This window comes from Pseudomonas sp. NPDC087697 (assembly GCF_044743155.1).
Classification (GTDB): Bacteria; Pseudomonadota; Gammaproteobacteria; order Pseudomonadales; family Pseudomonadaceae; genus Aquipseudomonas.
The window spans coordinates 1-56,327 of sequence record NZ_JBIUVW010000010.1 but is presented as its reverse complement, the minus strand read 5'-3'; the positions used below and the strand labels follow the sequence as shown (position 1 = coordinate 56,327).

Below are 56,327 nucleotides of genomic sequence, written 5' to 3'. Positions count from 1 at the left end.
GGACAGAATCTGCATGTAGCGGGCGAGCACCACCAGATCGGTCTGAGTGTCCTCGACGATGCGCATCAGTTCGGCTTCCTGGCTGGCCTTGCTGTCCTTGGTGATCGGCAGGTAGATGAAGCGGATGCCCTCACGCTCGGCCATGGCCCGCAGGTCCAGGTGGTTGGAGACCACCGCTGTGATGTGCATGTCCATCTCGCCCTTGCGATGGCGGTACAGCAGGTCGGTCAGGCAGTGGTCGAACTTGCTGACCATCAGCAATACCCGGGTCGGCTGGCTTGAGCTGAACAGTTGCCACTGCATGTCGAAGCCGCCGGCCAGATCGCCCAGGTCTTCACGCAGGGCGCCGATATCACCGGTTACGCCGGTGTTGAAACGGAAGACTGCGCGCATGAAAAACTGCCCGGTGAACTCGTCGTCGAATTGCGCCAGCTCGCTGATATAGCACTGCTGCCCGGCCAGGCAGGTAGTGATCGCGGCGACGATGCCGGACGCCGCCGGGCAGTTGATCTTGAGAATGTAATGTTCGTTGGAGGTGTCCATCGAAGGTCCCCTTGATGAAGTGGCTGGGTCAAATGGATGAGGGCTCAGCCCTTGGCCGTGCGCTTGGTTTTTTCCGGGTCGTCGAAGGGTAGGGCGTGGATCACGGCGGCACTTTCCTGGCTGCCGCGCACCTGCAGGGCAATGCCGGGAATGGAGCAGGCGACGCTCATACGGGCGATCGCCATGGAGCGTTTGCTCAGGCGCGAATACATGCCGCAGGTGATCACCCCGACCTGCGTGTTGCCCTGCCACAAGGTGTCGCCGGCCTCGGCGGCGCGGACCCCTTCAAGCAGCACCCCGGCGATCTTGAAGCGCTCCTGGCCGCGCAGCCGGAAGTGCTCTTCGGCGCCACGGAACTCGTGTTTATCCGGGGATACGGTGAAGTCCAGGCCCATTTCCCAGAGGGTGTCGCCGGCCTTCTGGTCGGCGAAGGGGTACATCTGCGAGTTGTCGTAGGGGAAGAACATCAGCGAGCTTTCCACCCGCAACCAGTCCAGAGCGGTGAAGGCGCAAGGGATGATGCCCAGGCCCGCACCCTGTTCGAGGATGGCGTCCCACAGCGCCGGCGCATCGGCGGCCTTGCAGAAAATCTCGTAGCCGCGTTCGCCGGTGTAGCCGGTGCGCGAGATCATCACCGGGCGGTCGAACAGGCGGGTTTGCAGGTGATGAAAGTACGGCAGCTGACGAATTCCGGGCACGTGCTCGGCGAGAAAGTCCACGGCCAGCGGCCCTTGCAACGACAAGTCGTGCAGGTCGTCGTCGAACAGCACCGCCACCTGCCGGCCCTGGGACGAACGCACCAGCATTTCATGGCCACTGCCCGCGCCATGGACCACCATGAAGGCGTTGGGGCCGGTGCGGTAGACGATGCAGTCATCGACGAACTTGCCGTCCTCGTCGAGCATCGAGGCGTACACCGATTTGCCGGGATAGAGCTTGGCGATGTCGCGAGTGGTGGCCCATTGCAGCAGGCTCTCGGCGTGCGGGCCGACGTAGTGGACTTTCTTCAGGCCGGAGACGTCCATCAGCCCGGCACGGGTGCGGATTGCCTGATGGTGATCGGCCAGGTCGCTGGTGTAGGTCCAGGCAGTGCCCATGCCGTTCCAGTCTTCCAGGTTTGAGCCGAGCGCGCGGTGCCGCTCGGCGAGTGCAGAAATACGCCATGAATGAGCCATGTGAAGGTCCTTGTCGGGAGATAAACGGGAAAAGAGATCAGGCCTCGGGGTCGAAGCGGCTCAGCCACTCGACCAGGGTCTGTCGGTAACGGCTCATGCCCTTGTAGTCGGCGATCGGCTCGGGCAGGTCGCGCAGCACGCGGTGCAGGCGGCAGCCCCAACCGGGCTGGCTGACCAGCTCGTCCATGCTGATCAGGTAGGTGCGGATGCTGAACATCACCGCGTTGCTGCGCGGCAGGCGGGCCATTACTTGCAGCTCGACCCGCAAATGAACCTGTTGCCCGACGTTCTCGGCCGTGACGCGGCCGCGGTCGGCGCCCCATTCATGGAAGGTCTCAGGGGAGGAGTCCAGGCGCGGGTTGATGGTCAGGGTCCAGTTCAGGCGCCTCACCGGCTGCCCCACTTGCAGGTTGAGCAGGTACTTCAGCGCGCGATCGAACACGCCCATCTGGTGGGCCATGGGCACTGGCGAATGCCACTGTTTGAAACTCATGCCGGCGTCGAAGGCCAGGGACCAGTCGGCCGGGCTGGTGACCATGCCGGCGTCCATGAACAGGTCGCCATCGCGCTGATCGAGCAGGGCAAAATCGCCCTGGACCTGACGGGTGATGAACTCCAGTGGCTCGCAGGGCAGGGTCGTGGCATCGCCGAAGACAAAGCGCTGATCGATCTCCAGCACCTGGTTGCGCCAGTGCCAATGGTCACCGTCACGCACAAGCGTGAAGCACTGCGGATAATCGGCGGCGAGGTTCTCCATGAGCAGTTGCAGCGCATCCCAGGCCGCCACTTGCATGTGCGGCATCACCAGGTAGCGGCGTGGGTCCTGATCCAGCACCAGCGCCCGTTCGGCCATTTCCGAGCGGTAGTGTTCGTCGATGTCGAAGCCATGCTGGTAAATCGAACCTGGATCACGGGACGTCGCCGGTTCGATGTTCACCGAATACAGGTAGCTGTCCTCGGTGAAGGGGAAGGGGAAACGGCGGATGGCTGTGGGGCTATTGCGAAAGCTGAAGGTGTCTCGGTAGGTCTGCACGGGGCTCGATTGAATGGTCATGGTCGACTCCTAAAGGTCCAGCGAAACGCAAGGGCCGCAGCCGCGAGAGACACAAGGCATGAGAAACTCGGCCTGCTCGGCGGGGCTCAGGAAATGGTCGCGGTGTTCGATTTCGCCGTGCACATGGCGGGTCATGCACTGGCCGCAGACCCCGCCACGGCACAGGTTGGGCACTTGTAGCCCGGCGGATTCCAAAGCTTCCAGCAGGCTTTGTTCGGCGCCGACCCTGAGGTGCCGGCCGCTGCGCACCAGTTCCAGATCGAAGGGCTGTCCCGGTTGCGCGGCGCTGAAGGCTTCCCAGTGCACACGGCTCTGCGGCCAGCCAAGTGCCTTGGCCTGTTGCCGGACCGCGTCGAGCAACGGTTGTGGACCACAGGTGTAGAGGTGGCTGCCCAGGGGCCGGCTGCGCAGGATACGGCCCAGGTCCGGGCGGGCGCTGTAGGTGTGCAGTCGCGAGCCCAGGCGCTGTTGCAGCTCTTCGATGTAGGCATCGCTCAGACCCGGGCGATGCAGGTAGTGCAGTTCGACATTTGCCTGGCGCTGTTCCAGGGCGGCGATGTAGGCCATGAACGGCGTGATGCCGATGCCGCCGGCAATCAGGATGTGCAGGCTGGCGGTGGCGTGCAGGGCGAACAGATTGGCCGGTGGCGAGATCTCCAGACTGTCGCCGATCCGGACGTGGCGGTGCAGATAGTGTGAGCCGCCGCGTGAGGTTTCTTGCAGACGCACGGCGATGCGGTAATGGCGGTTGTCCGCGGGGTCGCTGGTGAGTGAATAGGCGTTGCGCACTTTGCCCTCGGCCAGCGGCAGGTGCACCTGCACATGGCTGCCGGGAGAGAATCCCGGCAGAGTGCCAGCGCAGGGTTTCAGGGTGATTTCGCGGACCACCGGGGTGAGCATTCTGGCTGCACTGACTCGAACCTTGAGGGCGGCGCTCATGACCCGGCTCCGGCATGGGGCCGGTCGGGGTTGGCGCAGACACCGAGATAGGCCCCGAGGCGTTGGGAAAAGTGTGCGCGAACCTCCAGACCGACCTCACAGTCGACGCAGGTCAGAACCGACTCCGGCCCCGCCGTCTGGGTCAGCCCGCAGTGCACGCAATAGACCCGGCGCGCGCCGCAGATCGAGCGGGTGATGTCGATCTCGTCGTCCTCCAGACCGGCACTGCGCGCCTGACCGTGGATGCGCCAGATAAAGGCCTCATCGCCCATGATGTAGAGGTGGCTGCCGACGGTCGCGTTGACCAGTACACGGTGCAGACGTTGGGCGAAGTCGGTGTTCTCGCCGTTCAGCACCAGGGGCTGTTCAAGTTCGCCGACAAAGGACGCGCATGCGGCCGCCGATTGCATCACCACGATGTGCCGGGTGGCGGCTTCACGAGGCAGCGGCTGGCGATAGCGCGGGAGGCTGTGAAGTCGGCCGGGAGCGGTGTTGTGTCTATCCGTCATGCTGGCTTTCCTGGCTGTTTCGCACCTGTTTTCAGGGCGAGAGAGGTGGCGTTGGCAGGGGGACGTTGTTTCCTGTTGAGGAAGATAATTTCCTATGGGGAAAATCATATCAATCCGGAAAAAGGGCTATCTCTTTGGAGATAGCCCTTGCTCGCAGGGCTTTCGGGGCATGGAAGTTGCTCGCCTTTACTGAGGGGTCAAGCAACGGAACGGGGAGTCATCGACAGTGGGAACGCGACCGCAGTGGTGGGCACGCTGGTTTGGACGTATCCGACCCGAACAGGTGCGTAGCGTGCGCAGGCTGCTGGTCGGGTTACCGTTGTGCCAGGTGCACGCTGACGGTGCCTTGCCGGGTTTTCTTGACCGTTTCGAGGCACTGCTGCCGACCTGCAAGTTGAACCTGATCCTTGGCGGCGAGGACCTCGGGCCGGCACGTCGGGGGCTGGTCAGTGTTTGTCAGGACGAGCCGCGTTGCCCTTGGCGCAGTGCTGCAGTGGTTGACTCGGCCCAGGTCTGCGGGCCTTGTCGACAGCGCGGCGTGCACCGCCTGTTGTGTGCCTTGCCGGAGGATGATGGGCCGAACAAAGGCCTGCTGTTGCTCGATACCCCGCAACCGGTCGGCGGAACCTGGCGACAGTTGCTGGAGGAGGCGGCGCAGGCGGTGGGGGGCACTGTGCGTTTGCTGCGGCACAAGCGTGAGCAACAGCGTAAACAGGCCACCTCGCAGCACGGCGCCCTGGCCCGTGAGCTGCACGATTCAGTCGCTCAGCAGTTGGGCTATTTGTCATTCCAGGCGCGCCTGCTGCAGTCGCGGCTCGGTGAGCCGGAGTCGGCAGCGGCGGCATTACAGGAGCTGCGCGGTGGCTTGAGCCAATTACAGCGCCAGGTGCGTGAGCTGATCACCAGCGCCCGTCTGACCATGGACGGGCGCTCGCTGCGCCAAGCCCTGGCCGACTCCGTGGCGGAGTTTTCGCGGCGCTGCATCATCGTCTTCGAACTGGACAATCGCCTGGCTGACGATGCCCTGAGCCCGGAAACCGAATTGCAGATTCTGCAGATCATTCGCGAGGCCCTGGCCAACGCGGTGCGCCATTCCCACGCGCGGCATGTGCGCATCGAGTTGCGGCAAAACCAGGAAGGCGAAGTCTCGGTCTCGGTGGAGGATGACGGCATCGGCCTGAGCCCCGCGTCAGGCGAAGAAAACCATTTTGGCCTGGCGATTATCCGTGAGCGCGCCGCGAGCATTGGCGCCCAGCTATCCATTGAAACCATTCGCCCCCACGGGGTGCGCGTACACCTTGGCCTTTCCCGCAACCCAGACCTGCCAGAGGGGAGTCTTGATGGACTGCACGACCTTATTGCTGATCGATGACCACCCGTTGTTTCGCAAGGGTCTGGCGCAGCTGTTCGGCGCCAGCGATGACTTCAAAGTGGTGGGGCAGGCCGCCAGTGGCCGGGAAGGCATCAACCTGGCCGTCAGCCTGGCGCCGCAGCAGGTCTTGCTGGACCTGCACATGCCGGGCTTGAGCGGTTTGCAGGTGCTCGATGAACTGCGTCAGTTGCGCCTCGACTGCCAGGTGGTGGTGCTCACCGCGTCGATGGATCGCGCTGAACTGTTGACGGCCCTGCGCCTGGGGGCCAGCGGTTATGTGCTTAAAGAGACCGAACCCGATGCGTTGCTGGCGTATATGCGTAATTGCAACAAAGGCGCGATCGTTCTGGATTCGACGCTGGTGTCTCTGCTCGCCGATCAAAGCGGGCCGGTGCGCGGAGCGGATCAGACCGACACCGGCAACCTGACCGAGCGCGAGGGACAGACCCTGGCCTTGATCGCTGCCGGTATGAGCAACAAACAGATTGGCCGGGAACTGGGGATCAGCGATGGCACGGTCAAAATCTATGTGAAGAATCTCTTGCAGAAGCTCAGCCTGCACTCGCGCCTCGAGCTGGCGGCGTGGGTGCACAACGGCGCATCGGTGAGACACGAGGAGCGCCATTAGATGATGGAACGACCAGAGGCGTTTGTGCAGACACCACCATTGCACCTGATGGACCGCTTTCCCGCGGCGTTGCTCGAACTCAGGGATAACGGTCAGATCGCCCACTTCAACCTGGCCTGGGTCGAGCTGATGGACCTGCCGGACCCAGAGCGCAACCTCATCGACTATGTGCACCACGAGGACCGCTCGTTATGGCGTCAGGCCTTGCATGAACTGCGACGGCGTCCCGAGACGTCCTTCAACCAGCGGCTGCGTTTTGTCCACCCTTCGGGTGAATTACGCTGGTTTGAGGTCGGCCTGAAGCGCGGGAATAGCGGCTTCTATCTGGTGGCCGGGGATATCACCGTGCACAAACGGCGGGAGATTGCCTTGCAGGCCAGCCAGCGCAGCAGCATGAGCTTGCTGGACAGCATGCCGGGGCTGATCTACCGCGGCCGCAACAACCGCGACTGGACCATGGAGTTCGTCAGTGCCGGTTGCCTGCAACTGACCGGCTACCCGCCGGAACGGCTGGTGGACAACCATGACTTCACCTACAACAGCCTGATCCTGGCGCAGGATGCCGATTACGTCTGGCGCGAGGTGCAATATGCCTTGTCGCGGCAAGAGCCATTCGAACTCAACTACCGGATTCGTTGCGCGGACCATTCGATCAAGCAGGTCTGGGAAAAGGGTGTCGGGATCTATGCCGACAATCGTGAAGTGCTGGGTATTGAGGGGGCGATTTTCGAGCGCAGTGCTGCTCAGGACCTGGGGTGTTAAACGAAGTTTTGGACGGAAGGCACAACACCGGGCATTGCGCCCGGCGTTGTGGTTTTTAGCCGTTGATCAAGACAGTTCGCCGATTCCTTGCGTGCGCTTGCCCAGTTTCATCAGCCAGTAATAGCTAAGCGCAGGGACTAGCAACCCGACGATCCAGGCCAGATCCACGCCATCCAGTGCCGTGGCCACCGGGCCGACGTACAACGTGGTGTTCATGAACGGAATTTCCAGGGCAATCGCCAGCAGGAAACTGCCGCAGGCGATCCCGTTGATGCGCCCGTAGATTCCGTTCAGGTCGAAGATGTCGTCGATCTGGTACCGGCCTTTGCGCAGGCAGTAGTAGTCCACCAGATTGATCGCCGTCCAGGGGATCAGGAAGTAGCTCATGAAGAAGATGAAGTTGAGGAAGAAGTTGATGAAGTCGCCCTGACTGATGGTGCACAACGCCGTGGCCACCAGGCTGATCACCAACATGAACAGGCCACGTACCCGAGGCGTTACCTTGAGCTGGGCAAAAGGCTCGATCACGGTGATGGTCGACATGAACGCCCCGTACAGATTGAAGACGTTGATCGACACCTGACCATAGAGAATGAAGGCGAACAACAGCACCGCGCCGCCGCCGAATAACCCGACGACATGGCCGCCGACGTTGCCGGAAAAATCGCTGATACCGACGCTGAGGATTGCGCCGAGAATCATCATCCAGGCACCGCCGCTGACCGTGCCGGCGTAGCTGTACCAGAACACTTTGGCGGTCGGCGTGCTGCTCGGCAGGTAGCGAGAATAGTCCGCGACATACGGCGCGTACGACAGCTGCCAGGTGACCGCAATGCTCACCGCCGCCAGAAACTTCGACAGCGAGAAACCCGTCGGCAACCATTGTTCAGCAGGTATCGGCAACTGCAACGCAAGCAGCGTGGCGGCAAAAAACACCACCAGCGAGAGCAGTGACAGCCACTTCTGCAGGCGATGGATCAGGCGATAGCCATACAGCGCGACGACGAAGCACAACGCCCCGATCAGGTAGATGTTTCCCGTCGCCGGCAATGGGCTGACAGACTCCAGCGCCTGGGCGGCGAGCAAGGTGTTGCTGACGAAGAACCCCAGGTAAATCAGCATCACGAACAGCAACGGCAACACGGCGCCCAACACGCCGAATTGCGCTCGACTCTGGATCATTTGCGGGATGCCCAGTTTTGGTCCTTGGGCGGAGTGGGAGGCCATGAAAATCGCCCCCAACAGCGAGCCGATAATGATCGCCAACGCGCTCCAGAACAGGTTGAGCCCCATCACCACCGGCAACACGCCGGACGCGATGGTGGTGATGTTCATGTTGGCGCCGAACCAGATGAAGAACAGCGAGCCGGGTTGGCCATGGCGTTCGCCCTCGGGGATGAAATCTATGCTTCTCTTTTCGACTTGCATGGTGATCACTCCTGAGTCCGGACGAGGTGGGCTTGTAAACGGGCGATGGTGCTTTCGAACTCATGAGGCTGGTGGGCGAAAACGTCCGGGTGCTCGGGAGTCATGCTCAGATAGTCACGGTCTTCCAGGGCCCGAAGGCATTGGACGCAGTTCAGGATTTCCAGTGAGTAGACCCAGTTGGCCAGTATCAACAGCGCTGAGTAGTGTCCCGCCAGAGTCGTCGTGGCACAGGCGTCGCTGACCAGGCGAATGTGATAGCCCAGAGCGAAGGCGTCGAACACGCTGCTGAGCACGCAGACATCGGTCAATACACCGCTGACGATCAGAGTATCGACCCCCAGGGCCTTGAGTCGGGCATCCAGGTCGGTGCGGTGGAAGGCGCTGTAACGGCCTTTGTCCAGCACCCATTCATCTGGTCGCGGTGCCAGACGCTCGATGATCTCCACTTGCCGGGTACCGGCGCGGTAACTGCTCGGGCCACCGTCGGCCGCACGCGGTTCGCCGCGCGGCAGGTCACTGCCGTCGGCCTGATTGATATGGCGGGTATAGATGACAGGGACCCGCTGACGGCGGGCGGTCTCGAGCAGGGCGGCAGTGTGGGCGACCGTCGTGTCGAAGTTTTCCAGGACAAAACTGTCCTCCTGTTGCATGTCGATGATCAACAGCGCGTTTTTATTGTTCATTGAGCAAACCTGATCATGGGCCGGATGCTTTTGCGTCCCGCCAGCCCGGTCAAACCCGGGCCGAAGCACAATGCACCGAACACGTTTCGCGATCGCGAGACGTCGGGTGCGTGGATTCCTGTTCAGCTGTACTCAGTGAACTAGTTGCCAGAAGCCGTTCTGCTTGGCGGCAACGCTGGCGCGCAGGCGTTTGAAATGGATATGCGAAGCGGTCCATTCGCCGCGCAGATACGCCTGCGCGGCACCGGAGGGAAGGGCGAGTGATTGGAGGCGACCATTGAACATGGGAATCGACCCTACACGTCAGTCAGGCCCCCGGCTTCGCGTCCGAGGGGCAGGGCAGGCGGACTCAGCGAAACGCCGGAACGACCTGCTTGATGAACAGCTCCAGGGATTTTTTCTTTTCCGCGTGGGGCAGGCTGTTATCGCACCAGAAGCTGAACTCGTCGACACCCAGTTCCTGGTAGTACTTGATGCGCGGGATGATTTCTTCCGCGGTGCCAATCATGGCGCTCTTGTGGATGCTCTCCAGTTCGAACTCCGGCCGGCCGGCGAATTTTTCTTCCGGGCTCGGCGCCAGGAAGCCGTTGACCGGCACTTCCTTGTTGCCGAACCAGGCATCGAATGTGCGGTAGAAACGCGAGATCGCCTTGGCCCCGACTTTCCATCCCTCGGGGTCGTCGACCGCGTGGACGTGGGTATGACGCAGCACCATCAATTGAGGACGCGGCACTTCGGGGTTGTTGTCCAGGGCGGCCTGAAACTTGTTCTTCAGGTCGAGGACTTCTTCGTCACCCTTCATCAGCGGCGTGACCATCACGTTGCAGCCGTTGGCCACCGCGAAGTTGTGCGAGTCCGGGTCGCGGGCGGCGATCCACATCGGCGGGTTTGGCTTCTGGATCGGCTTGGGTACGCTGGTGGAGGTAGGGAACTTCCAGATCTCGCCGTCGTGGGCGTAATCGCCCTGCCATAGGGCACGCACCACCGGGACCATCTCCCGCAGAGCTTGACCGCCCGAGGAGGCGGGCATGCCGCCAGCCATGCGGTCAAACTCCACCTGATAGGCGCCACGGGCCAGGCCGACTTCCATGCGACCGTTACTGATCACGTCCAGCAACGCGCATTCGCCGGCCACCCGAAGTGGGTGCCAGAACGGCGCGATGATGGTACCGGCGCCCAGATGGATGGTGGTGGTCTTGGCGGCCAGGTAGGCCAGCAGCGGCATCGGGCTTGGCGAGATGGTGTATTCCATGGCGTGGTGTTCGCCGATCCAGACCGTGCTGAAGCCACCGGCCTCGGCCATCAGGGTCAGTTCGCTCAGGTCTTCGAACAGCTGGCGGTGGCTGACGCTTTCGTCCCAGCGCTCCATATGCACGAACAGGGAAAATTTCATGACGCTTACCTCGAATCTTTATTATTGGCTGTCGGTTCAGGCAAGCACGGGCAGGGCGCCCATCTTGCCGTGGCAGTACACCAGCGGGCCAGCCGTGTGATGCGGCACTATCAGGTTTTTCACCGCGCCGACCATGATCGCGTGGTCGCCGCCTTCATATTCGCGCCACAGCTCGCATTCGATGATCGCCGTGGCGTTGCTCAGTAGCGGGTTGCCCAGTTCGCTCAACGTCCACTCGATTCCTTGCGCCTTCTCCTTGCCTTTGCGGGCGAAGGCATAGGCTTCGGTTTGCTGGCCGCCGGAAAGCACATGGATGGCGAAGCGTTTGTTCTTTATCAGTACGGGGTAGGAATCTGAACTGTAGTTGGGGCAGAACAGCACCAGGGCCGGGTCCATCGACAGCGAGCTGAAAGCGCTGGCAGTCAGACCGACGATCTGTCCATCGTCATCCAGAGTGGTGATTACAGTCACCCCGGACGGGAACGAACCCATGACTTGTTTGTAGATGGTGGCGTCGATCATTGGACGGTCCTCTGGCGATGTATTACGGCTTTTATAGTTTTGTTGGTCTGATGGTATACCGTAATACATAGTTTGCAAACGCTTTTTGTGAGGTCGGATCAGTGGGCGCCAGCGGCCTTGTTCAGGTCGCTTTCTGCCCATTCGGTGTACACGCAAGCATCCGCAGTGGCCCAGCGTACGCGCACCGGGTCGCCGGTCTTGAGCGGCATGCCAGCGGCGGAGAGCGCCTTGACGGTCATCGAAGTGCCTCCCGAGGTCATCACGGTGCAGGTCTGGCTTTCACCGAGGAACAGCACTTCGCCTACCGTGGCCGAGACTTCGTTCCAGCCTGCTGCCAGGGGTTCTTGACTGGCTTGCTGGACGCTCAATGCCTGGGCCTTTTCCGGACGCACCATCAGCAGTACATCCTGATCGGTTTTCAGCCCGGCGGTTAGGCGGATCGACAGTGACTGGCCTTCGAAACGCGCGGCTGCGTTGCCCTGAGCCTTGAGCTTGAGGAAGTTGGAGTTGCCGAGGAACGAAGCGACAAAAGCATTCGGTGGATTCTGGTAGAGGTCGTAGCCGCTGCCCAGGCCGACGATCTTGCCGTGGCTGAAGATCGCAATGCGCTGGGACAAACGCATGGCTTCTTCCTGGTCGTGGGTCACGTAGATGATGGTGATACCAAGGCGCCGATGCAGTTGACGTAGTTCGTCCTGCAGGTCTTCACGCAGTTTTTTATCCAGGGCGCCGAGGGGTTCGTCCATCAGCAGGATGCGCGGCTCATAGACCAGCGCTCGGGCGATCGCTACCCGCTGTTGCTGGCCACCGGAAAGTTGTGAAGGGCGGCGATGAGCAAAGCTCTCAAGCTGCACCAGCTTGAGCATGGCGTCGACCCGGCGCTCGCGCTCGCTGGCGGCCAGCTTGCGGATGGCCAGGGGGAAGGCGATGTTGTCGCGCACCGACAGGTGCGGGAACAGCGAGTAGCGCTGGAACACCATGCCGATATCACGCTTGTGCGGCGGTACGTTGACCAGCGACTGGGCATTGACCAGGATCTCGCCGCTGCTCGGGGTTTCGAAGCCGGCGAGCATCGACAGGGTGGTGCTTTTGCCGGAGCCGCTGGAGCCGAGGAAGGTGAGGAATTCGCCGTCCTTGATGTCCAGCGAGATGTTGTCCACGGCGGCGAAATCGCCGTAGTGCTTGTTCAGGTTGCGCAGGCTGACCAGGGGTTTGTCGTTCTGCTGCGCGGGGTCTTTGATCACGGCACTCATGTCGTACTCCTAGGCGCTCAGGCGCTGATTTCATTGCGCCGGCGCAGGGCGGCGGCGATCACCATGACCAGTACCGAGAGGCCGATCAGCAGCGTCGAGGCGACGGCGATCACGGGCGTCAGGTCCTGGCGCAGGGTGGTCCACATTTTTACCGGAAGGGTTTGCAGGGTCGGGCTGGCCATCATCACGCTCAGCACCACTTCATCCCAGGACACCAGGAAGGCGAATAGCGCACCGGCTACCATGCCCGGACGAATCGCCGGAAAGGTCACCTTGAACACCGCTTGCAGACGTGAAGCGCCACAGATCACCGCGGCATCTTCAATCGACTGATCGAACAGCTTCAGCGAGTTGATGATCGAGATGATGGTGAACGGCAATGCAACGATGACGTGACTGACGACGAAGGCGAACATCGTCCCGGTGTAGCCCAGTTTGAGAAACAGCGCGTACACCGCCACCGCAATGATCACCAGCGGCACGATCATCGGCAGGGTAAACAGGCCGTAGAGCATTTCCCGGCCCGGGAAACGCCCACGCACCAGGGCAAAAGCAGTCGGCAGGCCGAGCGCCACGGCGCAGATCGTGGTCAGCACCGCGACCTTGAGACTGGCCATGGCCGCGTTCATCCAGTCGGCGTTAGAAAAGAATTGGCTGTACCACTTCAGCGTCCAGCCCGGCGGCGGGAAGACCAGCCACTGAGAGGAGCCGAAGGACAGCAGCACGATGAACACGATCGGCAACAGCAGGAACAGCGCGATCAGCCCGGTGGTGAAGTACAGGCCGAAGCGCATGCGCCGGCTCATGGCATTGGGGGTCAGGAGCATGACGGCTTACCTCGCATTACTGGCGCCAACCGGGGATTCCGGCTGAAGCTTCAGGTAGAAGTAGAACAACACCAGCGTAATCACGATCAGCAACGCGGCGCCGGCACTCGCCAGGCCCCAGTTGAGGAACGACTGCACCTGCTGAATGATGAATTCCGGCAGCATCATGTTCTGCGCGCCGCCCAGCAATGCCGGAGTGACGTAGTACCCAAGGGACATCACGAACACCATCAGACCACCAGAGAACAGCCCCGGCCGACACAGCGGCAGGAACACCCGGAAGAAGTTGGTCCAGGGACTGGCACCGCAGATCGAGCCGGCCTGCAGGATCATCGGGTCGATGGCCTGCATGGTGGCCTGCAGCGGCAGGACGATGAACGGGATCATGATGTAGCTCATGCCGATCACCACGCCGGTCAGGTTATGCACCATCTCCAGCGGCTGATCGATGATGCCCATCGCCATCAGCGCCTTGTTGATCACGCCAGAGGCTTGCAGCAGCACCAGCCAGGAATAAGTCCGGGCCAAGAGGCTGGTCCACATCGACAGCAGCACGATGTTGAGGATCCAGCGGCCCCAGCCACGGGGGATCAACGTGATCGCCCAGGCGAGGGGGAAGCCCAGCAGAAGGCTGAACAGGGTCACCAGTCCGGCCACCGAGAAGGTGTTGAGCAAGACCCTGGTATAGGCCGAGTTGGCGAACAGCTGCTGGTAGTTACCCAGACCCGGCTCTGGCTCAAGCACGCCACGCAGTAGCAGGCCGATCAGCGGCGCAAGGAAAAACAGGCCGAGGAACAGCAGGGCGGGCACCAGATTGCCGGCGCCACGCCAGCGCTGCGCCAGAGAAGGGGGTTGCTTCATCACAGCCGCCTTGCCAGGAGCCGAGCCGGCAGCGCCATGGGCGCTCCCGGCTTGCGTGGAGTGACGGGACGCAGTGGCCGTCATTTTCATTTGACCAGCCATTCGTTCCACCGTGTCGCGATGGCCGGACCGTTTTTGGCCCAGTACGCGAAGTCTAGAGTGATCTGATCCTTAGCGTAGGCAGTCGGCAGGTTCGGGGCCAGCACCGAGTCCAGGCGCGCCACGCTGTCGACGTTGACCGGCGCATAGGCGGTCAGGTTGGAAAAGTCAGCCTGACCTTTGGCGCTGCTGGCGTTGGCCAGGAACTTCATGGCTGCGGCCTTGTTTTTCGAACCTTTCGGGATCACCAGAATGTCGGCCATGACCAGGTTCTGTTTCCAGCTCACGCCAACCGGTGCGCCATCCTCTTGCAGGGCATGGATCCGACCGTTCCAGAATTGCCCCATGCTGGCTTCGCCGGAGGCCAGCAACTGTTGCGACTGGGCACCGCCGCCCCACCAGACGATGTCTTTCTTGATCGTGTCGAGTTTCTTGAAGGCGCGGTCCAGGTCCAGCGGGTAGAGCTTGTCAGCCGCTACGCCATCGGCGAGCAGGGCCAGTTCAAGCACGCCGGGGCTCGGCCATTTGTACAGGGCGCGTTTGCCGGGATAGGTTTTGGTGTCGAACAGCGCGGACCAGTCCTGGGGTTTGCCGGAGCCGAGCTTGCCCTGGTTGTAGCCGAGGACGAAGGAGAAGAAGAACGAACCTACGCCGTGATCGGAGACAAATCGCGGGTCGATCTTGTCGCGCTGGATGATGGAGAAATCGAGGGGCTCGAGCAAGCCTTCGGTCGCTGCGCGCAAAGCGAAGTCCGCCTCGACGTCGACCACGTCCCACTGCACGTTGCCGCTTTCGACCATGGCTTTGAGTTTGCCGTAGTCGGTGGGGCCGTCCTGGACCACGGTAATACCGCTGGCCTTGCTGAACGGATCGGCCCAGGCCTGCTTCTGCGCATCCTGAGTGCTACCACCCCAGCTGACGAAGTTGACGCTTTCAGCCGCCATTGCCACGTGACTGGCCGTGGCCAGTAAACCCGCGAACAGTACTGCGGTTACACGTTTGTTCAACACCATTTTCACGCCCTCATTTGTTGTGTTTTTGAGCGGGCTTTTTAGTGCCCGCCTATCGGGAGCAGTAGGTCCATCTGGCCTCTAAAGGCGACCGTGCCAAGGGCTGTTATTGGTGCTTTCCCTGGCGGGGGCACTTGGCTAACGCGTCCGGTCTATGGAATATCATATTATGGTATTCCAAACTTTGTGCAAGCATTTTGCCGTACCGGCTATCAGCCAAAAGCGGGTTTTTGTACCGTCATACCGACGGGCAGCGGCCTGCGTGGGTTACAGGGATAAGCCCCGGGATCATTCGGTGAAGGGGATGCTCTCCACCACTTCCAGGTCGTAACCGGTCAAGCCAGCGTATTTCAACGGTGGACCCAGATGACGCAGCTTGCCTATGCCGAGATCTTGCAGAATCTGTGCCCCGGTACCCACTTCAGAATAGATCCGCGATTGCGAGCGACTGAACTGCCGTGGCGGCTGGGTCAGTTGGGGCACGCGCTCGAGCAGAGCCTGGGACGATTCATGATTGGCCAGAACGACCACCACGCCGCGACCTTCTTCGGCCACCCGCTGCAGCGCGGCCCACAATGTCCAGTTGGAGGGGCCGTTGTATTCGGCACCCACCAGGTCGCGCAGCGGGTCGATCACATGCACACGCACCAGCGTTGGTTCGTCATGGCGCAACTCACCCATGACCATCGCCATGTGCACGCCGCCTTCGATGCGATCTTCAAAGGTGATCAGGCGGAAGGTGCCATGTACTGTCGGCAGCTCGCGTTCGCCGATGCGCACCACGGTGTGTTCGGTGCTGAGGCGATAGTGAATCAGGTCGGCGATGGTACCGATCTTGATCCCGTGCTGGCGCGCGAACACTTCCAGATCCGGACGGCGCGCCATGGTGCCGTCATCATTCATCACTTCGACAATCACCGAGGCCGGTGTGAAACCGGCCAGTCGTGCCAGGTCGCAACCGGCCTCGGTATGGCCGGCGCGAGTCAGCACGCCGCCTTCCTTGGCGCGCAAGGGAAAGATGTGGCCGGGTTGCACAAGGTCGGTGGGCCCCGCGTCGGCGGCGACAGCGGCCGCGACGGTACGCGCCCGGTCGGCGGCAGAGATGCCGGTGGTCACGCCGACGGCGGCTTCGATAGACACGGTGAACGCGGTGCTGAATACGCTGCCGTTGCTCGGCACCATCTGTTCCAGCCCGAGGCGTTTGCAGTGCTCGTCGGTCAAGGTCAGGCAGATCAGGCCGCGGGCTTCACGGGCCATGAAGCTGATGGCCTCGGGTGTGCAACAGTCGGCGGCCAGCAACAGGTCACCTTCGTTTTCCCGGTCCTCATCGTCGACCAGCAGCACCATCTTGCCTTGCCGATAGTCTTCGATTATTTCTTCGATGCTGTTGAAGGCCATGCTGAGACTCTCAGTGTTTGATGGAAATATTTTGTGGTATACCATAATACAAAATAAACCAAGAGGTCACTATGAAGGCGTACTGGATTGCTCATGTGGATGTCACCGACCCTGATCAATACCTCCATTACACTCAGCGAGCGCCGGCGGCCTTCGCACTCTACGGCGGGCGGATGCTGGCTCGCGGCGGGCGCAGCGAGGCAATGGAAGGGCGGTCGACGCCGCAACGTAGCGTGGTGATTGAGTTCGACTCCTACGAACAAGCGCTGGCTTGCTACCAGTCCGAGCAATACCAGGAGGCGAAACGGCACCGCGAGGGCGTGGCTCGGGCCGAGGTGATCATTGTCGAGGGCATAGCACCCTGAGCCTGCGCGTTAACCGCTGTAGGAGCAAAGCTTGCTCGCGATGGCGTCCTTGAGATCGCTATCGCGAGCAAGCTTTGCTCCCACGGATCAGCGGCTCAGCGGATGAAGTGAATTTTGCCGCTGTCGTCGTTGCCGATGTAGATGCCGTAAACGCCGGCCTGGCGCTCCTCGATATAGCGTTCGAGGATCTGCCGGATAGCCGGGTAGTAGATGCTGTCCCAGGGAATGTCCTCAGGCGCGAAGAATTTGTAGTCGAGGGTTTCCGGGCCGTATTGGCCGGTGATCTCCAATGCGGTGGCGCGAAAGATGATGTACACCTCGCTGATCTTCGGCACGCTGAAGATTGAGTACGGCGAGAGTATTTCCGCGCGCACGCCGCTCTCTTCCCAGACCTCGCGCAGCGCCGCCTGCTCGGTGGTCTCGCCACCTTCCATAAACCCCGCCGGCAGCGTCCAGGTGCCAGGGCGCGGCGGGATGGCGCGCTGACACAGCAAATACTTGCCATCCTGCTCGATGATGCAGCCGGCAATGATTTTCGGATTGACGTAATGGATGTAGCCGCAGCCGCGGCACATCAGGCGCTCGTGCGTATCGCCCGGCGGCAGCTGGTGACCGAGGTCACTGCTGCCGCATTTTGGGCAAAAGCTCGGGCTGAACATCTTCAGCGACCTATGCGCGGTTCTTTGAGCGCGATGGGTGCAGTGATCTCGGGGATTTCACCGGTCTCTTCCTGCTTGCGCTTGAGGTAGTCCAGGGCAACCTTGGCGGCAGAGCGCACGTGGTCGACGCACGCCTGGTGGGCGGCCAACGGATCGCCGCTCTTGATCGCCTCGACCATGCGTTCCATTTCCTGGTTGCTGACACCTCGACGGTTTTCCTGGGACACCGAGGTCGCCCGCAGGTAGCTGATGCGGGCCTGCAACTGGCGCAGTTGGGTCGCCGCGACATGGTTGCCGGAGCCTTCGAGGAGTACGTCGTAGAAACCCTGGACCGAATCGATGACCTGTTGCAGTTCGCCGTCCTTGAGGGCCTTGCGGTTTTCCTCAAGTGCTTTTTCCAGGGCCTTGATGTCCTTGGCCTTGGCGCGCAGGGTGAACAGCTGGACGATCAGGCCTTCAAGCACGCAACGCAGCTCATAGATGTCGCCGGCATCGGAGAGGGTAATGATCGCGACCCGAGGCCCCTTGGCGTCGGCGAACTCCACCAGACCTTCGGACTCCAGGTGGCGCAAGGCTTCGCGTACGGAAGTACGGCTGACGCCCAGGCGATCGCACAGATCGCGCTCGACCAGACGGTCTCCCGGCAGGAGCTGGAAGTTCATGATGGCGCTTCGCAGTTTATCCAGCACGATTTCGCGCAGGGTAATGGGGTTGCGATTGACCTTGAAGCTGTCGTCGAGTGGCAGGCGTTTCATGGGGTCCGCTCTGAGTGTGGCTGTCCATGCAAAAAGAGCACTTTGATCCAGGATCATTGTGCTCAGGTCATCAAAACAGCCAAGGGTTAACTGGAGGCCTCGGCATCGGTTTCGGCGAAGGCTTCACGGGCAAGCCGGAAACTGTCTACGGCAGCGGGAACACCGCAATAAATACCGACCTGAAGCAGAATTTCACGTATTTGTTCACGACTCAGCCCGTTACGCAAGGCGCCGCGAATATGCAGCTTGAGTTCGTGAGGCCGATTGAGCGCCGAAATCATCGCCAAGTTTATCATGCTGCGTTCTTTAAGCGACAAACCCTCACGGCCCCAGACGTGGCCCCAACAGTACTCGGTGACCATCTCCTGAAGAGGCCGGGTGAAGTCGTCGGCGTTTTCTATGGCGCGGTTCACATAGGCTTCGCCCAATACCTGGGTGCGGATTTTCAGCCCTTGTTCATATTTCTCGTTGCTCATCGCCGTGTGCTCCCGAGATCTTCAAGTCCGCCCATCAGGGTGTATTTGAGTTCCAGATAATCCTCGATGCCGTACTTGGAACCTTCGCGGCCCAGGCCCGAGGACTTGATGCCGCCAAACGGCGCGACTTCGGTAGAAATCAGCCCTTCGTTGATCCCGACCATGCCGTACTCCAAGGCTTCGCTCATGCGCCAGGCACGGCCCAGATCGCGGGTGTAGCAATAGGCGGCAAGACCGAATTCGGTGTCGTTGGCCATGTGAATCACCTCGGCCTCAGTGTCGAAGCGGAACACGGCGGCCAGCGGGCCAAAGGTTTCTTCCTGGGCGACTTTCATCGAAGACGTCACGCCGGCCAGCACCGTTGGTTGGAAAAAGCCGTGGCCGAGGGCATGGCGTTCACCGCCGCAGAGCAATTGCGCACCGTGGGCGAGGGCGTCTTGTACATGGTCTTCGACCTTGGCCACGGCGCGCTCGTTGATCAGCGGGCCCTGAGTGATGCCGCTGTCGAAACCACTGCCCACTTTCAGTTGCGCTACACGCTCGGCCAGCCGGGCAACGAACGCATCGTGAATGCCACCCTGCACCAGGAAGCGATTGACGCAGACGCAGGTTTGTCCGGCGTTGCGGAATTTGGCAATCAGCGCACCTTCTACTGCTCGCTCAAGATCGGCGTCGTCGAAGACAATGAAAGGCGCGTTGCCACCCAATTCCAGCGAGACCTTTTTCAGGGTTGGCGCGCATTGAGCCATCAGCAGTTTGCCGATGGCGGTGGAACCGGTGAACGACAGTTTGCGCACCAGCGGACTGGCGGTGAGCTCAGCACCGATGGCCACGGCGTCGCCAGTGATCACATTGAAAATGCCCGGTGGAATCCCCGCCTGTTCCGCCAGCACCGCCATGGCCAGGGCCGAGAACGGGGTTTCCGGTGCCGGTTTGACGATGCACGGGCACCCGGCAGCCAAGGCCGGGCCGGCCTTGCGGGTGATCATCGCCGCCGGGAAATTCCACGGGGTGATGGCCGCGACGACGCCGATCGGTTCTTTGCTGACAACGATGCGCGCATCGCTTTTATGGCTCGCAATGGTATCGCCGTAGATGCGTTTGGCTTCTTCGGCAAACCACTCGATGAAGCTCGCGGCATAGAGGATTTCACCCTTGGCTTCTGCCAGTGGCTTGCCTTGTTCGAGGGTCAGGATTTCTGCCAACGCATCGACATTCTCCAGCATCAGCGCGTGCCAGCGCTTGAGCAGGGTGCTGCGTTCCTTGGCGATCAGCGCGCGCCAGGCTGGCCAGGCCTTGTTGGCGGCGGCAATGGCTTGGCGAGCTTCGGTGGCGCCAAGGTTTGGCACCCGACCGATCAGTTCACCGGTGGCCGGGTTGAAGATGTCCTGACTGGCGCCATTCGGTGCCTCCAGCCATTGGCCATCGATAAAGGCCTGCTGGCGGAACAGTTGCGAGGCTGCTGGGCTCATGCCGGCTCCTGACAAAATGAAAAATTCTGCGTGATTAAATGCAGTCAGTACCTGTGGGAGCGGGCTTGCTCGCGAAGGCGGTGCATCAGGCGTCATCGATGTTGGATGTGCCGGACTCTTCGCGAGCAAGCCCGCTCCCACATAGACTGCGTCAGGCCAGGGCGGGCAGGGGGCCGAGCTTGCCTTTGTGGTAGATCATCGGTGTCACCGGTTGCTCGGGCAGAATCAGGTTCTTCACCGCGCCGACGATGATGGCGTGGTCACCGCCGTCGTATTCACGCCACAGTTCGCACTCGATGATCGCCGTGGCATTACCCAGCAGCGGGTTGCCCAGAGCGCTCAGGTGCCAGTCGATGCCCTTGGTCTTGTCCTTGCCTTTACCGGCAAACGCGTAGGCCTCGGCGGTCTGGTCGGCAGACAGCAGATGAATCGCGAACTGCTTGCTGTCGCGCAGGATCGGGTAAGTGTCGGAGGCATAGTTGGGGCAGAACAGCACCAGTGCCGGATCGATCGACAGTGCACTGAAAGCACTCGCGGTAATGCCGACGATGCCGCCATCCAGGTCCAGGGTGGTGACCACCGTGACCCCGGAAGGGAACGAGCTCATGACGTCTTTATAAATGCCGGGTTCGATCATGTCGGTGGCCTCTTAGCGCATCACGAAGGGGTCAGGCATCGGTGCCTGGGAGAGGTTGATCCACACCGTTTTCAGCTCGGTGTAGGCCAGCACCGAATCGATGCCGCTCTCGCGTCCATAGCCGCTGTTCTTGAAGCCGCCGATCGGTGCCATGGCCGATACGGCACGGTAGGTGTTGACCCAGATGATCCCGGAGCGTACGTCTCGGGCCAGGCGGTGGGCGCGACCCAGGTCACGGGTCCAGATACCGGCGGCGAGGCCGAACTGCGAGTCGTTGGCAATCGCCAGGGCTTCGGCTTCATCCTTGAAACGAATGACCGAGGCCACCGGACCGAAGACTTCTTCCTGCATGATCTTCATCGTGTTGCTGTCGCATTCGAACAGCGTCGGCTCGTAGAACCAGCCGTCGCCCAGGTTCTGCGGACGTTTGCCGCCCAGCCTCAGATGCGCGCCTTCGGCAATCGCATCAGCCACCAGGCCTTCGACCACCGCCAGTTGCTGCGCGGTGGCCATCGGGCCCATTTCGCTGGCGTCGTCCTGCGGGTTACCGATGCGGATGCGCTTGGCGCGTTCGACCAGGCGGTCGACGAACTCATCGTAGATTTCGTCCTGCACCAGCAGTCGAGAGCCGGAGACGCAACTCTGCCCGGACGCCGCATAGATCCCGGCGATGGCGCCGTTGATCGCGCTGTCGAGGTCGGCGTCGGCAAAAATGATATTTGGTGATTTGCCGCCCAGTTCCAGCGACAGCTTGGCGAAGTTCTCGGCGCTGCTGCGCACCACGTGCCGCGCCGTCGCGGCACCGCCGGTGAAGGCGATCTTGCGTACCAGCGGATGACGGGTGAGGGCCGCGCCGGTGCTTGGGCCGTAACCGGTGACGACGTTAACCACACCCGGCGGGATGCCCGCCTCCAGTGCCAGACGGGCCAGCTCAAGAATAGTCGCCGAGGCGTGTTCCGACGGTTTGATTACGATGGTATTGCCCGCCGCCAGAGCCGGGGCGAGTTTGATGGCGGTCAGGTAAAGCGGGCTGTTCCAGGGAATGATCGCCGCGACCACGCCCATGGCTTCGTGCACCGTGTAAGCAAACAGATCGGGCTTGTCGAGGGGCAGTGTTCCGCCTTCGAGCTTGTCGGCCAGGCCGGCGGTGTAGTGGAAGAACTCCGGCAAGTAGCCAACCTGGCCACGGGTTTCGCGAATCAGCTTGCCGTTGTCGCGGCTCTCCAGCTGCGCCAGTTGCTCCTTGTTTTCGGCGATCAGGTCGCCGAGGCGACGCAGCAACTTACCGCGAGCGGTGGCGGTGAGGCCGCGCCAGGCAGGGCTGTCGAAGGCCGTCTGCGCAGCCTGTACGGCGCGCTCGACATCAGCCTCGTCGGCATCGGGCAGTTCAGCCCAGGCTTGGGCCAGGGCCGGGTTCAGGCTTTCAAAGGTCTTGCCGGACAGGGCATCGACCCATTCACCGCCGATGCACATCTGGAAGCGTGCGAGTGTCATGCAACGATCCCCTTTATAGGTTTTTGTCGGGAGTGCGCCGTGTCGAGAAACTCCAGCAACAGCTGGTTGACCAGGCGTGGCGATTCTACGGGCATCATATGCCGCTGCTCGGCGAGCACGGCAACGGTGGCACCTGGAATTCGATCGGCCAGTTGCTGGGCCATTTCCGGTGTCGAGCCCGGATCCAGCTCACCGGTGGCGACCAGCGTCGGTACCTGAATGCTGCCCAAGTCATCAGCGCGGTACATATCCTGGGTTGCGAACAGCTCATAGGTGGTCAGGTAACCTTGCGGATCATTACTGGCCAAGGTCTGGCGAAGGGCCGCGATCTGCGCCGGATTGGCCGCCTGGTATTCGCGGCTGAACCAGCGTGACAGGGCGGCCTCGGCATTGGCATCCGGTCCGTGTTCGGCAGCCTGAGCAGTGCGTGCGATGACCCCGGCGCGCTGTTCGGCGCTGCGATTGAACACACTGTTGAGCACCACCAGGCCTTGCAAGCGTTGCGGGTAATGCAAGGCAAAAGCCCGGGCCACCAGCCCGCCCATGGAAAAGCCGATCACCGTCGCCTGAGGCAACTGCAGGTGGTCGAGCAGGTCCAGCAACTGATCGGCATAGCCGAGCAGGGGAGTGCCGCTTTCCGGGCGCGGGCTGGCGCCATGGCCGAGCATGTCGTAGGCAATCACGCGGTACTTCGTGGCCAGGCCAACAATCTGGCCGCCCCACATTTCTTTGTTCAGGCCCACGCCGTGGATCAAGACCACGGGCTGGCCTTGGCCGGTCGCCAGGTAACTGGTGCCAGCCGGGGTGCGTTCAGCGGTGAGCCGAATCATGGAGCGCTCCTGCATGCCTTTTTGTTGTAGTTGTTCTCTCCGGAATTTACTGGGCGTTCTCAGCCGCCAATTCTTCCAGATCGATATAACGGTTGCCGATGCGTGGGTGCAGGCGGCCGCCATCGGCGCAACCCAGGACCACGACGATTTCGTCGGCGCGCGGTGCATCTTCGATTTTCATTTCCAGGGTGATGTAGTGGGAGCGCAGGCCTTCGTCGTCCTTGTGCATCATCGGGATCTGAATCGAGGTGCCGGGGCCGCCACGTTTGTTGGTGAAACTCAGGTAGCTCTTGGCTTTAACCGCTTCGCGGTAATGGTTGCCGAAGCGCAGGGTGTGGATGACGGCGGAGGCGTGCTCGATTTCTCCGTCGGCGCCAACGACGGCCGCCTTGCCGTAAGCCTCGATCTTCTCGGCGCCGCCGATGATCGACACCAGGCGCTCCACCATCAATGCACCGAGGTCGGAGCAGTTGGCGCGAATTTCCGGTTTCAGGTCTTCGACAAAGCCGCGGCCCAGCCAAGGGTTCTTCATCACCACGGCCAGACCGACCATAGTCACTGGTGTATCGCTTGCCTTACCTCCTTCGATAAAGGTTTCTTCGACATAGCTGACGATCTTGCGGATTTCGAAACTCATGAGCTGCTCCGTATGCGGGGTGAGAGATGTCTGTGTGTATGATGGTATACCATAATACCGGCAGTGCAAGAGTCTGAAATGAGTTTCTGGTCGGAAGGTGATAAAAAAGGGAAGGGCAATCTCGCGGACAGGTCATTCAATGTGTGGCGGGCACGGTGGGCATCGCTTGCAGGCAGGGCAGGGCAGGACGCCGAGCAGGCGCTTTGCGCATATTCGATGCGAGTTCGGAAAAGCCGGCCACGGGCTTGCGCTGGACGGAAGGGCTCGTTTGGATATTGGCCGATAGTAGCCAGTGGCGAATTGACCCGTTAGGAGGGGAAGGAGAGCGTGGTACCAGATGGCGAATTCTCGGTGAGGACTCATCCCCGGCTGACCCTGCTCAATTGGTACCGTCAACCTGATGACTACTTTCCGATTTGCTTCAGATAGAACTCGGTAGCGTGGTTTGGAATCATCCCCTTTTTTGCTATTGATACACTTTAAAAACAAGTCCAGAATCAAGTCCATTCCTGTTTAAGGAATAAAATAAACCCTATAGATTTCAATGGGTTGTACGCTAGATGCGAGTCTCGTTTCCCGCTCCAAACATTAAAAAATGGACCTCTATGATGTCCATTTTTTTGTGCCCGGAAAATGTCTTTTTTCAACATTTCCCCCGCGACATTCTCTGAAAACGCTCAGATTCAGCCCCCAATAGGTACATTGTTCAATACAGTCCGGGCCTCGGTAGACCACTTTTTATCGTGGTACCAGCCTCACTGAAAATCGTACAAATCTCTCTATCCATACGAGACGGAGATTGAGCGATAGCGCTCACTGATACTGCAGTCCGATACATCAAACCCTGTGTCAAGAACTACACCCTCCCTGACATTCGCTCTTCACTTCGTGGCCAGTCAACCCTTAGGGGCATTCCTGTGATCAGTCGTTGGGCGGGTGCAACTCAACCCAACCCAATACCATGACCCCGTCTTTTTAAGAGTTGTCTGATGGGGTAATAATCACTCGCTTCATACGCTGACTGTATGAAGCTAAAACAGTTTTTCCATCCGCTGGATACCTCGTTCTCCACCTCGATTGCTGCGCGCAAGCTGTTGAGATTGTTCACGGCTGCGCTGATGGTGACCCTCGCGGGGGGACTCTACGCTTACCTGCACGCCTGCCTGGAGGAGGAGGTCTCATTGCGTCGCACCTTCATGAGCGATGCTACTTCTCAGGCCCAGCGCTTTTTCACGGCGTACGAAGTGCTGTTGAAAAATGTGACCCTGTCGGCGATCTGTGAGACGGATCTGGCGTGGCCTGCGCGGCTCAATCGATCCGCCTACGGGGTAATCCGACTTGAAGGGGCCAACCCTGCTTGTAACGTTGTCTTGACTGAGCGCAATCTCGCGTACCTGAGCGGCAACCGCATCAATCTGTTGTACGTCGCGGCGACAGGCTCCCATGTTCTGCCGCTGACCCCGCCCAGATCTGCCCAGCGCTTGCTGGACCCTGAGGCACTGCATGATCTGCTGACTAACGCCCAGCAACGCGCTCCGGGCAAAGAGCGTTACTGGCTGGACATATCCACGACGCCAGACCTTGCCGCACGTTCTTCGCTGTATCTGTTCAACCTGCTCGACCAAGATCAACTCGGTGCCGGTTGGCTGGGTCTGGAAATCGACGTCAGCGATGTTGTACAGGCGATCGAGCATGCTCAGGCGGGTGATTTCCTGTTACTCAACGAGCAAAACGAAGAACTTTTGAGCAGCTCCTCCGAACCTGGTCTGAGGCAGGTGTTGCCGGGCATGGCCAATTACACGAACTTCGGATTCGTCGGCGCAGGCATGCTGCCAGACTACATTGTCATGCGCAGTCCAGTCGGGTACGCCGGTTTGCAGGTGGTGTATGCAACCTCCATCGAGTCGCTGGTATCGATGCTCGGCAAGCGCGCCCTGATCTCGGTATTGCTGACGCTGGCCTGCATGGTCGGATTGTATGTACTGATGTTGCGCATCGAACGCCGCCTCATTATCCCGGCCATTTTTCGCAAGCAGGCGCTGATCGAAGGCGAGTCCTTCAGCCGCGCGGTGATTCAGACGGCGCCCGTGGCCCTGTGCATATTGCGTCGTGCCGACGGGTTGGTGGTCCTGGAAAACACCCTCTGCGCACAATGGCTGGGGCAGAGCGACGAACGCAAGTCCTTGTCCCGTGGCTGGATCAAGCAAGCTTACGGGGTCTCGCAGATAGACGGCATAGACGAGATTTTGCTCGGAGGCAGGCACTTGCATTTGAGTTTTTCGCCCACTCGCTATAAAGGCGAAGACGTTTTGCTCTGTGCCTTCAGCGACATCAGCGCGCACAAACAGGTCGAGGCGGCACTGGAGCAAGCCAAAATCGAGGCCGATAACGCCAGCGAGGCAAAAACGCTGTTCCTCGCCACCATGAGTCATGAGATCCGCACGCCCTTGTACGGCGTGCTAGGCACCCTGGAGTTATTGGCACGCACTGAACTCAATAGCCGCCAAAAAGACTACGTACAGAATATTCAGAGCTCTTCCGCTACTTTGTTGCAATTGATCTGCGATGTGCTGGACGTCTCGAAGATCGAGGCCGGGCAATTGATGCTGGAGGTCGGCGAGTTCGCCCCTCAGGCGTTGATCCAGGACGCGGTAAAGGCTTATTCAGCTGCCGCGCAGAGCAAAGGTTTGCACCTGTATGTCTTGATCGACCCGCAGCTCCCGGACCGGCTTAAGGGTGACGCGCCGCGGATTCGTCAGGTTCTCAATAATCTGCTGAGCAACGCGGTGAAGTTCACCGACAGCGGGCATATTGTCTTGCGCGTCAAAGTCGAGAGCCGTGATGACGAGCGCATCATACTGTTCTGCCAGGTGGCTGATACTGGAGCGGGGATTGCCTTGGCGGATCAGACCTTTCTATTCGATCCCTTTTACCAGGCCAGTGGCATGGCTAACGTCGTCACCGGCACCGGCCTGGGGTTGTCGATCTGTCAGCGCTTGACCAGTTTGATGAGTGGGAGTCTGACACTGGTCAGCGAGCCTGGGTTGGGCAGCAGTTTCACCTTGCGCTTGCCGCTGGAGGCCTCACGCAGGGGGATGCCCGAGGTGTGCGCAACGCTGTTGCCGGAGCTGGTCTATGTCGCGTCGAGCAACTCTGAACTGGCCAGCAACATCTGTGGCTGGCTCAGGCGATGGGGCGCGCAGGCTCAAGTGGCCTGGGCCGGTATGGACCCGCGCGAGCGTACTGCACCGCTGGTGGAGTTGCATTCGGGCGATTGCAAGAAAACCTTCGCGCTGGACTGGCCCGGCCCAGTGGTAATGGTCTGTGACGATGCGTGCGTTGATGTCGATGAAATCGAGGGCTTGCAGTGGCAGGTCAATTTTAGCCACTTGCAGGATTTGCATCAGGCGGTCAGTGAAGCCCAGGGGCTGTCGCGCAAATCATCGGCGCAGGAAAGCATGGCTCATGTCCTGAAACCCTTGGGTCTGCACCTGTTGATCGTGGAAGACAATGTCATCAACCAACTGATCCTTAAGGATCAACTCGAGCAGCTCGCCTGCACCGCTGAGATCACCGCTGATGGCTACGAAGCTTTGGCGCTGTGGCAGGCAGGGGTATTCGACATGGTGCTCAGCGATATCAACATGCCGCGCATGAGCGGGTACGAACTGGCAAGGAAGTTGCGCCAGCAAGGCTGCGAGATTCCGGTGATAGGGATCACTGCCAATGCGCGGCGGGACGAACGCGAACGCTGCCTTCAGGCGGGTATGGACGACTGTCTGGTCAAACCCTTCGGCCTCACTGCCTTACACAACTGCCTGTCTCACCGGGTGAGGAAAAACACATGTCCTACCGTGTCCTGATTGTCGAAGATCATCCGTTTCAACATGAGTACCTGCTCAATCTTTTCAACGAGCAGGCCGATGTCTGCGTCGAGTCGGCCAAGGACGGCAGTGAAGCGCTGGAATGCGTGAAAAAGCAGCGCTTTGATTTGGTGCTGACCGATTTGATGATGCCCGGCATGGATGGCGTGCAGTTCATCCAGAAGCTTGCCAAACTACCGCACAAGCCGGCCCTGGCGATCATGAGCACGGCCTCGCGACGGATCATCGGCAGTGCCAGTCTGGCAGCGAAAAGCATGGGCCTGTCGGTCATTGGTCAACTCTCCAAACCGGTGGTTGCACTCGGCGTCAGCAAACTGATCGAGCGTCTGGATACCTTGCACGCGGGCGCGAAGCCGACTGCCCGCTACAACGTTGTGCCCGACCGAAAAATGCTTGAGCGTGCCTTGTCACAGGGCGAGTTGGTGGCCTGGTTTCAGCCGAAAAAATCCTTGGTCGATGGTCGAATCGTCGCCGCGGAGGCCTTGGCCCGCTGGGTCCACCCTGAGCATGGGGTGTTGATGCCGGCAACTTTTTTGCCGGCCATGATCAAGTTCGGCTTACTGGAGGAGCTGCTGTGGCTGTTCATCGAGCAAACCATCACGGCTCAGGAGAACTGGAAAAAGCAGAGGTTTGACATACCGGTATCGATCAATTTGCCCACCTGCATGCTCGATAGCGATGACCTGGCCGACCGGCTGCACGCTTTTGTGCTGGCCCGGGGTGGGAACCCCGCCCGGCTGAGCTTCGAGTTGATGGAGAGCTCCACGACCCGCGACATTTCTCGCTACTATGCCGGAGCCTGCCGGATTCGTATGAAAGGCTTCGGCCTGGCCCAGGATGATTTCGGCCAAGGCTACAGTTCTTACTTCAACCTGGTCTCCACACCCTTCACCGAACTGAAGATCGACCGTGCGCTGGTGCATGGTTGCGTGGAAAACGAAAGTCTGGCGGCGGCGCTGGGCAGTATTATCGCACTGGGACGCAAGTTGGGCCTGGATGTGGTCGCTGAGGGTGTCGAAACCCAGGAGGAACTTGCATTGCTGCGCGATTTGCAGTGCGAGCGGGTACAGGGTTTTTTGATTTCACCTGCCGTTTCCGTCAGTCATTTTTACGATTTGCTCAACGCCGACGAACCCGGCATGCACTGAAAAATCGGGTGCAGGATTATGGAGGCGTCAGCTGCAATCACGTTCGTCTAGACTGCATGCCCTAAAGCGGCCCCTCTCGATAACCTGTGAATCCCCTAATGACTCCCGAAATCTCCCCGTTGCGAAACCTGGCCTTCAGTTCGATGTTGCTCAATCGCTGGGTCTGGGTGCTGGTGGGCGTGGCGTTATTGCTGGTCGGAGGTGTTTTCTGGGCGGGCCAACTGCTGCTCGACAAACAAAAAAGAGATGTGGAGTACTACTTCTTCGAATTGACGCAGGAACTGGAGGAAAGCGGCTTGTTTCTGCGCAGCATTGCCGAGCAAGTCACGATCCCCGGCGAAATCATCCAGCCAGAAAATACCGGGCTGCAAAAAAAATTGGTGTTACAAGACCAGAACCTGAGCATTCACCAAGGGCAGGGATGGTCCTTTGCTACACCGTTCAATGTGATGTACCGCGCTGAAGTCACCAGTGCCACTGATCAGTCGATGTTTTCCCTGGGGCGGCAACTGGCCAATTTCTACAGCCTGTTCTGGTCGACGTCGGTTTTCCCGTCACCGCAACTTTTCATGATTTCCCCGCAGCAGGGCACGACACTGGCAGTGCCGGCTATCGGCTCGCGGCGCGGGCACACGACGCCCCTCAACCTGGACACTTACTTGCGAACCCAGGAACCGTTGCGTGATCTGAAGCTTGAGCAGATACCGCGGATGCGCAACGAACAGGTGTATTGGAGCGGCGTGCGGTCACTGGCCGACAGCGCGCCACAGATACTGGCCTCGATGAGCATCGACCTGCCAAGAGCCTTGCTCGATGCTGACGATGCCGTGCGCAAGGTTATGTTTATAGCCGTGATCAATATTGAAAAAAACGGCCTGCCGACGTCGGTGGATATGCCGGTGTTCAAGGATGTGACTGTCGTGTCACCCATCGGTCAAGTACTGTTTGGAGAGCAGGGCGATGCGCGTGCGATACCCGACGGTTTGAGCTTCGTCGCTCAAGGAATTCGGATCAAGATATCGACAAACAATTCAGAGCCCTGGTCGGCGTTGTATCTGGTCAGTTACCAAAGCTTCTTGAGCTACGCTCAGTGGCCGCTGCTGAGTCTGATTGTGCTGCTGGTAGTGGGGATCCTGGCGGGCTGGGCCGCCAATCGCTGGTACCGTCTTCGAGTGGTCCGGCCGGCCCAGCGGGCGCACCGTCGGGTAATCGAAAGCGAAGCGTTCAGCCGTGCGGTGATCGACACGGCGCCGACCGGGTTGTGCGTGGTGCGTCGCTCTGACCATCAGGTCTTGGTGGAAAACCGCCGTGCCCATGAATGGCAGGGAACCAGCCGTTTTATTGCCGGCCTCAGTGCCCAGTATTACGAAGATAACATCGGCGAGGCCTGTGTCGAGGTTGAAGGACGAGCCTTACACGTCAGTTTCAGCTCGACCCGCTATCAGGAAGAGGATGTGATCGTTTGTGCCTTCAGTGATCTGACCCAGCAACGGCAGACTTCGGCGCAACTGATTCACACCAGTCGTTTGGCACAGGAGGCCAGCGAAGCCAAGACGGTATTTCTGGCGACCATGAGTCACGAGATTCGCACCCCGCTGTACGGCGTGCTCGGAACCCTCGAGTTGCTCGAACGCACGAGGCTCGACCCACGTCAACAGGGTTACCTGACGACCATTCAGCGTTCGTCGGCGACGCTGCTGCAACTGATCAGTGATGTCCTGGATGTCTCCAAGATCGAATCCGGGCAGATGGCACTCGAAACCACCGGCTTCAGTCCTCTGGGCATGCTCGAAGAAGTACTCGATGCTTACGTCGCGGCCGCAGTCGGCAAGGGCTTGAAAATCTACGCGTGGGTCGACCCGTCTGTTCCAGACGAACTCAATGGCGACCATGTGCGAATCCGCCAGATTCTCGGTAATTTCATCAGTAATGCCATCAAGTTCACTGAAGTGGGGCAGGTGGTGGTGCGGCTCAAGGTGCTTGAGCACGCGTCAGGGCACGTGACGCTGCAGTGGCAGGTTGCTGACACGGGTGTAGGTATTTCCCAGGAGCAACAGGTGCGTCTGTTCGAACCGTTCTACCAGGCCGTGCACGGTCATATCGCCGGTGGCACCGGGCTGGGCCTGTCGATTTGCTGGCGCTTGAGCCAGTTGATGAAGGGGCAGATTCGAGTTGTCAGCGAACCAGGGCTGGGCAGCAGTTTTAATTTCATTCTCGATTTACCGTTGCCTGAGCCGTCCGTGGCTACCGCCAAGCCGCTGGTGCTGCGCCACGATCCGGTTTTTGTCCGGGCACCGATCCCTGAACTGGTTGAAAACACCAGAGACTGGCTTGTGCGCTGGGGCGCCAATGCACTGGTGGTTCCGCACGGGTTGCTGAAGGTTCCGCAGGGCGCCGTGCTGGTAGACCTTCTGCCGGAAGAGGGCTCAGGGCTGGACTGGCAAGGGCCACGTGTCGTCGGTACCCGCCATGGCAGCCGTGAGCCGGAACCGCTCGATAACGGCTGGAGCGTTGGCGCACACATGATGCAGGCCATCGGCCAAGCCGTGATGTTCGCCCAGAGTGGGCAGTCCAGCAACATTCCGGCGTCCGACGGACGCACCAGACTCGATTTGCGTGTATTGGTAGCCGAGGACAATCCAATCAACCAGTTCGTACTTCAGGAGCAACTCGAAGAGCTCGGATGTGTGGTGGTCATGGCGTCTAACGGCCAGGAGGCGCTGAGCCTGTGGCAGCCAGAGGCATTCGATGTAGTGGTGACTGACGTCAACATGCCGATCATGAATGGCTACGAACTGGCGCGGGCCATTCGCCAACAGGATCCGGATGTACCGATCATCGGTGTCACCGCCAACGCGATGCGCGAAGAGGGTGAGCGCTGCATCACTGTTGGCATGAACGCTCGGGTGGTCAAACCGATGACTTTGCAGGTGCTGTGGACCGAGCTGGCCAGACTCTGCCACCTGGATCAGGCTGCCGTCCAGGTGGCAGTGGACAGGGCCGACGTCTCTTCGCCTCAGACCACGGAGGACACCATGGTGGTGTCGGCGAAAATGCGCGAGGTTTTTATCAAGAGCATGACGGACGATTTGCATCGGGTGCGTCACGCGTTGGCGCAGCAGGATGCCGATCAACTGATCAGTTCCCTGCATCGGGTACGTGGCGCCTTGGCGGTGGTCCAGGCGCCGCGCCTGGCTGACGTCTGTGGGGAAATCGAAGAGGGTATAGAGGGCCAGGCGCTCGACTTGGCCTGGGTACACAAAACCGAGTTGTTACTGACGCGTATCGACCAGGCTGTAGCACTCGTTTAGTCGTGACGTTTTTCGCCTGCACAGTCAGTGCAGCAGCATTTGGAAATTGAAGTGGGCATATGGAAAAGATACGTATCGTGTTGGCGGATGATCATCCCATCGTCCTGATGGGTGTGACTGAATTCATCGAGCGCGACGAGCGCTACAGCATTGTTGCCCAGGCACAGACCTCGAGCGAGTTGGTCGAACTGCTGCGTTGCGAGAAACCCGACATAGTCATCACCGACTACAACATGCCGGGCGATGATATCTATGGTGACGGGGTCAAGCTGATCGAGTACCTGATCCGACATTTTCCCGAGGTCAAGTTGCTGGTGCTCACCATGCTCTCGAACAAGTTGATTTTGTCGCGCCTGTATGACCTGGGGGTGGGCGGGGTCGTGTTGAAAAATGGTGACTTGAAAGAGCTGCCGCTGGCCCTCGACTCACTGGCCAAAGGTAATCGCTATCACGGGCAAGTTCTGCAGGTGACTGACAGCGTGGTGAAGGCCCCTCTGGAAAGCATGGAGGAGCGTATCGCCAGCCTGTCGGTCAAGGAGTTCGAAGTGTTGCGGCTGTTCGCCAGCGGCATGAGTGTGCGCGACATTGCCCAAGCGCAGAATCGCAGCGTGAAAACCGTCAGCACACAAAAGATCACCTCGATGCGCAAGCTTAAGGTCGACAACGATCATGCGTTGCTGACGTTCTGTATCGGCATGAACCTGATTTGAGCGTGGCGGTTCAGTGTGGCTGGAGTGTCGCGTTGCCGTCCTGGTAATGTCCGTTGTCATCAATCAGGGTGTAGCGCACCTGGATTGCACCCGTATCTGTGGAAGTGGACAAGTCCAGGCCGTAGCGTTTTTCGCTCAACGGAGGGGCCATCATGTCGAGGCTTTTGGTGACAGGTTGCTCGCCTGCGCCAGTGACCAGTCGAAGTGAAGAAAACGACGCGTGATAAGGGCTGTTGTTACGGCATACCAGCACCCAGTCTGCGTTCTGTTTTTCCAGGCGGAAGGTCAGGGCGGCGGGGACTTGTTCGGGCAACGAGGACAGTCCCTTGGGGCGGTAGAAAATCTTCATCTGGGTGTTCATCGCCACGGCGACCTGGGTTGTGTCGGTCGCATGGGCCTTGGCTGGCGGAATCTCGTAGAGGTTCAGCCATATGACCGACTCGCGGTCCTTAGGCAAGGGGTCGCCGCTGTAGATAATCCGTAACCCTTGCAGCGCTCCGGGTTGCAAACGAAACACCGAGGGCAGGGCGATCATGGGGGCTACGGCGTTTTCCGGAGCACGGTCGCCTTCGCCATTGTCGATCCAGGTTTGCACCACCACTGGGTAGGTATTGGTGTTGGCCAGCATCAACGAACGTTGGCGCTGGCCTTCGGTAAAGATCAACCGGGTCTGTTCAGCCATGACCCCGGCCTGGGCGGATTGTCCAGCAATAGGCAGCAGACCTAGGCATAACAGCAGCGATACAACCTTGAGTGTTTTCATTGCACTTTCACCAGCACATATGCGGTGGCATTCACCTTGCCCGGTGTGGCGGTCAGGCCCGGCAGGCTGCTGAGAATGGCGGTAATGGTCTGCGCGTAGTTGGTGTAGCCCGACGCACTGCTGCCTGCGGCGCTGGCACCGTCCTTGACCGGATACCAACCGCCTGAGGCACCGGTGCCGGTGGCCGCCCAACCCAGAAAATTCATGGCAGTGTCGGTGCTGCTGTTGCGCAGACTGATGCCAACCCCCGTTGCCACCGAAGGGTCGGTACCATACCCGTTTGAAACCAGATATCTGACACCGCCGCGATTGGTCAGCAGGTTGAGTTGCTGAGCCTTGACGTAGGACGCATTGGCGACCTGGATGCCGAGGGCGGTCTGATTGGTGCCGATACCGGAGGCGGTGGTGTCGCTGCATTCCAGGCCGATGGTAAATTCCGTTTCCCGGGTTTGGCCCTGATTGAGTTCGGCTGCAGTCACGCGCGAGAAGGTCACCACAGGCGTGACGTTGCGGGCCACGCAAGTCGCCGTATAGCTGATGGATGCAGCGGAGCGCACACCGAAACCAACACCGTTGTGCTGACCCCAGAACACGTAGCTGGTGTTGGAGTCGGAGCCGATTTTGTCGTGCGCGATGCCGCCGCCGCGAAACTGAATGTAACCGTTGGGTTGGTTACAGGTGTAGCTATAGGTGCCACTGCCGCTGGACGCTGCCATCCCACCGCAATAGTTACTGCCTGACCCTGAAGAAGGTGGGAGGCTTGAAACCCTAGCCAGATCCGCCTGGATCAGGCTCAGGTGCTTGGCCTTGATCTGGATTTTGGTGCCGACAGTGTCGTATTGAGTGATCTTGCTTTGTTGCCAATAACGAGTGAACGGCTCTCCCGAGTTCAAATGGGTCAACTTGAGGGCGACGTAGGGAAACCAGGTAGCGAAGTAGTTGGGCAACCCATCATTGAGCGTTGTCCCTTTACCATTGCCGATTTCCCAATAGCCGCCGACACGGTCATCGCCGTTGGTGGCGAAAACCTCGTAGATTTCGTTGGCATCCCTCACGTCGCACTCCCACAACACAGTTTCAGCGGTCAGGCCCGGTGAGCTGCCCGCCGACACCACGACGCTGCCCAGAGGCGTGCCTACCGGCTGCATGTAGGTGCTGGTCAAGTTGACCCGGCCGAAGGTCAGCTGTGCTGTGTTGTTATCTTTCACGTTTTCGCCGTTGTAGATACGCTTACAGGTAGCCTGGGCGGACGGCAGTGCGATTATGCCCAGTACGAGAGCTGAAAGGATGAACAGTGGGCGGGAATCGAACATTGAAAACCTCGGACAAAGAGAAAAATTCAAGCCGGGGGCACATGCTCCGGCAACCATTCGGTCAGGGTGCCACGCACGCACTGTCGAGTTTGATCAGGGCCTGACTCACATCCTGTTTCGCCAGGTCGAAGCGCATCTCGCAGCTATCTGCCTTGGCATCGCCCCAGCGCACGGTCAACGTACCCTTGAGTTTGTCCGTACGCAGGTAGGCCTGGCTGCCCTGGCCGACCATCCCGATCACGCTGGCGTTGTCGTCCAGCACGTCGGCCCCCATGGGCACGGCCTGACCATTGGCACGCACGGCCTTGAGCAGAATCGCGTTACCGGCGCGGGTCTTGAAATCGACTTTCACTGCGGCGCCGGCATAGGGCGCCACGCGTCTCTGACCCTCGTCCAGTTCAGCCTTTTCGTTCATGCCCTCGGGATTCAGCGCCACGGTGTTGTAGCGGTAAGGCGTCAAGGACGGCACGAGGGCGTAGCCGTTGTTGTCGATCTTCGCGCCCATGCTGTTCATTACGGTTGCTCCATTGGCGCCTTTGGCCTCGACCAAGGCGAAGGTATCGCTCAGGTAGGGGCCGAAGGTCACTCCTCCGCTGTGCACGGCCAAGGCGCCACGGGCACTGCCCGACGCTTGCCAGTAATCCTGGCCTTTCGACGCGCTGGCACTGACCGATGCGTTAGGCAGACGCTTCTGCAGATTGCCACTCCAGGTGTTTTGTTTCTGGTAGTCATCCCGGGAAAAATCGACGCCGTAACTGAGGCTCTGATCCTTGCCCTGGGTCCCCGACAGCGACGTCTGATAGGCGTTACCCGATGTCGCACTGTGGCTCACCGAACTGCTGAGATAAGGCGCATTGCCCCGAGCCGGGCTGCCCAGTGGAAACGAAACCGACAACAAGGTGACGGTTTCGCTGCTGCCGTTGGTGCGTGAGTTGTTCGTGTAGCCGGTCTGCAACGCGTTCTGACTCTGGTCATCGTAACTACTGCCGGACGTCCGGTTCAGGTAGCTGCCGGTGGTTTGGCGAGCGACCGACAGGTTGAAACTGACGTTGTTGCGCAGGCTGTTGGCATAACCGAACTGCAACTGTGAGTCGCGCTCGCGGCCATTGCGATAGTCCTGGGTCGACCCGGAAAGGAAAACTGTGCCATACGCCTGCAGGCTTTGATTGATCGAGACTTCGAAGCGCGAACGCTGCAGGTAGCTGCTCGACTGCCAGGTTTCGCCACTACGAATGGATTCGCGTACTCCGAGTACGTCGCCGAGGTCGCGATAGCCTTCAGTGGAATAGCGATAGCCGGCAATCGACAGCGTGGTGTTCGTTGGCTGGAACGTCCGGCTATAGGACAGTCGCGCCATCCAGCCATCGAGTTGTCCTTCGCTGGGCATGTCTGCCCTTGAGTAGGTGGTGTCCAGGCCGAATGCACCCAGCACGTTGGAGTAGACTCCGCCGATGACCATTGACTGATAACCCTCGGCCAGGCGCAATCCGCTGTTGGCGGTAATGCTGTTGGTCAGCCCACGCTGATAGGTCATTTCGGTGAACGGGTCGCTGTCACCGATATCACGACTTTTGCCCACGGCGACGCTGTAACGAGAATTGCCCGGTCGCAGGGACTCGGGAACCGCCGAGAACGGCACGGTGAAGGTGCTGACGGTGCCATCGGCTTCGGTCACCAAAACCTTCAGGTCACCGTTGTAACTGGTCGAGTACAGGTCAGTGATCTCGAATGGTCCCGGCGCCACGTTGGCCTGATAAATATCTTTGCCATTCTGCCGCACGATCACCTGGGCATTGGTCTTGGCAATGCCCCGGACTGCGGGCGCATAACCGCGCACGGACTCAGGCAGCATGCGGTCGTCAGAGGCGATTTCGACCCCGGTGTAGCTCAGCCCGGAAAAGAACCGGCCGCTGGTGAAGCCCTGGCCGAGGGTCATTTCACCCTTGATAACGGGCAGCGCTCGCTGAACATAACTGCGGGTGGTATTCCAGTGGCTGCCGTTGTCGGTGTCGTAGCGCAGGTTGCCTTGCTGCCGAAGTCGCCACAGGCCAATGTTCAAACCGCTATTGAGCGCCATGTAGCTGGAGTCCGAACTGTTGGCGTAGTCGCCGCTGCGGGTCACATGGTATTGGCTGGCGCTGTAGTTGACGAAGCCAATGGTGTCGCCACCCTCCAGATTTTCCGGCGCCACGTAGCCGCGCGGGTAGCGCAGCATGAGGCTCTGAGGGATGTTCAGGTCCAGGCGCAACAGGGAGAAATCGAATGCAGTGGCCGCGCCCTCGACAGCTTTTGCCAGGACCATGCACGAGTCGTCGCCTGGGCTTTTGATCGCCTCTTTCAGTACGCCGGCTTGCTCCAGCAGTTGGCTGGAAAGGCACGGCTGCACATTCCCCTTGCCTTGATCGACGAAGCGCAAGTCGACACGCTCGACAAAACGGCCGTTGATGAAGAGGTCGACCTTGTATTGTCCCGGTTCAATGGCATTCAGGCGGTTGAATCGTGACAGCGAGCCGCCGCCGAACATCATGTTGTCGTCGAACAGATAGGTATTGTCGGCTGCCTGGGTTTGCGGTTCGGTAGAGGCGAATCCGGCACTCGGCAGAATGGCGATGACCAGGAACGAATAGCGCATGACGACGTTGAGCCGACGCTCGTCTCGCAGACCGGGTTTGAGTTTGAACGGAGGGACACTGTCTAAAGGCATGACTGAATCCAGGCCGATTAATGGAGGGGCATATCAGTGGAAACGTCGGCACCGAAATCGTTGACCAGGGTCAGGCGCACGATGTCGCCGCTGACAGGTCGGATGTCGCGGGTGATTGCCCAGCGCGCTTTTGATTTGGGGGCGATCATCACGTCTTTGGTCAAGGTGCGGACCTTGCCGGGACTGACGATGGCGGCATCGCGGACGGTGGCGAAGTAACCGCTGTCGTTGCTGACAACAATGTCCAGGCCTTGCAGGGTCAAGGTCAGCGAGTCGCTCAACGCGTCGGGATTGCCTGCCAGGTCATTGGGGCGGTAGAACACTTTGAGACGGCTGCTGATGATCAACAGGAGTTTGTTGGCTTCCTGTTCGCTGGCCTTCATCGCGGGCATCTGCACGAAGTTGAGGTAGAAGGCCGATTCGCGATCGGTCGGCAGGTTGTCGCCGCTATAGATCAGGCGTACCACCTGACCGCTGTTGGCATTGATCCGGAAAATCTGCGGGCTGGCGACAAAGGGCGCGTCCGCGGTTTGTGCGGTGGAGTGTTTGTTTCCCTTATCGAGCCACAGCTGCACCAGGTAGGGATGGGTATCGTGGTTAGTCAGCTGTATTGCTTTTTCCCGTGCCGAAGCGGGATAAATCACGCGAGTACCGGTCATCACGACGCTGGCGAACGACTCGCTCGCGACAGTTGCGCCTATCAGCAGGCTCACGGCGAGCGCAATTTTCTTCAGGCGAGTCATGGCAATCTCCTTCCAGAGGGCGGAGTGAAGTTCGAAGGGGAGGTGGGGGGGGGCCGGCACCCAAGGTGGATGCCGACGAGCCGTCTTGCGGTGTTACAGGTAGTCGAGGGAGTACTGCGCGGAAGCCGAAACGGTACCGGCAGTGGCACCGCCGGTTTCGCTGATGTAACGCACTGCGAAGTCGTGACTGGCGGTCTGTTCGCCGGCGGCCAGTGCCAGGCCTGCAACGGAAGTGATACCGTTCAGCACTACCGGCTTGCCGCCTTTGTCGGCGTCCATCAACTGAATTTGCACGTTGGTGGCACCGCCTTTGGTGGCACCGCTGGAGTTACCCAGGTTACCGGCGGTGGTCACGTCTTTGCCCAGGAAAGTGGTCTTGATGGCCAAGCCCGAAGTCGGTGCAGTACAACCACTGACCGCGATGGTGAATGGAGTTTGTCCGGCGGTGCTGCCGACAGCGCTCAAGTCGCTGGCGGCAACGGTAGGCAGCAGAATGATCGGGTTAGCGGCGTTGCCGTTGACCGACACTTGGCAGGTCTGGTCGGAAACCTGACCTTTGAAGCTGATGGTGTTGCCGCTGGCAGCAAAAGCCAGAACAGGGAAGGTGTACATGGCAAGGATCAGAGCGGTGCGCTTCAAAATGAAACTCCTTTAAAGGTTGATTAGGCAGGCGTCCGTCAGGGATGGCTGCTGGTCCGGGCTCAAAACAATGTTTGTCCGGACAACTCAACAATAAAGATTTGAAGCGTTCCGTTTAATCAGACAGTTCTTAAAGCGGTGCGTGTTGGCGTTGCTTTCTGAGGTCACCTTGTCTTTCATGGGGCTCGTTCAGTATCGCCCATGGCTCGCTAGTCGATCTATTGCGCGGGTCTGACTTTATATCCCTGCGCTCAACCCTTGCTGCAACACCGTTGGCAATTCCAGCGAAAATCCATCAGACATTTCCTAAAAGCCTCAAGACTTCATCTAGACTGACGACGTAGTCCTTACACTACTAAGGAGCGTTCAACATGAACGGTACGCGTTTGTCAGTTGGTTTCAGTTTGTTCTTCGCATTCAGTAGTGCGTGCGTGGCGGCCACACCTATGGCTCAAGGCGTCATCCATTTTTCCGGCAGTATTGTCGACACGGGCTGTACGTTACATTTGGAGGATGGGTCGACCTTTGGGCTCTACGGCTGCCCGAATTTTGCGCGAGGCAGCGCTATCAGCGTGCGTAGCATCGAGCCAGTTCGCTCTGTCGGTGCAGTCAATCATTCTCGCGTAGGTGTGAAGTTGGTTGACGACAAACGTCAAGATGGCCGCTATTACGACCAGCAATACGCCTTGGTGGACAGTGCTGGAAAACCGGTAAGCTCAGGGGCTTACCTGATTAGCCTGACTTATCCCTGAGAATGGGGCTTAGTGAATCGCCTCTGAACCCGTAGACATTTTAATCGCACTCAAAAAAACACCGTCATACATCACGAACCTGCACCTCTGCGCATTGACCATCACACTCCCTGACCTTGGCCCAAGCGGCACTTGATTACAGGCATGAGTATTTCTCGCCTGTCGTTCACCGGCATGCTGTGTTTATGTGATGGATTAAGAATCGTCTTAAAGACGTTGAGCTGGCCTCTGGTTAAGGTGTCTTCGTTCTCCCGGCGGTCACGACAACTCGATCTGCTGCAGTGTGGCCGACGGGCGAACACCCTTATCCAGGCTCTCGGCGAAACCGACAGCCAAATCCGGCTCGTTCAGTAATTCTGTCATCGCTGTGGCCCCGTGTAGATGTGGATCGTTCCAGTTCGTTGCATGAATATGCGTGCCCATGGAGTTGGTGGTGCTGAATATCGCCCCCAGCCTTGGTTTGATACCGCCTCAGCTATTTTCCATTTTGGTGATTATGGCCTTGGTTTCAACGCTGATCACCTCGCTTACCTGTCGGATTATCGCGCTGGGAGGTGACATCGATCCCGGTATGGACAACGACGCGGTGGCGTCGTGGGGCATTCACACAGCGAGCAGCATTTATTACCAGATGCTTCGTTAAGTTTTTTGGAGTTGAGTGATTCGTAGGGGGAGGCCGGGTCTGTTTCCGACGGATTCGGCGTTGGTTTGAACATAGGTGACACTCCATATGTGGTTAAAGGAGCCATCACTCTCGCTACCAAACGAATGGTTGGTAGACCGGCCCACATGGAAAAACCGGCGCGCCCGAAGACGCCCTGCGCATGGCCACCATCAAGCAGACGCGAAATAGCATCTGCAAAAGGTGCCGCGATACGCCATGTGGAGAGCGGGCTACCAAACCCGATCACTGTTTTTCAGTGACCGCCGAACGATAGAACCCGCGCCCCAAGGCGCACAAACCGGCGGATTCTGGCGTAGTCGTAGGCAATGGCGCAAAGCGTTGTAGCCTGCGGGACGTAACGCTGAGTGTCATGTAAACGCGTGGCCAAAATCTTAAACAAACATTGACGGATAGCCGTGCTGGCGGCCCCATCCATGCAACCAGTTTCGTCCTACTGCTCAAGCATCAAACTACGCCAAACGATCACTGGCGGTTTAACAGACACAACGTCCGGTTGCAGCTCTTCCTGTTTCTGCAATCCCGGCGAAGTCACCTCGTTCAGCTCAGATGATGACTGCTGAAGCGGTAAAAAATGCTCAGCCTCTACGGTCGTCTCAGTCGAGTCATCGATAGGCGGGACAGTCATTTGATTGTAACAACGACCTTGCCCTTGGCTCGTCCTTGCTCGACGTACTTCAACGCCTCCGCCGTTGATTCAAAGGTGAAGGTGCGATCAACCACAGGTTTGATGATTCCGGCCTCAACGAGCGCGGTGATTTGTTGCAATTGGGCGCCATTGGCCCGCATGAACACGAACGCGTAGCTGACGTCATGCTTGCGCGTCTTGCGCCGAATGCCGAGGCTCAGCAGGCGCATGACTTGCTTCAATGGCCAGGACAACCCCTGCTCCTGCGCGAACTGCGCAGTGGGTGGCCCTGAGATGGAAATGAGCTGGCCACCGGGCTTCAGGACCTTGAGTGACTTCTCCAGTACGTCGGCGCCGAGGCTGTTCAACACCACGTCGTAGTCGTGCAAGACGCTTTCGAAGTTCTGCTGTTTGTAGTCGATCACCGTATCGGCCCCCAGCGCCTTCACCCATTCGACATTCGAGGTGCTGGTGGTGGTCGCGACAAAGGCGCCGAGGTGTTTGGCGAGCTGGATGGCGAGGGTGCCGACGCCGCCGGAGCCGGCGTGGATCAGCACTTTCTGGCCCTTTTTCAGTTGGGCGGTTTCGACCAGCACTTGCCAGGCGGTCAGTGCGACCAAGGGGATGGACGCGGCTTGTGCCATGTTGGTATTGGCGGGTTTCAGTGCGATTGCGTTTTCGTTCACGGCGATCAATTCGGCGAAAGTCCCGATCCGCGCTTCGGGCGGGCGGGCGTAGACTTCGTCTCCCGGTTTGAACCGTTTCACTTGCGAGCCAACCTGAACCACGACGCCCGCCAGGTCATTGCCCAGTACCAGCGGAAATGAATAGGGAAGGATCAGTTTGAATTCGCCTTTCCTGATCTTCGAATCCAGCAGGTTGACGCTGCTGGCGTGTACTTCAATCAAGACGTCGTGGGCGCCCACCGCGGGGTCGGGCGCTTCGCCAATGCGCCCGGTGTTCTTGCCATAGCGATCAATTAAAAATGCCTTCATCGTGGTGCGGCTCTTGTCGGTTGGAATGAGGGTTGCCGGAGCGTTTGCGACGTTGATGTTCTGCGTTGTCAGGCATCAAGGAACGCCAGCGCCTTGGCCACAAAGTCAGCGTAGTGCTGGAAAATGCTGCCGTGCCCGGCATCTTCATAAATAACCAGTTGTGCGTTGGGGATGCGGTTGGCCAGCGCAATCGAGTTAACGCTGGGCACCATGATGTCGTTGTCGCCGTTGACGATCAGTGTCGGCGTTCGCAGGCGCCCGAGGTTTTGTGGTGCCTGTTTGCCCCACGAGGTGATGGCTTTCAACTGTCGTCGAAAAGCGCTGGGCGTCGGGCCTTTGTCGCGATTTTTTTTGCGTTCTTTCAGGCGTTTCAAATACTGCGACGCGGTTCGGCGGCCATTGGGAGTCGAAGTAAAGAACAGGTAGAACTTGGGATCTCGCAAGGTCAGCAAGCCTTTGATCATCAATGGCCATGCCACCGAACCGACCTTGTCGATACCGGTGCCGCCGGCCGGCCCGGTGCCGGTGAGAATCAATCGGCGTACCAATTCGGGCGCCTTCAGGGCGATGTCCTGAGCGACGAAGCCGCCGAGTGAAAAACCGAGCACGTCGACTGTCTCGAAACCCAGCGCACGTATCAGTTGGATGGCATCGTCAGCCATTTCGCCGACCGTCAGTGGCGCGGTTCCACCAGAGCCGCCGATGCCGCGATAGTCGGTGGCAATGACGCGCCGTGTTTGTGCCAGGCCATCGATGATCTCGGGGTCGAAGTTGTCCAGCACCGCGCCCCAATGGTTGAACAGTACGAGGGGCACGTCGGTCGTGGAGCCGATGTCGCGATAGGCGAAGGGAATGCCGTTGACCGTGATCGACTGGTTCGCCGCGTTGACGAACGACGTCTGCGAGCCAGCGTGGTTTTGTGTATCCGTGGGGGTCATGTCTACTCCGAACAGAGGGCCGCATTCGATGCAGTGCCTTGCGCGCCTGCATCGAATCCTGCGCGGGTGTTCGCTACAAAAGATCACTGTTGGGTTTGGTAGCGCTGGGCAACCGCAGACTGGCGGATCTGCTCCAGCAGGCCCTGACGTGCGGTCTGCAGGTCATCCCAGCGTTCAGCTTCGTGCAGCGGCGGGATGGTCACCGGCTCGCGACGATCAAAACCGACCAGCGCGGCATCCACCAGATCGCCCACTTCCATGATTTCGCTCAAGGTGTTGATGTCGATGCCGGAGCGATCCCAGATCTCCGTGCGGGTGGCGGCCGGCAGCACGGCTTGCACGTAGACGCCTAGGGGCGAAAGTTCCAGGCTCAGGCCTTGGGAAAGGAACAGCACAAACGCCTTGGTCGCACCGTAGACCGACATGCCGAACTCCGGCGCCAGACCCACCACCGAACTGATGTTGATGATCGCGCCGTCGCCTGCTTTGGCCAGGCGTGGGGCGATGGCGCTGGCGAGCCGCACCAGCGCCGTGGTGTTGAGGGCGACCAGTTGCGCAACGCTGTCGGTGCTTTGGTCGATGAAGTTGCCGGACAGCCCGGCGCCGGCGTTATTGACGAGGATGCCGATACGGGCGTCGTCGCGCAGGCGTGCTTCAACGGTTGTCAGATCGCTGAGTTGGGTCAGATCCGCCGAAATCACATCGATGGCGACGTCGTGTTCGCTGCGTAACCGGGCTGCAAGTGCGTCCAAGCGTGCCTGGTCTCGGGCGACCATTACCAGATCGTGGCCGCGTTGCGCGAAGCGCTCGGCGTAGACGGCGCCAATGCCGGTGGAGGCGCCAGTGATGAGAACGGTAGGGCGAGTGCTCATGGGGTCATCTCTCTTTCAGGATGTGTGAAAACAGAAAGCGCGGTCACTGATTGCTCAGCTTGCAGCGGCGCTCGATTCAGCCATCATCGGGTAGTCGATGTAGCCTGCCGCGCCGCCGCCATAGAGGGTGGCGGGATTGAAGGCGGACAACGGCGCGCCGGTCTTGAGGCGTTCCACCAGATCCGGGTTGCCAATGAATGGGCGACCGAACGCGATCAGATCGGCCTGGTCTTCGGCGAGCCGCGAAGTCGCCAGGTCCAGGTCATAGCCGTTGTTGGCGATGTAGGTGTTTTTGAAGCGCTGGCGCAGGGCGCCGAAATCGAATGGCGCCACGTCACGCGGGCCACCGGTCGCGCCTTCGACCATGTGCAGGTAAACGACGCCGAGGGCGTCGAGTTGATCGACGACATAATCGAATTGCGCCTGCGGATCGCTGCAGGAAACGCCATTGGCCGGCGACACCGGCGACAAGCGCACACCGGTGCGATCCGCGCCGATCTCATTGACGACGGCCGCCGTCACTTCGAGCAACAGACGCGCACGATTTTCAATCGAACCGCCGTAAGCATCGGTGCGCAAGTTGGCGCTGTCCTTGAGGAATTGATCCAGCAAATAGCCGTTCGCGCCGTGAATCTCCACGCCATCGAACCCGGCGGCGACAGCGTTTGCCGCGGCCTGGCGGAAATCGGAGACGATCCCCGGTAGTTCGCTGATGTCCAGTGCGCGCGGCTCGGAGACGTCTTCAAAGCGGTTGTTGACGAACACTTTGGTGGCGGCGCGCAGCGCAGAAGGGGCCACGGGAGCGGCGCCGTTTTCTTGCAGATCAACGTGCGACACGCGGCCGACATGCCACAGTTGCAGGACGATTTTTCCGCCCTTGGCGTGGACGGCATCGGTCACTTTGCGCCAGCCATCTATCTGCGCCAGCGTGTAGATCCCGGGGGTGTCCTGATAGCCCTGACCCTGTTGGGAAATCTGCGTGGCTTCGCTGATCAGCAAGCCTGCGCAAGCGCGTTGGCTGTAATAGGTGGCCGCGAACTCGCTTGGCACAAAGCCTTCGCCTGCGCGGTTGCGTGTCAGCGGCGCGAGGACGATACGGTTCGACAGCGTGAGGGCGCCAAGCGTGTAAGGGGTGAACAGATTCTGGTCGGTCATCTGGTATTTCTTCCGTGCCCGTTGATGGATATCGGTTGTGCGTGCAATTAGGATGATGATCGAAATCTAAACTGTCAACGGTTTTGATTATGGCCAACATCTATGTATCATTGGGCGCATGATTTCCCAGTGGACACGAGGTATTGCACGTGAGAGTGACCAAGGCCCAGGCGCAGGCCAATCGGGAGCACATCGTCGAGACGGCCTCTGGGCTGTTCCGTGAGCGCGGCTTTGATGGCGTCGGCGTGGCGGATCTCATGGCGGCTGCCGGTTTCACCCACGGAGGTTTCTACAAGCATTTCGGCTCGAAGGCCGACCTGATGGCCGAAGCCTCTGCCAACAGTCTTTCCAAATCGCTGGCAGGCGCTGAAGCGCTCGATGTTCCGGGCTTCATCGACGTCTATGTGACGAGAGAACATCGGGACGGACGTGGCAGCGGTTGCACCATGGCCGCGTTGTGTGGCGACGCGGCGCGTCAATCGGACGATTTGAAAGCGACGTTTGCCGAAGGGATCGAGCACACCCTGCAAACCCTGGGGGACAAATATCCGACAGGTCCGGATGCCGCGCCGGGTGAGGGGAGAATGAAAATGATCGACCTGCTGTCTCGTGCTGTCGGTGCGATTATTTTGTCGCGTGCCTGCCCGGATGATTCCGCGCTGGCGGATGAGATCCTTGAGGTGTGCCGCGCTGAAATGTTTGCTTCGTTGCCGGTCGATGAAGTGGAGGAGGAGGTGTAGAGGGTGGATCTCATTCAAGGCGTGGCTTTCGGTATAACTTCGATTTTGATGCACGGACCCGAAAGTCGGCTTTTGGCCGATTTCTGCCCATTACCACTGACAATTTTGAGGTACCAACAATCGGTTTTGAATCAGCGGTGAGTGTGAGGGTGGGGGGGTTCGATGGTGCGGACGTTTCTGGAGGCAAAACCTGTGTAACTGATGCCTTTCCTGCTTCAGGAATAAAATAAATCCCTTAGATTTCAATAAGTAGGACGCTAGATGCGAGTCTCGTTTCCCGCTCCAAGCATTAAAAAATGGACCTCTGAAAAGAGGTCCATTTTTTTCGTCCAAAGAAAAGTCTTTCAAGGTGACGCGCAATTCGTACGCGCGTCGAACGCAGCATGAAGTCTTCCTGCATCGTGTAGACGATTGTAGTGGATCATCCCTTTCTCTCATCAACGCGTAGGGCAATAACTCAAACTCCTTGCAGAGCCTGCGCGTTGTCTTCAGTGGGCGTCAGTCCGGGAAGTGATCGCCGAACATGGGATGGCCGCCGACGGAGCTTTCCCGTGTCGCCTCATCCTGGATGACGTCCCAATGTTCGACCATCACGCCGTCCTCGAGACGCAGGATGTCGACAACGACCCAGTTTGTCGGCTGGCCGAGTCCAGAGAACCGGCCGTGCAGCATGACGAAATCGCCTTGCGCCACAGCGAGCTGGCATTCGTAACGCAGATCGGCCGGCCCCGTGGCGACCAGACCGAACAGGCCCTCGCGACCTGGGGGCACATGAGCACTATGTTGGATGTAGGAGGGCGACCAGAAGTGTTCGGCCGCAGCCAGATCCTTGCGATTGAATAGGGTTTCGAAGCCTTCGAGAACGATTGCCTTGTTCTCGGCGGGTGTGTGTGCGGTCATAGTCTTGATCCTGTCAGGCTCTGTACGAAAACTGCCTGCGCGTCGACCAGGCTGCGTTAAAAACAGGCTCGGACGAACGGAGTGAGAACGCCCGAAGGACGGCCCGAAGGGGCCGCGCAGCGGATAATGCTCATTTAGGGGCCTAAACTCCGCTTCCTCGTCTGTTTTTGCCTTGCCTGATCGCCGCTCGGCGAGTTTTCGTACAGAGCCTAGCCATGTGAGGGGCAGGCGACCGCTGAGGCCGCCCGGCGCGGTCAGCCCAAAGTCGGCCCGGCTGCGATCATGTCGTTGAACTGATTGACCCACGCATGTTCGTTCGGGCCGGGGTTGGCACGCATAGCCTCGGCTGGAGAGACGAGGATTTCGTCCACGCCGCTCTCGAACTGCGTCATCGCTTCAGTAATGAACTGGTCGAGAGGAATAGCGCGCTCTTCCTCGCTGCTATCGAGCAGCTCGGTGCGTACCCAGGGCGGCGCGATTTCGACCAGTTGGATGCCATGTCCCCGCAGCAGGTAGCGCTGTGACAGCGTGTAGGAATGGAGTGCTGCCTTGGTCGCCGAATAGACCGCCGTCACTGCCATCGGCACGAAGCCGAGAACGGAGGAGACGTTGACGATCACCGAATCAGGCCGTGCCTTCAGATGCTCGACCAGCGCCGAGGTCATGCGGATCGGACCGAGGAGGTTAGTGGTGACGGTCGACAGTGCGAGCGCATCGTCCACCGGCCCGTCCGCGTGATCCAGCATCATGATGCCGGCATTATTGATCAGCACATTCACGTCCGGATAATTGGAGATGAGCGTCTGCGCTGACGCCTGGATGCTGCCCGGATCAGTAATGTCTAGCTCAATTGCGGCCATGCCAGGGTTGGCGTCGAGCGTCTCCTGCAGCCGCTCCTTGCGCCGGCCAGAGATGATCACCTTATTGCCGAGCGTGTGGAAGGCTTCGGCCAAGCCTCGGCCAATACCGGAGCCGCCGCCGGTGATGAAGATAGTATTGCCGGTCATACGCATGACACTTCTCCTTGATTGATGAAGTAAGGGCGTCCAGCGCGCCGCTCGGATGAAAAGGTCGACCGATGCGTCGTGCGGGATGACGGCACTAAATTGGCAGGTGCGGCGGGATCAGAGTAGCCACTCTGGCTCGCTATCTTCTATGTATGGGATGCATAGGTATTGTCGCGATGTGTTCCGAGCGCGTCGCAGCCCTCGCCAAGAAGGCTGGATACAAGATGCTCGATCAAGGCACGGCCGGCACTCCGGGTACGCGAGCCATGGGGGAAGTAGGCATGGACAGGTACGGATTCGGTCTCCCAATCGGTGAGCAGTGTGACGAGTTCACCACTTTCAAGCTCACGCCGACATGCCCAGGCCGTTGTCGACGTGATCCCCAACCCAGCGGCTGCGGCTGCGACAGCTCCCTCATTTTCGTCGGTCGAGAAGTGAGCCTCGAGCTGAATTGTCCTGGTCTCTCCATTGCGAGTGAACATCCAGCCGCTCGGGACAGTCGAGGCTGGACCTGCAATGATTCGATGTGATTGCAGGTCTTCCGGTGTAGTCGGCTCTCCAGCGGCGCGCAAGTAGGAGGGGGAGGCGAGAATGAACCTGGAGATTGTCATGATCTGACGGCTTGTTGCACTGGAATCCAATAGCCGCCCCAGCCTTATCGCAACATCGATATTTTCGCGGACCAGATCTTGCCAGTGATCAGCGAGCAGGACCTGGATATGCAGGTTGGGATGTATTGCCGCGAACGGAGCTATACGCGGAATGATTTCCCTGACGCCGATGCTCGTTGGCATGCTGATCCGGACGACGCCACGCAGCTCTCCACCTGCGCGAACGCTCTGCTCGGCTTCTTCCACTGCTGCAAGGATCGGCTCCATGCGCGACAGAAAATCCGCCCCCGCCTCAGTGGGTACAACTGCGCGTGTCGATCTCGCCAAAAGCAGGGTGCCGAGATCGGCTTCGAGTTCGGCAACAACCCTGGAGACCTGGGATTGAGAAAGACCCATTTCGCGTGCCGCGGCCGAAAAACTGCCCAGTCGCGCCACCCTTGTGAACAGCCTGTAGGTGAAAAGGTCCTTCATATAAGCACTTCTTTGGAAACGAAATAGGTGTCCATGGGCAGTTGGGAGCAGCTATGGCCCCCAGTTGCCGGTGGTGCAGAGTATCAGGCAGCTTCGGTGTAGAAAGGATAGTCCGTGTAACCCACCTCCGTGCCACCGAAGAAAGCCTCGCGGTCGTACGGGTTCAGCGGCCAGGCTGATGTCACCTTAGCGCCCTGAGGTCGCGGTGACCATCAGCGCGCCACGGCTCGTCATGCCGTGGCGAGCAGCCTTCCCTAAGGCGCTATGTCGGCCTTGAACCACTTCTTCGACAGCTGTTCGACCGTCCCATCCGCCAGGGCTGCGCTCAGGGCATGGTTGAATTTTTCCTTCAAGTCAGTATCACCCTTCCTGAACGCCAGGGCCTCGCCCGGGCCCCAGATGGGCCCACCTATCTTGGGGCCGACCATATGCACCGCCTGGTTTTCCAGGTTTTGCAGCACGGAGGAGAAAAACGTCACGTCATCGAAAGCAAAATCAATGCGGCCTGCGTTCAGGTCCATCATGTGCTCGCCGGACTTTTTGTAGACCCGGATGGTCGCGACACTTTTAAAGTTTTTCTCCACAAAGTCCGTGTAAGCCGTGCCGGACTGAATACCAATGACCTTACCTTTGACCAGCGAGCGCAGTTGATCGATGGTGGCCTGGTCGTTGTTCCGATCACCGCTGAGCTTGACCACTTCATCGCTCGGGGCGCTTGAAATCACCGCTGGCGTTGAGCTGACAAACACACCCTGCGTGGCCGCATACGGCTGTGAGAAAGCGACGATGGCCTCACGCTCCGGGGTAATCACGATGGCATCCATCAGCATGTCGAATTTGTTGGCGTTAAGCCCCGCGATCATCCCGTCCCAGTCCTGGGCTTGAAGCTTGCACTCAAGCTGGATCCTCGCGCACAGGTCCTTCAGCAGTTCAGGTTCGAAACCGGCAATCTCGCCGTTGGGCAGTGTGGTGTTCCAGGGTTCGTAAGCCCCTTCGGTGGCCACACGAACCGTTGTCCAGTCCTTGGCAGCGGCCATGCCAGTAAACAGCAGGCTGCTGCCCAGGGCGGTACAGGCGAGCAGGTTTCGGGTAAAGCGAGTGATGGAATGCATGTGTTTCCCCAAAGAGTTCGAAAAGGATCGGCAGGGGCAAGCAATGACCGCCATAAGGCGAGTCGAGGGACTTTTATTAGGGTGTTGCGTACGAGTCAGGCCGTTCGGCCGTAAAAGCCCAGTTGTTCCTCAGCGCTGAACAGCACGCCGGGTTTTTCGTAGTACGAGAAAACCGCCACCATCCGTTCGCGGTTACCCTTGACCGGGGTGACGCGGTGCGCCGTGTTTTTACCGCGAAACACATTGAGCGTGCCGGCGCGCAGCTTGAGTGTCTGCACCTGGGGATCACGCCCCTCAAGCAGTTCGGCCACGCCGGCGTAGTTGGGATCATCACTGGTGCGCAAGTCGTTGCGGTACTGGAATTCGCCACCTTCTTCGGGGGCCTGCAGCATCAGCGTGGTGGTGAATTCGGAGCGATCGAAGTGCCAATTCAAGGTCTCGCCCTGGCGGTAGCTCATCACGTTGACGCGCGCCAAGGGGTCGGCCATCACGTGCAAGTGCGGCTTCTCCATGACGGCGGCCAGAAAGGCCACCAGGGGCGGGTACTCGTAGACGTCACTGACAAGGCTGCCCTTGAGTTGGTCTGCGCACAGGGTATGGCTGACCGTCTCGACGTTGCGTAATGCCGGATGATCCGCCGCCAAGCCCTCGATCTGCGGTTTGAAGTAGATATTGTGCGTGCGGCTGTGGGTATGGGATTCGCTGTTCATGGTCGGCTGAATTTGCTCGGCCGCCAGGCGCACTTTGTCCTCTGCGATAAAGCCTTCCAGATTGAACATGCCGTTCAGGTTCAGCTCGTTTCGGGACTTCTCAACCAAGCGGTTCCACTCTTCGCTGCCTTCACGGTCGAGTGGATAGCGCTCAAGATCTATGACGTTGTTCATGATGACCCTCTCGTTGTAGATGGCTGCAACGTACCCCATGAAAATCTTCGTAACAACGGCATAAATTGTTAGGATCCCCCTAGTAAAACTTATGGGAGACGCGCTCATGCAACGGTTACCACCCCTCAATGCCGTTCGGACCTTCGAAGTCGCAGCACGGCTGGGCAGCTTTGTGCTGGCGGGGGCAGAACTGGGCGTGTCATCGGCGGCCGTCAGCCAGCAGATTCGCCATTTGGAAGACTATTTCGGCAAGAAACTCTTCGTACGCAACGGCAACCGCCTGGCCCTCACCGACGCCGGTCTGGCGATCTATCCGCAAACCTCTCGGGCGCTGGGTGACATTGCCGCGATGACCGTGCGCATACTCGAAGGTGAAATGCGCACACGGCTTATTGTCAGCGTGCCGTTTTCCCTGGCCGAATGCTGGCTGGCCCCGAAGTTGTCAGAGCTGCTGGAGATCTACCCACAACTGTCGGTGGATGTTCGCGTGGAAGATGACCCGGTCGACCTCGCCCGGCATGACGTGGATCTTCGCGTCAGCTATGGGGATTATCACTACCCCTCGTTTGAGGCCATCCCCTTGTTCCATGACGAAGTGCTGCCGGTTTGCGCGCCGGAGATTTGGTATCGGCACGGCAACAAGGACTTCGATCTCACACAGATTCACGAAAGTTTGTTTATCCATACCCAATGGGGACCCCACTATGCGTCGCATCCTACGTGGAGTGATTGGTTCACCAGCGAAGTAGGCGACTATTCGCCGGACCCCGCACATGGCCGCCGCTCGGGGTTGTCGAGCCTGTCGGTGACCCTTGCGAAGCTGGGGATGGGGATTGCTTTGGGGCAGAAGGTAATTGCGAAGCGGGATTTGGAGGCGGGGCGTTTGATTGCGCTTTCTACTGCGTCATTGAAGCTGGGGCATGCTTATTGTGCGTTTGTGCCTGCGGCCAAGCGGGGGCGGGTGGATGTGCAGAGGCTGATTGGGTTGTTGCAGCTTTCGAAAGTTGAGGCGGACCTGTAGACGCGGATGTATCCGCGAAATCCAACGTGATCGCTTCATTGGAACGTATGAGTAAGTGAGTTGCTTTTGCCGGCTGTGCTCTTTCGCTTCTCACCCAGTCTGAAGCGGACTGGCAGGGTGCGCGCCAAGGCGCGCACCCTGGGCGATGTTTATTCGGTACTTCTCTCATGATGGCTGGAGACGAATTGCCGAAAGCGTTCGCTGGGCAAACCTTCGAATAGTTCTGCTGGCGTACCCTGCACATCGATCAGGCCGCCATGCATGAACACCACCCGATTTGACACGTGCCGGGCAAAGCCCATCTCGTGCGTGACCACAAGCATGGTGCGGCCTTCTTCAGCCAGAGAGCGCATTACGCGCAAAACCTCTCCAACGAGTTCAGGGTCAAGTGCCGAGGTCGGTTCGTCGAACAACATGACTTGTGGATTCATCGCCAGCGCGCGCGCTATCGCTACGCGTTGCTGCTGACCACCGGACAGGTGAGCGGGGTAATAGTCGCGGCGATCATACAGGCCGACCTTGTGCAGCAGGGCTTCTGCTTCCTCAATGCATTCGGCACGGGAACGTTTGAGCACCCGCATCGGGCCTTCGATGACGTTTTGCAGCACCGTCATGTGCGACCAGAGGTTGAAGCTCTGGAACACCATACCCAGGCAGCTGCGCATGCGCTCGACCTGGCGACTGTTGCTCGGGGTCTGGCGGCCGTCGGCATGCTGCTTCATTTCGATCACTTCACCATTGACGCTGATGATGCCTTGATCGGGCGTTTCCAGAAGGTTGATGCAACGCAGGAAGGTACTTTTACCGGATCCACTGGCACCGAGGATCGAGATCACGTCGCCCTTGTGGGCTTCCAGGGAAATGCCCTTGAGGACATGGGCGCTGCCGAAGGACTTCTGGATGTTAGTTACCGACAAGGCTGAAGCGGGCTGAGTGCTCATGGCATGCTCCGTATCAAATCAGGAATGGGTAGGCAGCGAAGGGCTGGCTTTTTTGATGGCGTCGACTGGCCGCTCACGCAAATGCGGCGAGAGGCGATACTCGAGCCAGGCGACAGCACGGACGACCAGGAAATTCAGCACCAGGTAGATCAAGGCTGCACAAATGAACACTTCCATCGTGCGATAGGTGCGCTGGATGATCTGTTGCGCGACGCCAGTGACGTCCCAGACAGTCACCAGGCTGGCCAGCGCCGTGGACTTGACCAGCAAAATGGCTTCGGTGGAGTAGGCCGGCAGGGCCTGGCGCAGGGTAACCGGCGCAATGATCCGGAGTAGCAGTTCCCAGGGCGACATGCCCACGGCCTTGCCCGCCTCGATCTGCCCCTGTGGCACGCTAAGCAGCCCACCGCGAATGATTTCGGCGGTGTAACCGGCGGTACACAAGGCCAGTGAAACCACCGCGCAGCCATAGGGCGACCGGAGCAGTACCCAGGCGAAGCTATCGCGAATGGCCGGGAACTGGCCCAGTCCGTAGTAAATCAGGAACATTTGAATCAGCAGCGGCGTACCGCGAAACAACATGATGTAGAACCGCGCTGGGTAGCTGAAAAACCACCAGCGGCTGACCCGCAGGCTGACAATGCCGACGGACAGGGTCAGGCCTATCACCAATGAGCTGAAAAACAGCGTCAGCGTGGTGGGCAGTGCGGCCAGAAGCTTGAGCATGGTGTCCGCGAGGAACGGAAAATCGATCATAAGTGTCGCTCCCGACTCGAACTAGACTGGGCTGCGCTGCCGCGTACGGCGCACGCGAGCTTCAGCCATGTGGAAAAGCCGACCGGACAGGCCAGTGAGAATGAGGTACACAGCGCCCCCGATGATATAGAACGTGAAATATTGACGAGTGGATCCGGCCGCGACCTGGCTGGCACGCATCAATTCCACCAAACCAATGACTGAAATCAGCGCGGAGTCTTTCAGACTCATTTGCCAGACATTGCCCAGCCCAGGCAGCGCGAATCGCAGCACCTGGGGGACCAGAATCCGTTTGAAGCGCATCGCACGGGTCATGCCGATGGCCAGTCCGGCTTCCAGTTCGCCCCGCGATACCGCGAGAAAAGCGCCCCGGTAGACTTCAGCCTGATAGGAGCCGGAAATCAGCCCGACCGCCAACGCCCCGACCAGAAAAGGCGGCACGTCGATATAGCCTTCACCGCCGAACCAGTGGCCAACCGCTGTTACCACACTGGCTCCGCCAAAGTAGAACAGGTAGATCACCAGCAACTCGGGGATCCCCCTGAACAGTATCGAATACAGATCCCCCAGCCAGCGCAAACTGCGCTGACGGGATAGCTTGGCAGCAGCGACCAAGCTGCCAAATACCGCACCCACCAGCAGGGCTGCCAGGGTCAATATCACGGTCATGCCCGCTGCCTTGAGCAGCGCCATTCCCCAGCCTGAGTCACCGAAACTGAGTAGCTGCAAGACGTTCATAGAGGGGCCCACTTATGAAAAGGTTTAAGCAGGCCCGGCAACCTTTACGGTGCCGGGCCATTCAGAATCATTGCTTAGGGGTAAGGTCTGCCTTGAACCACTTCTCGCTCAATTTCTTGATCGTACCGTCAGCCATGGCTTCCTTGAGGGCTGTGTCGAACTTGGCTTTCAGCTCAGGGTCTTTCTGACGGAAGCCCAGCGCTTCGCCTTCACCCCAGATCGGGCCTTTGATGACCGGGCCGGTAAAGACCAGCGGTTTGTTCTCAGGCTTGTCCATTACCGAGTTGAAAAAGGTTACGTCATCGAAAGCGACGTCGATACGGCCGGCCAGCAGATCGAGAATGGCTTCGGCCGAGCTGCCGTACTCACGAATGGTCGCCACATCCTTGAAGTTCTGATCAATGAATGACGTGTAAATGGTGCCGGAGGCGATACCAATGGTTTTGCCCTTGAGTGCCTTGCGCAGTTCTTCAACGCCGGCACGTACTTCCTTGGCGTCGGTGCCCAGGGTGATGGCGGCGTCAGCACCGGTTTTTCCCGGCAACAGATCGGCTTTCAGCGCGACGAAACTGGCCGGTGTCTGGGCGTAAGGCGTCGAGAAGGCCATGACCTTCTGGCGTTCCTCGTTGATGACGATGGCGTCCATCAGTACGTCGAATTTACCAGCATTGAGGCTGGCGATCATCCCGTCCCAGTTCTGTACGACGACGTTGCACTTGAGCTTCATGCGCGGGCAGATGACATCCATCAGCTCCGGTTCGAAACCGCCGATTTTTCCACCCGGGAGCGTCAGGTTCCAGGGTTCATAGGCGCCCTCGGTCGCAATATTCACCGAGGTCCACTCTTTGGCCTGCAGTGCCGGAGCACAGGCCAGAACCATTGCACTGAGCGCTACAGAACCCATCCAGCTTGATTTCTTCGACATCTTGATACTTCCTGCCTAATCAATGGAGTGTTGCGAACTGATCCGGCTCAGGCCGAATCTCCAATGTCTGTGCGCACAACTATTTTTGTGCACACAAGACAAAACCATAAAAACCAACCGTCAGTTAAGCCGGTTAATTCGCACCCATAATGGTTTCAGCCTGGACAGCTTCCCCATCTCCATGTGCCCCTGACCGACAGATCAACCGGTGATCATCGGCAGGTTCAGGCCCTGCTCGTTGGCGCAGTCGATCGCGATCTGGTAACCCGCGTCGGCGTGACGCATGACGCCAGTCGCCGGGTCGTTGTGCAGCACGCGAGCGATACGCTCGGCCGCTTCGTCAGTACCGTCGCAGACAATCACCATGCCCGAGTGCTGGGAGAAACCCATGCCGACGCCGCCGCCGTGGTGCAGGGAAACCCAGGTCGCGCCGCTCGCGGTGTTGAGCAAGGCGTTGAGCAGTGGCCAGTCGGACACGGCATCGGAACCGTCCTGCATGGATTCGGTTTCGCGGTTCGGACTGGCCACCGAACCGGAGTCCAGGTGGTCTCGGCCGATCACGATCGGTGCCGACAGCTCGCCGCTGCGGACCATTTCGTTGAACGCCAGACCGAGCTTGGCGCGCAGACCCAGACCCACCCAGCAGATACGTGCCGGCAGACCCTGGAAGCTGATGCGCTCGCGCGCCATGTCCAGCCAGTTGTGCAGGTGGGCGTCGTCCGGGATCAGCTCTTTGACCTTGGCGTCGGTTTTGTAGATGTCTTGCGGATCGCCCGACAGCGCAGCCCAACGGAACGGACCGATACCACGGCAGAACAGCGGACGGATGTAAGCCGGTACGAAGCCTGGGAAGTCGAAGGCGTTCTCGACGCCTTCTTCTTGCGCCATCTGACGGATGTTGTTGCCGTAGTCGAAGGTCGGAATGCCCATTTTCTGGAAGTCGAGCATCGCTTTAACGTGCACGGCCATCGATTGCTTGGCGGCTTTGACCACGGCAGCCGGCTCGGTCTTGGCGCGAGCGCGGTACTCTTCCCAGGTCCAGCCGGCCGGCAGGTAACCGTTGAGCGGATCGTGGGCGCTGGTCTGGTCGGTGACCATGTCCGGGCGCACGCCGCGACGAACCAGTTCCGGCAGAATTTCAGCCGCGTTGCCCAGCAGAGCGATGGAAATCGCCTTGCCTTCCTTGGTGTATTTGGCGATGCG

General features: G+C 59.5%; 54 protein-coding genes (1 of these 54 running past the window's edge). 12 read left to right on the top strand and 42 right to left on the bottom strand.

Annotated elements, in window-relative coordinates; all coding sequences use genetic code 11:
• The 5 genes in view from purU to ACIPIN_RS10125 are tightly spaced (at most 44 nt apart) and all read right to left on the bottom strand, a layout consistent with a single transcriptional unit that may run on beyond the window.
• Positions 1 to 543, bottom strand: partial view of a formyltetrahydrofolate deformylase gene (gene purU, locus ACIPIN_RS10145; protein ID WP_401118006.1) — the 5' portion only. 324 nt of this gene lie to the left of the window's left edge; 543 of the gene's 867 nt are visible here — the first part of the coding sequence; its start codon is at positions 541 to 543; its stop codon lies off the left edge, out of view.
• A gap of 44 nt (positions 544 to 587) precedes the next feature.
• Entirely contained in the window at positions 588 to 1,718 is a 1,131-nt protein-coding gene (locus ACIPIN_RS10140; RefSeq protein ID WP_401118004.1) for an aminomethyltransferase family protein, read from the bottom strand.
• A 37-nt stretch (positions 1,719 to 1,755) separates the two neighbouring features.
• Positions 1,756 to 2,772, bottom strand: coding sequence for a heme-dependent oxidative N-demethylase family protein (locus tag ACIPIN_RS10135; RefSeq protein ID WP_401118003.1), 1,017 nt, complete (start codon positions 2,770 to 2,772; stop codon positions 1,756 to 1,758).
• A 9-nt stretch (positions 2,773 to 2,781) separates the two neighbouring features.
• On the bottom strand, positions 2,782 to 3,711 hold the full coding sequence (locus ACIPIN_RS10130; RefSeq protein WP_401118001.1) for a PDR/VanB family oxidoreductase: 930 nt from the start codon (positions 3,709 to 3,711) through the stop codon (positions 2,782 to 2,784).
• Positions 3,708 to 4,220, bottom strand: a complete 513-nt coding sequence (locus ACIPIN_RS10125; protein WP_401118000.1) for a dimethylamine monooxygenase subunit DmmA family protein — start codon at positions 4,218 to 4,220, stop codon at positions 3,708 to 3,710. Before ACIPIN_RS10125 ends, ACIPIN_RS10130 begins: the two co-directional genes overlap by 4 nt.
• Before the next feature lie 292 nt (positions 4,221 to 4,512).
• Between ACIPIN_RS10125 and ACIPIN_RS10120 the strand changes: the two genes are divergently transcribed.
• Genes ACIPIN_RS10120 through ACIPIN_RS10110 form a run of 3 tightly spaced genes read left to right on the top strand, consistent with a single transcriptional unit; the run spans position 4,513 to position 6,982 of the window.
• Entirely contained in the window at positions 4,513 to 5,592 is a 1,080-nt protein-coding gene (locus ACIPIN_RS10120) for a sensor histidine kinase (protein WP_401117999.1), read from the top strand.
• Positions 5,561 to 6,220: a response regulator gene (locus ACIPIN_RS10115; protein WP_401117997.1), complete on the top strand. Its 660-nt coding sequence runs from the start codon at positions 5,561 to 5,563 to the stop codon at positions 6,218 to 6,220. Before ACIPIN_RS10120 ends, ACIPIN_RS10115 begins: the two co-directional genes overlap by 32 nt.
• Entirely contained in the window at positions 6,221 to 6,982 is a 762-nt protein-coding gene (locus ACIPIN_RS10110; protein ID WP_401117996.1) for a PAS domain-containing protein, read from the top strand. It begins immediately after the preceding gene.
• A gap of 66 nt (positions 6,983 to 7,048) precedes the next feature.
• Here the strand turns inward: ACIPIN_RS10110 and ACIPIN_RS10105 are convergent, their stop codons facing one another.
• The 10 genes from ACIPIN_RS10105 to ribBA all read right to left on the bottom strand — a co-directional run bounded on the left by ACIPIN_RS10105 (position 7,049) and on the right by ribBA (position 16,456).
• Positions 7,049 to 8,410, bottom strand: a complete 1,362-nt coding sequence (locus ACIPIN_RS10105; RefSeq protein WP_401117994.1) for a purine-cytosine permease family protein — start codon at positions 8,408 to 8,410, stop codon at positions 7,049 to 7,051.
• 5 nt (positions 8,411 to 8,415) lie between these two features.
• Positions 8,416 to 9,093: an isochorismatase family cysteine hydrolase gene (locus ACIPIN_RS10100; RefSeq protein WP_401117992.1), complete on the bottom strand. Its 678-nt coding sequence runs from the start codon at positions 9,091 to 9,093 to the stop codon at positions 8,416 to 8,418.
• A 132-nt stretch (positions 9,094 to 9,225) separates the two neighbouring features.
• Positions 9,226 to 9,378: a hypothetical protein gene (locus ACIPIN_RS10095; protein ID WP_401117990.1), complete on the bottom strand. Its 153-nt coding sequence runs from the start codon at positions 9,376 to 9,378 to the stop codon at positions 9,226 to 9,228.
• A gap of 64 nt (positions 9,379 to 9,442) precedes the next feature.
• Positions 9,443 to 10,486, bottom strand: coding sequence for an LLM class flavin-dependent oxidoreductase (locus ACIPIN_RS10090; RefSeq protein WP_401117988.1), 1,044 nt, complete (start codon positions 10,484 to 10,486; stop codon positions 9,443 to 9,445).
• 36 nt (positions 10,487 to 10,522) lie between these two features.
• Complete coding sequence (locus ACIPIN_RS10085; RefSeq protein WP_401117986.1) at positions 10,523 to 11,008, bottom strand: flavin reductase family protein; 486 nt, start codon at positions 11,006 to 11,008, stop codon at positions 10,523 to 10,525.
• Between the two features lie 98 nt (positions 11,009 to 11,106).
• Positions 11,107 to 12,261: an ABC transporter ATP-binding protein gene (locus tag ACIPIN_RS10080; protein ID WP_401117984.1), complete on the bottom strand. Its 1,155-nt coding sequence runs from the start codon at positions 12,259 to 12,261 to the stop codon at positions 11,107 to 11,109.
• A gap of 17 nt (positions 12,262 to 12,278) precedes the next feature.
• Positions 12,279 to 13,088 carry an ABC transporter permease gene (locus ACIPIN_RS10075; protein WP_401117982.1) on the bottom strand — a complete coding sequence of 270 codons (810 nt, stop codon included), beginning with the start codon at positions 13,086 to 13,088 and terminating at the stop codon, positions 12,279 to 12,281.
• 6 nt (positions 13,089 to 13,094) lie between these two features.
• The gene (locus ACIPIN_RS10070; RefSeq protein ID WP_401118151.1) at positions 13,095 to 14,039 is read right to left on the bottom strand and encodes an ABC transporter permease; all 945 of its coding nucleotides are present in this window, start codon (positions 14,037 to 14,039) and stop codon (positions 13,095 to 13,097) included.
• Positions 14,036 to 15,061, bottom strand: coding sequence for an ABC transporter substrate-binding protein (locus ACIPIN_RS10065; protein ID WP_401117980.1), 1,026 nt, complete (start codon positions 15,059 to 15,061; stop codon positions 14,036 to 14,038). The genes ACIPIN_RS10070 and ACIPIN_RS10065 overlap by 4 nt, the downstream gene beginning before the upstream one ends.
• Before the next feature lie 285 nt (positions 15,062 to 15,346).
• The gene (gene ribBA / locus ACIPIN_RS10060) at positions 15,347 to 16,456 is read right to left on the bottom strand and encodes a bifunctional 3,4-dihydroxy-2-butanone-4-phosphate synthase/GTP cyclohydrolase II (protein ID WP_401117978.1); all 1,110 of its coding nucleotides are present in this window, start codon (positions 16,454 to 16,456) and stop codon (positions 15,347 to 15,349) included.
• A 71-nt stretch (positions 16,457 to 16,527) separates the two neighbouring features.
• Between ribBA and ACIPIN_RS10055 the strand changes: the two genes are divergently transcribed.
• The gene (locus ACIPIN_RS10055; RefSeq protein WP_401117977.1) at positions 16,528 to 16,821 is read left to right on the top strand and encodes a DUF1330 domain-containing protein; all 294 of its coding nucleotides are present in this window, start codon (positions 16,528 to 16,530) and stop codon (positions 16,819 to 16,821) included.
• 95 nt (positions 16,822 to 16,916) lie between these two features.
• On the opposite strand, the gene ACIPIN_RS10050 is transcribed toward ACIPIN_RS10055, so the two are convergent.
• From ACIPIN_RS10050 to ACIPIN_RS10015, 8 genes are all read right to left on the bottom strand, one after another.
• Positions 16,917 to 17,480 carry an NUDIX hydrolase gene (locus ACIPIN_RS10050; protein ID WP_401117975.1) on the bottom strand — a complete coding sequence of 188 codons (564 nt, stop codon included), beginning with the start codon at positions 17,478 to 17,480 and terminating at the stop codon, positions 16,917 to 16,919.
• A gap of 2 nt (positions 17,481 to 17,482) precedes the next feature.
• Positions 17,483 to 18,235, bottom strand: coding sequence for a GntR family transcriptional regulator (locus ACIPIN_RS10045; protein ID WP_401117973.1), 753 nt, complete (start codon positions 18,233 to 18,235; stop codon positions 17,483 to 17,485).
• An 86-nt stretch (positions 18,236 to 18,321) separates the two neighbouring features.
• On the bottom strand, positions 18,322 to 18,711 hold the full coding sequence (gene pcaC, locus ACIPIN_RS10040) for a 4-carboxymuconolactone decarboxylase (RefSeq protein WP_401117971.1): 390 nt from the start codon (positions 18,709 to 18,711) through the stop codon (positions 18,322 to 18,324).
• Positions 18,708 to 20,183, bottom strand: coding sequence for an NAD-dependent succinate-semialdehyde dehydrogenase (locus ACIPIN_RS10035; protein WP_401117969.1), 1,476 nt, complete (start codon positions 20,181 to 20,183; stop codon positions 18,708 to 18,710). Before ACIPIN_RS10035 ends, pcaC begins: the two co-directional genes overlap by 4 nt.
• 151 nt (positions 20,184 to 20,334) lie before the next feature.
• A complete protein-coding gene (locus tag ACIPIN_RS10030; RefSeq protein ID WP_401117968.1) occupies positions 20,335 to 20,820 on the bottom strand; it encodes a flavin reductase family protein in 486 nt (161 codons plus the stop codon).
• Between the two features lie 12 nt (positions 20,821 to 20,832).
• Positions 20,833 to 22,314: an aldehyde dehydrogenase gene (locus ACIPIN_RS10025; RefSeq protein WP_401117966.1), complete on the bottom strand. Its 1,482-nt coding sequence runs from the start codon at positions 22,312 to 22,314 to the stop codon at positions 20,833 to 20,835.
• Entirely contained in the window at positions 22,311 to 23,144 is an 834-nt protein-coding gene (locus ACIPIN_RS10020) for an alpha/beta fold hydrolase (protein ID WP_401117964.1), read from the bottom strand. Before ACIPIN_RS10020 ends, ACIPIN_RS10025 begins: the two co-directional genes overlap by 4 nt.
• A gap of 46 nt (positions 23,145 to 23,190) precedes the next feature.
• Positions 23,191 to 23,781, bottom strand: coding sequence for an amino acid synthesis family protein (locus ACIPIN_RS10015; RefSeq protein ID WP_401117962.1), 591 nt, complete (start codon positions 23,779 to 23,781; stop codon positions 23,191 to 23,193).
• 1,025 nt (positions 23,782 to 24,806) lie between these two features.
• Between ACIPIN_RS10015 and ACIPIN_RS10010 the strand changes: the two genes are divergently transcribed.
• The 4 genes from ACIPIN_RS10010 to ACIPIN_RS09995 all read left to right on the top strand — a co-directional run bounded on the left by ACIPIN_RS10010 (position 24,807) and on the right by ACIPIN_RS09995 (position 32,834).
• Entirely contained in the window at positions 24,807 to 27,644 is a 2,838-nt protein-coding gene (locus ACIPIN_RS10010; protein ID WP_401117961.1) for a response regulator, read from the top strand.
• On the top strand, positions 27,626 to 28,813 hold the full coding sequence (locus ACIPIN_RS10005) for an EAL domain-containing protein (protein ID WP_401117959.1): 1,188 nt from the start codon (positions 27,626 to 27,628) through the stop codon (positions 28,811 to 28,813). Before ACIPIN_RS10010 ends, ACIPIN_RS10005 begins: the two co-directional genes overlap by 19 nt.
• A 98-nt stretch (positions 28,814 to 28,911) precedes the next feature.
• Positions 28,912 to 32,124 carry a response regulator gene (locus ACIPIN_RS10000; RefSeq protein WP_401117957.1) on the top strand — a complete coding sequence of 1,071 codons (3,213 nt, stop codon included), beginning with the start codon at positions 28,912 to 28,914 and terminating at the stop codon, positions 32,122 to 32,124.
• A gap of 59 nt (positions 32,125 to 32,183) precedes the next feature.
• Positions 32,184 to 32,834: a response regulator gene (locus ACIPIN_RS09995; protein WP_401117955.1), complete on the top strand. Its 651-nt coding sequence runs from the start codon at positions 32,184 to 32,186 to the stop codon at positions 32,832 to 32,834.
• A gap of 10 nt (positions 32,835 to 32,844) precedes the next feature.
• Here ACIPIN_RS09995 and ACIPIN_RS09990 read toward each other — a convergent pair whose 3' ends face one another.
• From ACIPIN_RS09990 to ACIPIN_RS09970, 5 genes are all read right to left on the bottom strand, one after another.
• A complete protein-coding gene (locus ACIPIN_RS09990) occupies positions 32,845 to 33,597 on the bottom strand; it encodes a molecular chaperone (protein ID WP_401117953.1) in 753 nt (250 codons plus the stop codon).
• Complete coding sequence (locus ACIPIN_RS09985) at positions 33,594 to 34,805, bottom strand: fimbrial protein (protein ID WP_401117952.1); 1,212 nt, start codon at positions 34,803 to 34,805, stop codon at positions 33,594 to 33,596. The genes ACIPIN_RS09990 and ACIPIN_RS09985 overlap by 4 nt, the downstream gene beginning before the upstream one ends.
• A gap of 166 nt (positions 34,806 to 34,971) precedes the next feature.
• A complete protein-coding gene (locus ACIPIN_RS09980; RefSeq protein WP_401117950.1) occupies positions 34,972 to 37,614 on the bottom strand; it encodes a fimbria/pilus outer membrane usher protein in 2,643 nt (880 codons plus the stop codon).
• Between the two features lie 17 nt (positions 37,615 to 37,631).
• Positions 37,632 to 38,357 carry a molecular chaperone gene (locus tag ACIPIN_RS09975; protein WP_401117948.1) on the bottom strand — a complete coding sequence of 242 codons (726 nt, stop codon included), beginning with the start codon at positions 38,355 to 38,357 and terminating at the stop codon, positions 37,632 to 37,634.
• Between the two features lie 93 nt (positions 38,358 to 38,450).
• Positions 38,451 to 38,996, bottom strand: coding sequence for a fimbrial protein (locus tag ACIPIN_RS09970; RefSeq protein ID WP_401117946.1), 546 nt, complete (start codon positions 38,994 to 38,996; stop codon positions 38,451 to 38,453).
• Positions 38,997 to 39,367: 371 nt separating this feature from the next.
• Here ACIPIN_RS09970 and ACIPIN_RS09965 point away from each other — a divergent pair, with 371 nt between their 5' ends.
• Positions 39,368 to 39,748, top strand: coding sequence for a type 1 fimbrial protein (locus ACIPIN_RS09965; RefSeq protein WP_401117944.1), 381 nt, complete (start codon positions 39,368 to 39,370; stop codon positions 39,746 to 39,748).
• Between the two features lie 421 nt (positions 39,749 to 40,169).
• A complete protein-coding gene (locus tag ACIPIN_RS09960) occupies positions 40,170 to 40,391 on the top strand; it encodes a hypothetical protein (RefSeq protein WP_401118158.1) in 222 nt (73 codons plus the stop codon).
• 663 nt (positions 40,392 to 41,054) lie between these two features.
• On the opposite strand, the gene ACIPIN_RS09955 is transcribed toward ACIPIN_RS09960, so the two are convergent.
• The 4 genes from ACIPIN_RS09955 to ACIPIN_RS09940 all read right to left on the bottom strand — a co-directional run bounded on the left by ACIPIN_RS09955 (position 41,055) and on the right by ACIPIN_RS09940 (position 45,018).
• Entirely contained in the window at positions 41,055 to 42,053 is a 999-nt protein-coding gene (locus tag ACIPIN_RS09955; RefSeq protein ID WP_401117942.1) for an NADP-dependent oxidoreductase, read from the bottom strand.
• A 68-nt stretch (positions 42,054 to 42,121) separates the two neighbouring features.
• A complete protein-coding gene (locus tag ACIPIN_RS09950) occupies positions 42,122 to 42,991 on the bottom strand; it encodes an alpha/beta fold hydrolase (RefSeq protein WP_401117940.1) in 870 nt (289 codons plus the stop codon).
• Positions 42,992 to 43,074: 83 nt separating this feature from the next.
• Positions 43,075 to 43,863: an SDR family NAD(P)-dependent oxidoreductase gene (locus ACIPIN_RS09945; RefSeq protein WP_401117938.1), complete on the bottom strand. Its 789-nt coding sequence runs from the start codon at positions 43,861 to 43,863 to the stop codon at positions 43,075 to 43,077.
• Positions 43,864 to 43,917: 54 nt separating this feature from the next.
• A complete protein-coding gene (locus ACIPIN_RS09940; protein WP_401117936.1) occupies positions 43,918 to 45,018 on the bottom strand; it encodes an alkene reductase in 1,101 nt (366 codons plus the stop codon).
• Positions 45,019 to 45,167: 149 nt separating this feature from the next.
• Here ACIPIN_RS09940 and ACIPIN_RS09935 point away from each other — a divergent pair, with 149 nt between their 5' ends.
• The gene (locus tag ACIPIN_RS09935) at positions 45,168 to 45,758 is read left to right on the top strand and encodes a TetR family transcriptional regulator (protein ID WP_401117934.1); all 591 of its coding nucleotides are present in this window, start codon (positions 45,168 to 45,170) and stop codon (positions 45,756 to 45,758) included.
• Positions 45,759 to 46,256: 498 nt separating this feature from the next.
• Here the strand turns inward: ACIPIN_RS09935 and ACIPIN_RS09930 are convergent, their stop codons facing one another.
• From ACIPIN_RS09930 to ACIPIN_RS09910, 5 genes are all read right to left on the bottom strand, one after another.
• The gene (locus ACIPIN_RS09930) at positions 46,257 to 46,658 is read right to left on the bottom strand and encodes an ester cyclase (protein WP_401117932.1); all 402 of its coding nucleotides are present in this window, start codon (positions 46,656 to 46,658) and stop codon (positions 46,257 to 46,259) included.
• 254 nt (positions 46,659 to 46,912) lie between these two features.
• Positions 46,913 to 47,671, bottom strand: a complete 759-nt coding sequence (locus ACIPIN_RS09925; protein WP_401117930.1) for an SDR family oxidoreductase — start codon at positions 47,669 to 47,671, stop codon at positions 46,913 to 46,915.
• Between the two features lie 140 nt (positions 47,672 to 47,811).
• Entirely contained in the window at positions 47,812 to 48,747 is a 936-nt protein-coding gene (locus ACIPIN_RS09920; RefSeq protein WP_401117928.1) for a LysR family transcriptional regulator, read from the bottom strand.
• 254 nt (positions 48,748 to 49,001) lie between these two features.
• Positions 49,002 to 49,859, bottom strand: a complete 858-nt coding sequence (locus ACIPIN_RS09915) for a transporter substrate-binding domain-containing protein (RefSeq protein WP_401117926.1) — start codon at positions 49,857 to 49,859, stop codon at positions 49,002 to 49,004.
• Positions 49,860 to 49,954: 95 nt separating this feature from the next.
• Positions 49,955 to 50,743, bottom strand: coding sequence for a 2OG-Fe(II) oxygenase (locus ACIPIN_RS09910; RefSeq protein WP_401117925.1), 789 nt, complete (start codon positions 50,741 to 50,743; stop codon positions 49,955 to 49,957).
• Between the two features lie 106 nt (positions 50,744 to 50,849).
• On the opposite strand from ACIPIN_RS09910, the gene ACIPIN_RS09905 reads away from it, so the two are divergent.
• A complete protein-coding gene (locus tag ACIPIN_RS09905; protein ID WP_401117923.1) occupies positions 50,850 to 51,764 on the top strand; it encodes a LysR substrate-binding domain-containing protein in 915 nt (304 codons plus the stop codon).
• A 149-nt stretch (positions 51,765 to 51,913) separates the two neighbouring features.
• Here the strand turns inward: ACIPIN_RS09905 and ACIPIN_RS09900 are convergent, their stop codons facing one another.
• The 5 genes from ACIPIN_RS09900 to hutU all read right to left on the bottom strand — a co-directional run.
• Positions 51,914 to 52,705: an ABC transporter ATP-binding protein gene (locus ACIPIN_RS09900; RefSeq protein ID WP_401117922.1), complete on the bottom strand. Its 792-nt coding sequence runs from the start codon at positions 52,703 to 52,705 to the stop codon at positions 51,914 to 51,916.
• Positions 52,706 to 52,723: 18 nt separating this feature from the next.
• Complete coding sequence (locus tag ACIPIN_RS09895; RefSeq protein ID WP_401117920.1) at positions 52,724 to 53,461, bottom strand: ABC transporter permease; 738 nt, start codon at positions 53,459 to 53,461, stop codon at positions 52,724 to 52,726.
• Positions 53,462 to 53,482: 21 nt separating this feature from the next.
• Positions 53,483 to 54,154 (bottom strand): ABC transporter permease, encoded by a 672-nt coding sequence (locus ACIPIN_RS09890; RefSeq protein WP_401117918.1) that lies wholly within the window; start codon positions 54,152 to 54,154, stop codon positions 53,483 to 53,485.
• Between the two features lie 112 nt (positions 54,155 to 54,266).
• Positions 54,267 to 55,031 carry a transporter substrate-binding domain-containing protein gene (locus tag ACIPIN_RS09885; protein ID WP_401118149.1) on the bottom strand — a complete coding sequence of 255 codons (765 nt, stop codon included), beginning with the start codon at positions 55,029 to 55,031 and terminating at the stop codon, positions 54,267 to 54,269.
• Between the two features lie 294 nt (positions 55,032 to 55,325).
• On the bottom strand, positions 55,326 to 56,327 hold a 1,002-nt coding region (gene hutU / locus ACIPIN_RS09880; protein WP_401117916.1), incomplete at its 5' end, for a urocanate hydratase.

Coding starts and splice junctions, on each gene's coding strand:
- ACIPIN_RS10140 (WP_401118004.1), bottom strand. CDS start 1,718: ATGGCTCATTCATGGCGTATTTCTGCACTCGCCGAGCGGCACCGCGCG.
- ACIPIN_RS10135 (WP_401118003.1), bottom strand. CDS start 2,772: ATGACCATTCAATCGAGCCCCGTGCAGACCTACCGAGACACCTTCAGC.
- ACIPIN_RS10130 (WP_401118001.1), bottom strand. CDS start 3,711: ATGAGCGCCGCCCTCAAGGTTCGAGTCAGTGCAGCCAGAATGCTCACC.
- ACIPIN_RS10125 (WP_401118000.1), bottom strand. CDS start 4,220: ATGACGGATAGACACAACACCGCTCCCGGCCGACTTCACAGCCTCCCG.
- ACIPIN_RS10115 (WP_401117997.1), top strand. CDS start 5,561: ATGGACTGCACGACCTTATTGCTGATCGATGACCACCCGTTGTTTCGC.
- ACIPIN_RS10110 (WP_401117996.1), top strand. CDS start 6,221: ATGATGGAACGACCAGAGGCGTTTGTGCAGACACCACCATTGCACCTG.
- ACIPIN_RS10105 (WP_401117994.1), bottom strand. CDS start 8,410: ATGCAAGTCGAAAAGAGAAGCATAGATTTCATCCCCGAGGGCGAACGC.
- ACIPIN_RS10100 (WP_401117992.1), bottom strand. CDS start 9,093: ATGAACAATAAAAACGCGCTGTTGATCATCGACATGCAACAGGAGGAC.
- ACIPIN_RS10095 (WP_401117990.1), bottom strand. CDS start 9,378: ATGTTCAATGGTCGCCTCCAATCACTCGCCCTTCCCTCCGGTGCCGCG.
- ACIPIN_RS10090 (WP_401117988.1), bottom strand. CDS start 10,486: ATGAAATTTTCCCTGTTCGTGCATATGGAGCGCTGGGACGAAAGCGTC.
- ACIPIN_RS10085 (WP_401117986.1), bottom strand. CDS start 11,008: ATGATCGACGCCACCATCTACAAACAAGTCATGGGTTCGTTCCCGTCC.
- ACIPIN_RS10080 (WP_401117984.1), bottom strand. CDS start 12,261: ATGAGTGCCGTGATCAAAGACCCCGCGCAGCAGAACGACAAACCCCTG.
- ACIPIN_RS10075 (WP_401117982.1), bottom strand. CDS start 13,088: ATGCTCCTGACCCCCAATGCCATGAGCCGGCGCATGCGCTTCGGCCTG.
- ACIPIN_RS10070 (WP_401118151.1), bottom strand. CDS start 14,039: ATGAAAATGACGGCCACTGCGTCCCGTCACTCCACGCAAGCCGGGAGC.
- ACIPIN_RS10065 (WP_401117980.1), bottom strand. CDS start 15,061: ATGGTGTTGAACAAACGTGTAACCGCAGTACTGTTCGCGGGTTTACTG.
- ribBA (WP_401117978.1), bottom strand. CDS start 16,456: ATGGCCTTCAACAGCATCGAAGAAATAATCGAAGACTATCGGCAAGGC.
- ACIPIN_RS10055 (WP_401117977.1), top strand. CDS start 16,528: ATGAAGGCGTACTGGATTGCTCATGTGGATGTCACCGACCCTGATCAA.
- ACIPIN_RS10050 (WP_401117975.1), bottom strand. CDS start 17,480: ATGTTCAGCCCGAGCTTTTGCCCAAAATGCGGCAGCAGTGACCTCGGT.
- ACIPIN_RS10045 (WP_401117973.1), bottom strand. CDS start 18,235: ATGAAACGCCTGCCACTCGACGACAGCTTCAAGGTCAATCGCAACCCC.
- pcaC (WP_401117971.1), bottom strand. CDS start 18,711: ATGAGCAACGAGAAATATGAACAAGGGCTGAAAATCCGCACCCAGGTA.
- ACIPIN_RS10035 (WP_401117969.1), bottom strand. CDS start 20,183: ATGAGCCCAGCAGCCTCGCAACTGTTCCGCCAGCAGGCCTTTATCGAT.
- ACIPIN_RS10030 (WP_401117968.1), bottom strand. CDS start 20,820: ATGATCGAACCCGGCATTTATAAAGACGTCATGAGCTCGTTCCCTTCC.
- ACIPIN_RS10025 (WP_401117966.1), bottom strand. CDS start 22,314: ATGACACTCGCACGCTTCCAGATGTGCATCGGCGGTGAATGGGTCGAT.
- ACIPIN_RS10020 (WP_401117964.1), bottom strand. CDS start 23,144: ATGATTCGGCTCACCGCTGAACGCACCCCGGCTGGCACCAGTTACCTG.
- ACIPIN_RS10015 (WP_401117962.1), bottom strand. CDS start 23,781: ATGAGTTTCGAAATCCGCAAGATCGTCAGCTATGTCGAAGAAACCTTT.
- ACIPIN_RS10010 (WP_401117961.1), top strand. CDS start 24,807: ATGAAGCTAAAACAGTTTTTCCATCCGCTGGATACCTCGTTCTCCACC.
- ACIPIN_RS10005 (WP_401117959.1), top strand. CDS start 27,626: ATGTCCTACCGTGTCCTGATTGTCGAAGATCATCCGTTTCAACATGAG.
- ACIPIN_RS10000 (WP_401117957.1), top strand. CDS start 28,912: ATGACTCCCGAAATCTCCCCGTTGCGAAACCTGGCCTTCAGTTCGATG.
- ACIPIN_RS09995 (WP_401117955.1), top strand. CDS start 32,184: ATGGAAAAGATACGTATCGTGTTGGCGGATGATCATCCCATCGTCCTG.
- ACIPIN_RS09990 (WP_401117953.1), bottom strand. CDS start 33,597: ATGAAAACACTCAAGGTTGTATCGCTGCTGTTATGCCTAGGTCTGCTG.
- ACIPIN_RS09980 (WP_401117950.1), bottom strand. CDS start 37,614: ATGCCTTTAGACAGTGTCCCTCCGTTCAAACTCAAACCCGGTCTGCGA.
- ACIPIN_RS09975 (WP_401117948.1), bottom strand. CDS start 38,357: ATGACTCGCCTGAAGAAAATTGCGCTCGCCGTGAGCCTGCTGATAGGC.
- ACIPIN_RS09965 (WP_401117944.1), top strand. CDS start 39,368: ATGAACGGTACGCGTTTGTCAGTTGGTTTCAGTTTGTTCTTCGCATTC.
- ACIPIN_RS09960 (WP_401118158.1), top strand. CDS start 40,170: ATGGAGTTGGTGGTGCTGAATATCGCCCCCAGCCTTGGTTTGATACCG.
- ACIPIN_RS09955 (WP_401117942.1), bottom strand. CDS start 42,053: ATGAAGGCATTTTTAATTGATCGCTATGGCAAGAACACCGGGCGCATT.
- ACIPIN_RS09950 (WP_401117940.1), bottom strand. CDS start 42,991: ATGACCCCCACGGATACACAAAACCACGCTGGCTCGCAGACGTCGTTC.
- ACIPIN_RS09945 (WP_401117938.1), bottom strand. CDS start 43,863: ATGAGCACTCGCCCTACCGTTCTCATCACTGGCGCCTCCACCGGCATT.
- ACIPIN_RS09940 (WP_401117936.1), bottom strand. CDS start 45,018: ATGACCGACCAGAATCTGTTCACCCCTTACACGCTTGGCGCCCTCACG.
- ACIPIN_RS09930 (WP_401117932.1), bottom strand. CDS start 46,658: ATGACCGCACACACACCCGCCGAGAACAAGGCAATCGTTCTCGAAGGC.
- ACIPIN_RS09925 (WP_401117930.1), bottom strand. CDS start 47,671: ATGCGTATGACCGGCAATACTATCTTCATCACCGGCGGCGGCTCCGGT.
- ACIPIN_RS09920 (WP_401117928.1), bottom strand. CDS start 48,747: ATGAAGGACCTTTTCACCTACAGGCTGTTCACAAGGGTGGCGCGACTG.
- ACIPIN_RS09915 (WP_401117926.1), bottom strand. CDS start 49,859: ATGCATTCCATCACTCGCTTTACCCGAAACCTGCTCGCCTGTACCGCC.
- ACIPIN_RS09910 (WP_401117925.1), bottom strand. CDS start 50,743: ATGAACAACGTCATAGATCTTGAGCGCTATCCACTCGACCGTGAAGGC.
- ACIPIN_RS09905 (WP_401117923.1), top strand. CDS start 50,850: ATGCAACGGTTACCACCCCTCAATGCCGTTCGGACCTTCGAAGTCGCA.
- ACIPIN_RS09900 (WP_401117922.1), bottom strand. CDS start 52,705: ATGAGCACTCAGCCCGCTTCAGCCTTGTCGGTAACTAACATCCAGAAG.
- ACIPIN_RS09895 (WP_401117920.1), bottom strand. CDS start 53,461: ATGATCGATTTTCCGTTCCTCGCGGACACCATGCTCAAGCTTCTGGCC.
- ACIPIN_RS09890 (WP_401117918.1), bottom strand. CDS start 54,154: ATGGCGCTGCTCAAGGCAGCGGGCATGACCGTGATATTGACCCTGGCA.